Here is a 56,188-nt window from a genome sequence, read left to right on the forward strand (position 1 = left end):
TGACTGAGCAAGTATTGGGATCGTCCCAAGTGTTGCGGGGCTTTCCCACCCAGCGCGAGGTAACGCGTTGCGGGTGTAACAGGTCGACGCGGATATGCGCCTCATGATCTGCTGAGAGGGTCTGCTTCTGGCAGTCCCTGTACAGCGGACTTTGGATTCTTCTGTTTCGTCCTTCGCAAGTCAAGTCGTCTATGTGCTTTATTCTACTAAGCACATGAGAACGCAAGAAAAAACCCGTAAATCAGCCCTGTGTTAGCTTCGATTGCGCAACTTTTGGCAAAAAATTGGCACGCGCATGCACTTACCCAGCAACGGCCGACAAAATAGAGGGATATTGTGAACAACTGCCAGCGGACGCTGGCAGCTTCTGGCTCAGCGGGACGCGGTGATCAGCTGATCAAACTGCTTGAGCAATACCTGCAACTGCCGATCCTTGCCCTGGACATTGCGCCCGGCAAAGACCATTTCAGCCATTTCCTGAATGCCCGAAGCATTGGGTAGCGGCAAATCCTGCTCGAGGATCATCTTCATGCGTGGCAGGAAGATCCACTGCAGCCATTGCTCGAAATCCAGTGTGTCGACCGAAAACGGCTCGACACTGGAAAGCGCTTCGGCAGAGGGCGGGACTTCATCCCACCACCCTTGCACCCGCAGCTCGCGCTCGATCAACAACAGTTGATCGGCGATTTTCAGAAAGCGCGCATCCATCACAGCGTTACCTTGGCCTTCTGACGAGCCAATGCCGCGCCCTGGGAGTCGCCCTGCTTTTCGCGCGCCTGGCCAATCAGCGCCCACAAGTTGGCCTGAAGGGCTGGACGGCCATTGGCAAGGGTCAGCCCACGGCGAGCGAACTGCTCGGCCTGGGCGGCATCGCCCTGAGCCATGCGCACCTGCGCCAGACGGTAAAGCACCTGCGGCTCACGCGGTGCAACGCGCTGGGCGCGCTCGAGGCTGGAGGAGGCACCATTGAGATCACCGCTCGCCTGTTGCTGTTGAGCGGTTGTCAGCAAAGCCAATACCGGGCCGTCCAGCTGCTCGTCGGCAGAAAGCCCGCCCGAACTGGCCGACGGAATCCCGCTTGGCGACGACGGCATGCTGTAGCTGCCCTGATTGATCGGCGCCGATTGGACCGGCGACGTGTCAATCGGCCCCGGCGTGATCGGACCCGGGGTGATCGGCGTGGTGCTGATCGGCGTCGACGTCGTTGCCGCGCCTGGCACCATCACCACTACGCCGCTGTCACCTTGCGGAATCGCCTGGGTCTGCGACTGACCTTGCGCAGGACGCTTGACGGTCGTCTGGCGGAAACCGCCATTGGCCGAGATCCGCTCACTGTTGGACACGGCGGTGCCGGAATCCACAACCGGAATCGAGCCACGTTGTACGCTAGAGCAACCGCTGAGCAAAGCTACGGCGGCAACCGCTGGAATCAACCACTTGTTCACTTGAAACCCTCTTTGCTTAATTCATCCAGCCCTTGACCCAGTCCATCACCGACTCGGCAGGGTTTTCACCACCGCAAGCGGCACCGGGAGGTGGTTCGCTGCCGCGAATATACGGCATCTGCACGGCACCCGGGCAACCGGCGTCAGAACCTTGCCCGGTTCGCGAATCCACCCAGGCCTGAACGATATTGTCTGGCTGCGGCATGTCCAACGGCAACGGGTCGGCCTTGCGCATGAAACTGGTCCATACCTGCAGGGCCCCGGTGGCGCCGGTGAATGGCGTCTTGCCGTTGTCGTCGCGCCCCAGCCAGACCACCGCCAGCAAGTCCTGGCTGAAACCGGCAAACCAACTGTCCCGCGAGTCGTTACTGGTACCGGTCTTGCCCGCCAGGGTCAGAGTCCTTGGCAACACGCTATAAACCGAGCTGCCGGTACCTTCACGCATCACCCGCTGCATGGCGCTCTGGATCAGGTAAATGGAGGCCGGATCGAAACGCTGCTGAATCTGGAACGGATAACGCTTGAGCGGCTCGCCCTCGGCAGTCAGCACGCTACGAATCCCGCGCATCGGCGTATTGAAGCCGCCGTTGGCGAGGGTCTGGTACATGGTCGCCACTTCGATTGGCGTCATGCCGCCGGCCCCGAGCAACATCGACGGGAAGGCCGGGAATTCACGCGTCACACCCAGGCGCTCCACCGTCTTCAATACGTTCGGCACACCGACCGCCAAACCGAGACGCGCGGTCGACAGGTTGTAGGAATGCGCCAGGCCTTGATAGAGGAAGACCGTACCGTGAGAACGACGATCGTAGTTCTGCGGTTTCCAGACCTGACCATCCGCGCCTTTGACCGAGAAGGATTCGTCCGACAGCCAACTGGTCAATGTGTACTGGCTTGGTTTCTCCAGTGCGGTCAGATAAACCGCCGGCTTGATCAGCGAGCCGATCGGCCGTACCGCATCCAGCGCCCGGTTGAACCCGGCAAAACTGGCCTGGCGACTGCCGATCATGGCCTGCACTTCACCAGTCTCCGGGTTGGTCACGACCATTGCCGCTTCGACGTCATCGGAACCCTTGCGCCCCGCCAGACGCTTGAAGGTGTCATTGACCGAGGCTTCAGCCTTCATCTGCAGGATCGGGTCGAAACTGGTGAAAATCCGCAGGCCTTCTTCGGTCAAGTCTTCGTCGCGATAGTCTTCGCGCAACTGACGTTTGACCAGATCGAGGAAGCCGGGGAACGAGCTGTCCGCCAGACTGCCACGCTTGGTCACGCCCAACGGCATTTTCTTCGCCGCCTCAACCTGCTCGGCAGTCGCAACGCCCTGCTCTTGCAGCACATCGAGTACCAGGTTGCGTCGCTCAAGAGCACGCTCCGGATAACGACGGGGGTTATAGGCAGAAGGCCCTTTGACCATGCCCACCAGCAGTGCGACTTGATGCAGCTTGAGCTCGGCCAGCGGCTGGCTGAAGAAGAACTGGCTGGCCAGACCGAAACCGTGCACCGCACGCTGACCGTCCTGCCCGACAAACACCTCGTTGAGGTAAGCCTCAAGGATTTCGCGCTTGTCGTAGTGCAGTTCAAGCAGCAGCGCCATCATCGCTTCGGTGAGTTTCCGGTTCAGGCTGCGCTCGTTGGTCAGGTAGAAGTTTTTGACCAACTGCTGAGTCAGTGTACTGCCGCCCTGACGCATGCGGCCGGACGAACCGTTGACCCAGACTGCACGGGCGATCGACTTCGGCGAAACACCAAAGTGATGATAAAAATCACGGTCCTCGACCGCCACCAACGTTTCAAGCAGGTACGGTGGCACCTGATCGATCTTGATCAGGATCCGGTCTTCGAGGTTTTTCGGGTACAGACCGCCGATCAGCAGCGGTTCCAGGCGCACCACCGACAGCTTCGAGCCTTTTGCCCCCGCCAACTCGGCCACGTAATCGCCGGAGAAACGCACCCGCACCGGTTGCGCCTGCTCCATGCCTTCATAGAACTGGAAGCCACGGGTGTTCAGATCAACGGTATTGCCGTTGACCGACGCCGCACCCGGACCATTGGCCACGCTTTCACGGCGATAGCCCAGGGCATCGAGTTCGGTCAGGAAATCATCCCGGCTCAGCTTCTGTCCGACGAACAGCTCGAGCGGGCGCGCGTAAACCTTGGCCGGGATGGTCCAGCGCTTGCCGGAGAACTTCTCCTGGACGATTGCATCAAGGTAAACGGCGAATCCGGCCAGCACCACCAGGGCGACCAGACTGAGTTTAATGGCCCAGCCCAGCCACGGGCGCAGGCCCCTGGAGGGTGGTTTTTTCGGGGTGCGGGGAGTTCGAGTACGAGTCATGGCGGCGGATTATACGCACTTTATTCATCCTCAACAGGAGCGCTCCGAGGTTTGCGTCGAGCGGACTTGCGGCCATAATGACGGCCTTGAATTTCCCCGACTCTGAAGGATCGCCTGTGAGCCAGTCCCTGATCGCTGCCCTGCAAAACCCTGCCCTCTACCCGCATCCTGTAGAGGGATTCCAGGTCATCGAGACCCATATTTCCTGGGTACTGCTCACCGGCCCCTATGCCTATAAAGTGAAGAAGCCGGTCAATTTCGGTTTTCTCGACTTCACCAGCCTTGAGGCTCGCGAACACTTTTGCGCTGAAGAACTGCGCCTGAACCAGCGCCTGACCGACGATTTGTACCTCGAAGTCCTGCCCGTCACCGGCAGTGCCGAGGCTCCGCAACTGGGTGGCGAAGGCCCGGCCATCGAATATGTACTGAAGATGCGCCAGTTCCCGCAAACCGGCTTGCTCAGCACCCTGCAAGCCAATGGCGAACTGACCACCGCGCACATCGACGAGATGGCCGAGCAAATCGCCCGTTTCCACCTCAGCGCACCGAAAGTGCCGGCCGGGCACGAAGCCGGCACCCCGGACAGCGTCATGGCGCCGGTGCGGCAGAACTTCGAACAGATCCGTCCGTTCCTCAGCGACAAAGCCGACCTGTTGCAACTCGACGCCCTGCAAGCCTGGGCCGAAAGCAGCTTCGAGCGCCTCAAACCGCTGTTCGCCCAGCGCAAGGCCGATGGCTTCATTCGTGAATGCCACGGTGATATCCACCTGGGCAACGCAACCGTGATCGACGGCAAGGTCGTGATCTTCGACTGCATCGAATTCAATGAACCGTTTCGCTTTACCGACGTTTATGCCGACACCGGCTTCCTGGCGATGGACCTGGAAGATCGCGGCCTGAAGTGCCTGGCGCGTCGCTTCATCAGCCAGTACCTGGAGCTGACCGGTGACTATCGCGGTCTCGAACTGCTGAACTTCTATAAAGCCTACCGCGCACTGGTCCGCGCCAAGGTTGCCCTGTTCAGCATGCCGGCCGACGCCACTGCGGTGCAGCGCGCCACGACCCTGCGCCAGTACCGCAACTACGCCAACCTGGCAGAAAGCTACAGCACCATTCCTTCACGCTTCATGGCCATTACCTGCGGCGTTTCCGCCGTCGGCAAGAGCCATGTCGCCATGCGCCTGGTCGAAGCCCTGGGCGCGATTCGCCTGCGTTCCGATGTTGAGCGCAAGCGCCTGTTCGGCGAGCAAACCGTCGAGAATGATGTACAGGCCGGCATCTATAGCGCCGACGCCAGTGCGGCGACCTATGCCCGCCTGCACGAAATCGCCGACGTCATTCTGCGTGCAGGCTTCCCGGTGGCGGTCGATGCCACTTACCTCAAGCGTGATCAGCGTGACAGTGCCGCAAAGGTGGCCGAGGCCACGGGCGCACCCTTCCTGATCCTCGACTGCAATGCGCCGCAGGCCGTGATCGAAAGCTGGCTGGCCATGCGCCAGGCAGACAAGAAAGACCCGTCCGACGCCACCCTGGCTGTTATCGCAGCGCAGCAAGCCAGCCGTGAAGCGCTGACACCCGCAGAAATCCTCTGCAGCAAGCGCGTCCAGACCAATGAAAGCGGGACGCTCGATACCGTTGTCGCGCAAATTCGTCAGCGCCTTCCGGGCCTGTAAGGAAGTTTTTCAGCCGTGAAGCCTCCGCTGGCTTCACGGCTGTCAAATAGTGGCACTATACTGGCGTCATAAAACCAACAGGTGATGCGACATGAGCCAGCCGAAACTTCTCGACACACCGCTTTATGCCCTGCTGCACAAAGACGACATCAGAGGCTTCAACAGTGAACGCCCCAAGGATGGCCCCATCGACATGGCGGGTGGAGATTTCCGGGGGTTGGACCTGCGCGAGCTGAATGCCGACGGTGTGGATTTCAGCAACGCCTACTTCCGTTCCGCCGACTTGCGTGGCATCGATTTTCGCAAAGCGAACCTGGAAGGCGCGAGCCTGGCCCACGCGCAAATCTCCGGTACGTACTTTCCGGTGGAACTCAGCGCCGACGAAATCCTGATGTCGATGAACTTCGGCACGCGATTGCGTTATCGCACCCGCTGACCAACGTCGCTGACTGACACGTCCAGCGCCCTTGGTTGCGCTGGACTGTGGGGGGATGCTCACCCGTAACTCCTGATTCTTCCCCACCTCTTCCCACCGCGTTCGCGGACTTTTCACGCTCTGCCAACACTCGTTTCTTAGAAGCATTTGCGTCGAAAACGAGCAAACAATCACGCTTTTCCTACTGATGGCTACACTCCTCAGAAGATTGCCCACGCTCTCCATTCGGCCATCGCAAGGAGGCTTGATGAATGATGAACTGCAACACCTGAAGAATCTTGGCAAGACGTCAGCGCAATGGTTGCATGCCGTGGGCATCCATAGCGCTTCGGACTTGCGTCGCCTCGGGGCGGTGGATGCTTATCGGGCCGTGCGCACGCGCGGTTTTCGGGCGTCCAAGGTGTTGTTGTACGCAATTGAAGGCGCCCTGATGGACGTTCACTGGAACGACATTCCTGCCGAGCGCAAGGAAGCGCTGAACAAACAACTGGAAGCCATCTCTACACGACACAAGATTTGATCCGACAAATACTTCTATAGCTTTGCAACCTGAAACCCAATGATTACGGGGCCTGCAGACGCAAATCCGGCAAATCGCAAAGAAATCGAAAAACAGCGGTTGACTTGGTAATGAGAATCGATATGATTATCACAACTGGTCGCGAGACTGGTCGATATTCTGAAAAGCCCTTGGTTCGGACTCTCGGATTATCTCCTCATCAGGCTAATCACGGTTATTTGACCCGGCTCTTGCCGGGTCTTTTTTTGCCTGTGGAAAAGTACTGGCAGGATGCGGCGATGGGTGCTCCACGCAGATCACGCTGACGCGGGTGTCAGGCGCATAAACAGCTTTCTCTGAAGGTTTCCCGGGCATCGAATGATCAGGCCAAGTATCCTCGACGATAGGCACTTGCCCCCGACGGGCAAGACGGCCAATTGATAGCATTTAACCGTCAAGCTTGGACATATCCGGTCACGAGCGGCGGGACCGAGGATAGACATGAAGTTGCTTTGCGCAGGTGCCGAGCTGGTCAATGACAGCAGTCGCGGGTTCGACATCGATGGCCAAAAGTTTTTTGCGGTGCGCCGCAGCGGCCAGGTTTACGTCTACATCAATCGCTGCCCGCACCGGGGCGTTGCCCTGGAGTGGCATCCCGACCAGTTTCTCGACCCCAGCAACAGCCTGATCCAGTGCGCCACCCATGGCGCACTGTTCCTGATCGAAGACGGTGAATGCGTCGCCGGCCCTTGCGCGGGGCAAGCCTTGACCGGCGTGACCTGCCGCGAGGATGAAAAGGGGATCTGGATCAGCCTTTAACCACCCGGCAACACGTCCAGACGCCGGTCGACCAACATTTCTTCGTGGCTCAACCGCACACCGTAAGCCAATACCTCGACCCCGCAGGCGATAGCCTCACGCAAGGCCTGCGCATAAGCCGGATCGATTTCCTGCGCCGGGCGCACAGCCTCGATGTCGGTCAGGCAAACACAGTACAACTGCACCGCGCGAATACCGTCCCTGGCCAAGTGCGCCAGCTCCCGCAGATGCTTGGCGCCACGCTGGGTGACCGCATCGGGAAACGCTGCCACCGCCGTACCGTCGAAGCCCAGGGTCACGCTTTTGACTTCGATGTAGGCAGGCCCTTCGGGGTAATCGAGGCGGAAATCGATACGACTGTTTTCCTGACCATAAGCCACTTCGCGCTTGAGCCCGGTAAACCCGTTCAGCTCGGTGATGACGCCCGCCCGCAGCGCCTCCTCGATCAAACCGTTGGCGCGGGCGGTATTCACGCAAAACAGCCGCCCTTGCGGGGTTTCACCGATCTCCCAGGTGCCAGGCAACTTGCGTTTCGGGTCGTTTGAGCGACTGAACCAGACCTGCCCGCCTTCGACCTGACAATTGAGCATCGAGCCTGTGTTCGGACAGTGAATGGTCAGCAATTCGCCGCCAACGGTTTCGATATCGGCGAGAAAACGCTTGTAACGTCGGATCAGGCGCCCTTCTTCGAGGGGAGGATGAAAACGCATCAGCCTTGCCAGCTCCGCAACCCACGGGCAATGCGCTCGACTGCCTCCTGCAAACGCGCGAGGTTTTGCGTGTAGGCGAACCGCACATGGTGCCCGGCCTGATATCGCCCGAAATCCAGCCCCGGGGTGAATGCCACATGTTCGGTTTCGAGAAAATGTTTACAGAACGCGAAGGCATCGCCGCCGAACTTGCTGATATCGGCGTACAAGTAGAACGCCCCTTCCGGCTCCACGGCAATGCCGAAGCCCAATTCGCGCAAGGCCGGCAGCAGGTAATCCCGGCGCCGGCCAAATTCGGCGCGACGCTCTTCGAGAATGCTGATGGTTGCCGGCTCGAAACAGGCCAGTGCAGCGTGCTGCGCCATGCTTGGAGCACTGATGTAGAGATTCTGGGCGAGCTTTTCCAGCTCACCGACGGCCGCGTCGGGGGCCACCAGCCATCCCAGCCGCCAACCGGTCATCCCGAAGTACTTCGAAAAACTGTTCAGAACGAATGCACTGTCGTCGACTTCCAGCACGCTGGCCGCATCGGTGCCGTAGGTCAGTCCGTGATAAATCTCGTCGACCACCAGATGACCGTGGCGCTCCTTGATCGCGACAGACAGCTTCGCCAGCTCGTCGCGGGTCAGGATCGTGCCGGTGGGATTGGCTGGCGACGCCACCAATGCGCCGACGCTGTCGTGGTCCCAATGACGCTCGATCAGGCCCGGCGTCAATTGATAACGCACATCCGGGCCGACCGGTACCAGTTGTGCCGCGCCTTCGACCAGTCGCAGGAAGTGCCGGTTACACGGGTAGCCCGGGTCCGCCAGCAGCCAGTGCTTACCGGGGTCGACCAGCAAGGCGCTGGCCAGCAGCAGCGCGCCGGAGCCGCCAGGCGTGATGAGGATGCGCCGCGGGTCGATGTTCAAACCATAACGCTGCTGATAAAAGCCCGAAATGGCCTCGCGCAGCTCCGGAATGCCGCGTGCGGCGGTGTAACGGGTCTTCCCCGCTGTCAGCGCAGCCTGGCCGGCCTGGATGATCGGTTCGGCGGTGGTGAAGTCCGGTTCGCCGATTTCCAGGTGAATCACATCGTGGCCGGCGGCCTGCAATTCATTGGCCCGCGCCAACAACGCCATGACATGGAACGGTTCGATCGCGCGACTGCGGGCACTGTAGGGCTGAGCCATTGGCCATCCTTCAACGGAAAAAAAACCGATTCTACCCAAGCGCAGGAACGAGCGAGAACCTAAAGCGGTCAGAGGCCTTGTAACCCCGATCACAAACGACTCAAGCGCGCGCGCAAGGTTTGACTAAAATCAATAATTGAGCAGGGTTCCAGAGCCACCAGACAACGGTTTGTCATCATTTGCAAGCACCATGTGCCGCGAGCTCGACATCCGGGAGTAGCGCGGCCCGAGTTGATCTGGTAAGTTCGCCCGCTTGCAGCCGCAGGGCCGGCAGGTGCCGGTGATGGAGCAATCCTGCGCAGATGGATTACAAGAGTAGAGGCGGTCTATTTCATGTCCACCCAAGCAAAGCAGCAAAACCAGGCGATCAGCGGCTTCGAGCCCTATGTTCAGAAAGCCGGCGAAGAGTACATGGGCGAGCCCATGCGCAAGCACTTCACCAAGGTCCTGAATCAGTGGAAGAAAGAGCTGATGGAAGGTGTCGACAAGACCGTGGACCACATGAAGGACGAAGCGGCCAACTTTCCTGATCCGGCAGACCGTGCCAGCCAGGAAGAGGAATTCGCCCTCGAACTGCGCGCCCGCGATCGTGAACGCAAGTTGATCAAGAAGATCGACAAGACACTTCAGCTGATCGAAGACGAAGAGTACGGCTGGTGTGAATCCTGCGGCATCGAGATTGGCGTCAAGCGCCTCGAAGCGCGTCCTACCGCCGACCTGTGCATCGACTGCAAGACCCTGGCGGAAATCAAGGAAAAGCAAGTCGGCAAATAATTGCGACTTGAACGAAAAACGGAGCGTGCGAACGCTCCGTTTTTGTTTCTGATGTTTTTTTGGCTTTAAATGCATTCATGACCGCCAACACCCCCTACATCGGGCGCTTCGCCCCCACCCCTAGCGGCCATCTGCACTTCGGCTCGCTGGTCGCCGCACTGGCCTCCTACCTCGACGCACGCTCGGTGGGCGGACGCTGGCTGATGCGCATGGAAGACCTTGATCCACCCCGCGAGGAACCCGGCGCCCAGGCGGCCATTCTCAAGGCACTGGAAAGTTATGGCTTCGAGTGGGATGGCGACCTAGTTCGCCAAAGCGAGCGGCACGATGCCTACGCCGAGGTGCTCAATCGCTTGTTCAATCACGGCCTGGCCTACGCCTGCACCTGCTCGCGCAAACAGCTGCAACCGTATCACGGGATTTATCCGGGGCTGTGCCGCAATGCCGGCCATGGCACTGACGATGCGGCCATCCGCCTGCGCGTACCGGAACTGGAATACCACTTCATCGACCGGGTGCAGGGCCAATACCGACAACATCTGGGCCGGGAAGTCGGCGACTTCGTGATCCGCCGCCGCGACGGGCTCTACGCCTATCAATTGGCCGTGGTCCTGGACGATGCCTGGCAGGGCATCACCGATATCGTTCGGGGTGCCGACCTGCTGGACTCCACGCCCCGCCAGCTCTACCTGCAAGAACTGCTTGGCCTGCCTCAACCGCGTTATCTGCATATCCCGCTGATTACCCAGCCCGATGGCAACAAACTCGGTAAATCCTACCGTTCGCCGCCGTTGACCGAGGATCAGGCAACGCCCCTGCTGCTGCGGGCGCTACGGGCGCTGGGACAGAACCCTGGAACCGAAATGACGTACGCCACGCCACGGGAAGTGCTGGATTGGGGCATTGCCCACTGGGATGCCTCGTTGATCCCCCGCACACTGAGCCTGCCCGAGGCACAGCTATTGTGATCGCACTTGCAGTGGCGCGCCCATCCGTTACCATCGCCGCACGTTTTCGGGCACGCGCATAAAAAAAGAGAGGCCGGGATGTACATCTATCGCTTGGTCCTGCTTTTGGTAGTGGGGATTTACCTGTTTTCCCCGGCCATCATGGATTGGTGGATCGACGCCACTGGCGCCTGGTATCGCCCTTATCTGCTCTGGCTGATTCTGATCGTCGTGACCTTCATCCTGCAGAGCCAAAAAGATGCCGATGAGCTTTAGCCTGACCCAGATGATCCTGATCAGCGCCGCGTACCTGGCGGTGCTGTTCGGTGTGGCCTGGATCAGCGAACGGGGCATGATTCCCCGGGCGATCATTCGCCACCCGCTGACTTACACCCTGTCGCTGGGCGTCTACGCCAGCGCCTGGGCGTTTTACGGCACCGTGGGCCTGGCCTATCAGTACGGCTACGGCTTTTTGTCCAGCTACCTGGGCGTTTCCGGGGCATTCCTGTTGGCGCCGGTGCTGCTCTACCCGATCCTGAAGATCACCCGCACTTATCAACTGTCGTCGCTGGCGGACCTGTTTGCCTTCCGCTTCCGCAGTACTTGGGCCGGTGCGCTGACCACGATTTTCATGCTGGTCGGCGTACTGCCGCTGCTGGCCTTGCAGATTCAGGCAGTCGCCGACTCCATCAGTATCCTCACCCGAGAGCCGGTACAGCATCGCGTGGCCCTGAGCTTCTGCGCACTGATTACGCTGTTCACGATTTTCTTCGGCTCCCGCCACATCGCCACCCGCGAAAAGCATGAAGGCCTGGTGTTCGCGATTGCCTTCGAGTCGGTGATCAAGCTGATCGCCCTCGGCGGTGTCGGGTTGTATGCGCTTTACGGCGTGTTCGACGGCCCGCAACAGCTTGAACTGTGGCTGCTGCAAAACCAGACCGCGCTCGCCGCCCTGCACACACCGTTGCAGGAAGGCCCGTGGCGTACGCTGCTGCTGGTGTTCTTCGCCTCGGCGATCGTGATGCCGCACATGTATCACATGACCTTTACCGAGAACCTCAACCCGCGCTCGCTGGTCAGCGCGAGCTGGGGCCTGCCGTTGTTCCTGTTGCTGATGAGCCTGGCAGTACCGCTGATTCTCTGGGCAGGACTGAAGCTCGGCGCCACCACCAACCCGGAATACTTCACCCTGGGCATCGGCATTGCCGCCAACAGCAAGGCTTTGGCGTTGCTGGCCTATGTCGGCGGGCTGTCCGCCGCCAGTGGCCTGATCATCGTCACCACGCTGGCGCTGTCCGGGATGGCCTTGAACCACCTGGTGCTGCCGCTGTATCAACCACCGGCCGAAGGCAACATCTACCGCTGGCTGAAGTGGACCCGCCGGGCGCTGATCGTCGCGATCATCATGGCCGGCTACGGCTTCTACCTGATGCTCGGTGCCGAGCAAGACCTGGCCAACCTCGGCATTGTCGCTTTCGTCGCCACGTTGCAGTTCCTGCCGGGCGTGCTCTCGGTCCTGTATTGGCCGACCGCCAATCGTCGCGGCTTCATCGCCGGCTTGCTGGCGGGGATCCTGGTGTGGCTGGTGACCATGTTGTTGCCGCTGGTCGGCAACCTGCAGGGCTTCTACATTCCGCTGCTGAACATGATCTACGTGCTGGACGACACCAGCTGGCACATGGCGGCGATTGCCTCGCTGGCAGCCAACGTACTGATGTTCACCCTGATCTCGCTGTTCACCAACGCCAGCACCGAAGAGGCCAGCGCCGCCGAAGCCTGCGCCGTGGATAACGTGCGCCGCCCGCAACGTCGGGAACTGCACGCCGCCTCACCCCAGGAGTTCGCCACACAACTGGCCAAGCCACTGGGTGCAAAAGCGGCGCAGAAAGAAGTGGAACAGGCACTGCGCGATCTCTATCTGCCTTTCGACGAACGCCGACCGTATGCCCTGCGCCGCTTGCGTGACCGCATCGAGGCCAACCTCTCCGGCCTGATGGGCCCGAGCGTGGCCCAGGACATGGTCGAGACGTTCCTGCCGTACAAGGCTGGCGGTGAAAACTACGTCACCGAAGACATTCACTTCATTGAAAGCCGCCTCGAGGACTACCACTCGCGCCTGACCGGCCTGGCCGCCGAACTCGATGCCCTGCGCCGCTATCACCGCCAAACCCTGCAGGAATTGCCGATGGGCGTTTGCTCGCTGGCCAAGGATCAGGAAATCCTCATGTGGAACAAGGCCATGGAGGAACTCACCGGCATCGCCGCGCAGCGCGTGGTCGGTTCGCGCCTGAGCACCATTGCCGACCCATGGAAAGAACTGTTGCAAGGCTTCATCAATCTGCCGGACGAGCACTTGCACAAACAGCACCTGGCCCTCGACGGCCAGACACGCTGGCTGAACCTGCACAAAGCGGCGATCGACGAACCCCTCGCGCCGGGCAACAGCGGCTTGGTGTTGCTGGTGGAAGACTTGACCGAAACCCAGATGCTCGAGGACAAACTGGTGCATTCCGAGCGTCTGGCCAGCATCGGTCGACTGGCGGCCGGCGTGGCCCATGAAATCGGCAACCCGATCACCGGTATCGCGTGCCTGGCGCAGAACCTGCGTGAAGAACGTGAAGAAGACGGCGAGCTGAAGGAAATCAGCGGCCAGATCCTCGAGCAGACCAAACGCGTGTCGCGCATCGTCCAGTCGCTGATGAGCTTTGCCCATGCCGGCAGCCATCAGCACAACGACGAGCCCGTCTGTCTGGCCGAAGTGGCTCAGGATGCCATCGGCCTGCTGGCCCTGAACCGGCGCAATTTCGAAGTGCAGTTCTACAACCTGTGCGACCCCGAACACTGGGTCGAAGGCGACCCGCAACGGCTGGCCCAGGTATTGATCAACCTGCTATCAAACGCCCGTGACGCCTCGCCTCCCGGCAGTGCGGTACGGGTCAAGAGTGAAGCCGGCGAACACACGGTCGATCTGATCGTGGAAGACGAAGGCAGCGGTATTCCGTCGAGCATCATGGACCGATTGTTCGAACCTTTCTTCACCACCAAGGACCCTGGCGAAGGCACCGGTCTGGGCCTTGCACTGGTCTATTCCATCGTTGAAGAGCATTATGGACAAATCACCATCGACAGCCCGGCTGATGTTCAAAGCCAACGCGGCACCCGAATCAGGGTTACTTTGCCGCGTCATGTCGAAGCGACGTCCGCTGTGAACTGAGACCGTCGAGAGTATCGAATCAATGCCGCACATTTTGATCGTCGAAGACGAAACCATTATCCGCTCCGCCTTGCGCCGCCTGCTGGAACGTAACCAGTACCAGGTCAGCGAAGCCGGATCAGTGCAGGAAGCACAAGAACGCTTCACCATTCCCTCGTTCGATCTGATCATCAGTGACCTGCGCCTGCCGGGCGCGCCCGGCACGGAGCTGATCAAGCTCGCCCAGGGCACGCCGGTGCTGATCATGACCAGCTATGCCAGCCTGCGCTCGGCAGTCGACTCGATGAAAATGGGTGCAGTGGATTACATTGCCAAGCCATTCGACCACGACGAAATGCTGCAAGCCGCCGCACGAATCCTGCGTGACCGACAAACGGTACAAACCAGTGGTGAGGCCGTTGCCGGCAAAGCAGCCAACGGCGCGGCAAAATCCGGTACCGACAACAGCAACGGTGAAATCGGCATTATTGGCTCGTGCCCACCGATGCAGGACCTGTACGGCAAGATCCGCAAAGTGGCACCGACCGATTCCAACGTTCTGATCCAGGGCGAATCGGGTACCGGTAAAGAACTGGTGGCGCGCGCCCTGCACAACCTGTCAAAACGCGCCAAGGCGCCGATGATTTCGGTGAACTGCGCGGCCATTCCGGAAAGCCTGATCGAGTCCGAACTGTTCGGCCACGAAAAAGGCGCGTTCACTGGCGCCAGCGCCGGGCGCGCCGGCCTGGTGGAAGCGGCGGACGGCGGCACCTTGTTCCTCGACGAAATCGGCGAACTGCCACTGGAAGCCCAGGCTCGCCTGCTGCGCGTATTGCAGGAAGGCGAAATTCGTCGCGTGGGCTCGGTGCAATCGCAAAAAGTCGATGTGCGCCTGATCGCGGCGACTCACCGCGACCTCAAGAGCCTGGCGAAAATCGGCCAGTTCCGTGAAGACTTGTATTACCGCCTCCACGTCATCGCGCTGAAACTGCCAGCCCTGCGCGAACGCGGTGCGGACGTCAACGAAATCGCCAATGCGTTCCTGGCGCGGCAAAGTGCGCGAATCAACCGCACCGACCTGAAGTTCGCCGCGGACGCCGAGCAAGCCATTCGTCACTACTCCTGGCCGGGCAACGTTCGTGAACTGGAAAACGCCGTCGAGCGCGCCGTTATCCTGTGCGAAAGCCCGGAAATTTCCGCCGAGCTGCTGGGCATCGACATCGAACTGGGCGACCTGGAAGACGACGAGTTCATTGGCCTGCCGCCACAACAGGGCAACGGCAACGCCAGTAACAGCAACCACGAACCGACCGAAGACCTCTCCCTGGAAGACTACTTCCAGCATTTCGTCCTCGAGCATCAGGACCACATGACCGAAACCGAGTTGGCCCGCAAGCTCGGGGTCAGCCGCAAATGCCTGTGGGAGCGCCGTCAGCGCCTGGGCATCCCGCGGCGCAAGACCGGGGTGGCCAGCGAAAGCTGAACCGTACCTGTCTCATGTGCGGGTAACACGTGACTTTCTGAAAAAACTGTTACCTCAGCTTTTTCACGTAACAGAAGCCGGGGCTTACGGTAACGAAGCCCCGGCTTTTTTTGGCCCGCGAAATGCCTGTCGACCGGCCTAACCCCTTGTTTTATTGGGTTTCGCAAAAGTTGGCACGCACCCTGCTATATGTTTGGTACAAGAACAATAACAAGCAATGCACAAGACAATAAAAATAAGACGAATCGACTCACGCACAATAAAAACAAGACGGCGAGAGGCGCAGCTAACTGATTCTTTTGGAGAGGCGTTGTATTTGGGGCTTGCCCCACGACCAGGCCGAGAACAACAAAAAACTGTCTTAAGACAGAGCCTGTACTGGTTGGATCGAAAGATCACCGCAATTCAGCGACCAAAGCAATCCGTTTGCTCTTGGCTCCCGATTGGGAGGGCCATGAAGGAAAGCTTCATGGCGAGGGCACTCAACAAAAACAAGAAGCCCGAAACCAAAAATAAAAATAGAGCATGCAACTACTTCTTGGGGAGCTTCGGCTCCCCTTGTGGTTTCTGCACCTGTAGGAGCGAGCTTGCTCGCGAAGAACCTGAGGGTGTAGTGAATATCTGGCTTAACGCGCCATCGTTCACGTCCATCGCGAGCAAGCTAGCTCCTACAGCCCGCGGCCTACAGCTCATATCTGCTGTGTCCTACACCATCCCCCGACTAAATGCTAGAATCCCCGCCCATCATGCGGTCATTCTTCTGTTATGGCCGAATATTCCTTCAAACAGTGCATCCCATGCTGAAGAAGCTGTTCCAGTCATTCCGTACTCCCAAGCGTCCTACGCAACACATTCGCAGCACGCCTGAAGTGCTCAACAGCGGCCAACACTCGCTGCAGAAGGCGCAATTCAGCCGCTACGCGGTGAATATCGTTGAACGCCTGCAGAACGCCGGTTATCAGGCTTACCTGGTGGGCGGTTGCGTGCGCGACATGCTGCTGGGTATCACACCGAAAGATTTCGACGTTGCCACCAGCGCCACACCCGAGCAGGTACGGGCCGAATTCCGTAACGCGCGAATCATCGGGCGCCGGTTCAAACTGGTGCACATCCACTTCGGCCGCGAAATCATCGAAGTCGCGACTTTCCGCGCCAATCACCCGCAAAATGAAGACGAGGAAGACAGCAATCAGTCTTCGCGCAACGAAAGCGGGCGCATCTTGCGCGATAACGTCTACGGCACCCTGGAAGAAGACGCGCAACGTCGCGACTTCACCATCAATGCCCTGTATTACGATCCGGTCAGCGAACGCATCCTCGACTACGCCAACGGCGTACACGACATCCGCAATCACCTGATCCGCCTGATCGGCGATCCGACGCAACGCTACCAGGAAGACCCGGTACGGATGCTGCGGGCCGTGCGTTTCGCCGCCAAGCTGAACTTCGGCATCGAAAAACACAGCGCCTTGCCGATCCGCGGCCTGGCGCCGATGCTGCGCGAGATCCCGTCGGCCCGCCTGTTCGAAGAGGTGCTCAAGCTGTTCCTCTCCGGCCATGCCGCCGATACGTTTGAAATGCTGGTCGACCTGCAGTTGTTCGATCCACTGTTCCCAGCCAGCGCCGAAGCACTGGAATACAACCCGACGTACACCCACACCCTGATCAGCGAAGCCCTGATCAATACCGACCTGCGGATAAAGCAGAACAAACCGGTAACCCCGGCATTCCTGTTTGCAGCCCTGCTCTGGCCTGCCCTGCCGGCCCGCGTCCTGCGCCTGCAGGAGCGTGGCATGCCGCCGATTCCGGCGATGCAGGAAGCGGCGCACGAGTTGATTGCCGAGCAGTGCCAGCGCATCGCGATTCCGAAACGCTTCACCATGCCGATCCGCGAGATCTGGGACATGCAGGAACGCCTGCCCCGCCGCAGCGGCAAGCGTGCCGATCTGTTGCTGGACAATCCGCGCTTCCGTGCCGGCTACGACTTCCTGCTGCTACGCGAAAGCGCCGGCGAGCAGACCGATGGCCTGGGCGAATGGTGGACGGACTATCAGGACGCCAACGAAAGTGAGCGTCGCGACATGATTCGCGACCTCAGCGGCAAGGAAGAAGGCACCGGCGCCCCGCGCAAGCGTCGCCGCAGCGGTGGTTCCAAGCGCAAACGCGCCGCCGGCGCTTCGAGCACCACGGGCGAGTAATCCATGGAACGCATTTACATCGGCATGGGCAGCAACCTGGCTGACCCCGCCGACCAATTGCGCAGCGCCGTCGAGGCGCTGGCGCAGTTGCCGCAATCGGAACTGGTCGGGGTTTCTGCGTTTTATCAAAGCGACTCGCTGCTACCCGGACAACCGCGCTACACCAATGCGGTGGCTGCTCTCGACAGTACGCTGGCGCCGCTGGACCTTCTGGATGCCTTGCAGGCCATCGAAAACGGCCAGGGTCGTGAGCGCCTTGAGCGCTGGGGGCCACGCACGCTGGACCTCGACATCTTGCTGTTCGGTGATCGCCTGATCGACGAACCGCGCCTTAAGGTTCCCCATTACCACATGCAGGAACGGGCCTTCGTGCTGTATCCGCTGGCGGAACTGGCACCTGCGGATCTGCGCCTGGCCGATAGCCGGACCTTGGCCGAACTGCTCAAGGCATGCCCGTTCGTCGGCCTGGAACGCCTCCTCCCGACGTGACAAAAATCCCCTGTGGGAGCGGGCTTGCTCGCGAAAGCGGTGTATCAATCAACATTAATGTTGAATGTGATGTCCCCTTCGCGAGCAAGCCCGCTCCCACATTGGTTTGTGGCGAACACAAAAGTGCAGCCAACCGCCAAATCGAACAAACCTGCTGAATCGCATCAGTTACCCCGGTAACACCCCACCCGTAACAATGCGGTAACACACGCAATTGACTTCCCTCGTTCTCCTCACGACTATAGGCGTCCCGCTGCCGCCTACACGGCGTTCAAGGGCGCAATCCAGGCCTTAAAAGCACGACGAAAGAGCGTGCGCCTGTATTCAACGAAGAATCACGCGCGTTACTCGCAGTAGTTTCCACAGCGCCTGAATGAGGAACTTTTCATGCCAGCCATCACCCTGACCACCCTGCAAGGTCTGAAGCAAAAAGGTGAAAAAATCACCATGCTGACCTGCTACGACGCGACCTTCGCCCACGCCTGCAACCAGGCCGGCGTCGAAGTGCTGCTGGTGGGCGACTCCCTCGGCATGGTTTTGCAGGGTCACGACAGCACCTTGCCTGTCACCACTGCAGAAATGGCTTATCACGTGGCCGCCGTCAAACGCGGTAACAGCGATGCCCTGATCCTCGCCGACCTGCCTTTCATGGCCTACGCCACTACCGAGCAAGCCATGACCAACAGCGCCCTGCTGATGCAGGCCGGTGCGCACATGGTCAAGGTTGAAGGGGCGTTGTGGCTGGCCGATTCGATCCGCCTGCTGGCCGAGCGCGGCATCCCTGTCTGCGCGCACATGGGCCTGACGCCGCAATCGGTGAACATCCTTGGCGGCTACAAGGTCCAGGGCCGTAATGAAAACCAGGCGCGGCAGATGCGTGCCGACGCGATCGCCCTGGAGCAGGCTGGCGCGGCAATGCTGCTGCTCGAGTGCGTCCCGAGCGAACTGGCGGAAGAAATCACCCAGGCGGTGAAGATTCCGGTGATTGGTATTGGCGCCGGCAATCGCACCGATGGCCAGGTGCTGGTTCTGCACGACATGCTGGGGCTGTCCATTACCGGCCGCGTGCCGAAATTCGTGAAAAACTTCATGACTGGCCAGACCAGCATTGACGCTGCATTGAATGCCTACGTGACTGAAGTCAAAGCGGCAACTTTCCCTGGGATCGAACACGGATTTTCTGCATGAACACCGTAAAAACCGTACGCGAACTGCGGGCCGCCGTGGCCCGTGCCCGTGGCGAAGGCAAGCGTATCGCCTTTGTGCCAACCATGGGCAACCTGCACAGCGGCCACGTGGCGCTGGTGACCAAGGCCTCCCAACGGGCGGACTTCGTGGTTGCGAGCGTTTTCGTCAACCCGCTGCAATTCGGTGCTGGCGAAGACCTCGACAAGTACCCGCGCACCCTCGCCGCCGACCAGGAGAAACTCCTCCAGGCCGGCTGCCATCTGTTGTTTGCCCCGGCTGTTGAAGATATGTACCCAGACGGCATGGCCGGCCAGACCCGCGTCAGTGTCCCGCAATTGTCCGAAGGACTGTGCGGCGCCAGCCGTCCGGGTCACTTCGAAGGCGTGGCGACGGTGGTCAGCAAGCTGTTCAACATGGTCCAGCCGGACCTGGCGATTTTCGGCGAGAAAGACTTCCAGCAACTGGCGGTGATACGCGCACTGGTTCATGACCTGAACATGCCGATCCAGATCATCGGTGAGCCCACTGTTCGCGCAACCGATGGCCTGGCACTGTCCTCGCGCAACGGTTTCCTCAGCGAAGAGCAACGCGCTGTGGCACCGGTTGTCTACCGCACGCTGAAAGCGATCGGCGAGGCGATCAAGCAGGGTGAACGCGACTACCCGGCGCTGATCGGCACGCAGATCAAACAGCTCGAAACAGCCGGCCTGCGTCCTGACTATCTGGAAATTCGCCATGCCCTGACCTTGCGCCCGGCGACGGCGCAGGATCGTGACCTGGTGATTCTGGTGGCGGCGTTCCTCGGTACGACGCGGTTGATCGACAACCTGCACCTGAACCTCGACTCGCCAAACTAAACACCGAAAAACCCTGTGGGATCGAGCTTGCTCCCACAGGGGGCCGCTGCGCCCGAACAGGCTGTATTGCCGCCCACAAACCCTTCGGGCAAACTGCCCGCCGTTCGATTCCGACCTGGGAAATACTCATGCACGCCATCATGCTCAAAGCCAAGCTGCATCGCGCCGAAGTCACCCACGCTGTACTCGATTACGAAGGCTCCTGCGCCATCGACGGTGAATGGCTGGACCTGTCCGGCATCCGTGAGTACGAACAGATCCAGATCTACAACGTCGACAACGGCGAGCGCTTCACCACCTACGCCATCCGTGGTGAAGAAGGTTCGCGCATGATCTCGGTCAACGGCGCCGCCGCGCACAAGGCCAAGGTTGGCGATCGCGTGATCATCTGCGCTTACGCTCATTACAGCGAAGCCGAACTGCTCAACTTCAAGCCGCGCATGCTCTACATGGCACCGGGCAATGAATTGAGCCACACCAGCAATGCCATTCCGGTCCAGGTCGCCTGATCCGAGTCCTGTCTCTTCCGTTTGTCGGACCGTTCCTAACTTTGGTGTTAAAAAAGTACCGGAAACAGGTCAGACAAAGTCAAGACAGATCATTGCGCGGGGTTTACTGTATCCGCCCTGCGCCATGAAATCGTGTCGACGCAGTTGACCGGAACGCCCATCCATAGCGCTCCGGGATTTTTAGTGTTCAAAAGGCCGTTCAAGTAATAAGGAAACCCGCAGCGATGGCGTATTACCGCACTCCTCACGACGTTACCGCTCTGCCTGCCTGGCAAGCGCTGAATGACCACCGCCAAGCCATGCAGGATTTCAGCATGCGCGAAGCCTTCAATGCCGATCCGCAGCGTTTTACTCAATTCACCCTCAGCAGCTGCGGCCTGTTTCTCGACTATTCGAAAAACCTGATCAACGCCGAGACCCGCAATCTGCTGGTGGGCCTGGCCAACGAAGTCGACCTCAAGGGCGCGATCAAGTCGCTGTTCGACGGCGAAATCGTCAACTCTTCCGAAGGCCGTCCGGCCCTGCACACGGCCCTGCGCCGCCCGGTTGGCGACAAGCTGTCGGTCAACGGCGTCAACGTGATGCCCGAAGTGCACAAGGTGCTGAACCAGATCACCGACCTCGTCGGCCGTATCCACGATGGTCTGTGGCGCGGTTACACCGAGAAGCCGATCACCGACGTGGTGAACATCGGCATCGGCGGCTCGTTCCTCGGCCCTGAGCTGGTGTCCGAAGCGCTGTTGTCCTACGCCCAGAAAGGCGTGCGTTGCCATTACCTGGCGAACATCGACGGCAGCGAGTTCCACGAACTGACCATGAAGCTGCGCGCCGAGACCACGCTGTTCATCGTCTCGTCGAAATCCTTCAACACCCTCGAAACCCTGAAGAACGCCCAGGCTGCCCGTGCCTGGTATCTGGCCCAGGGTGGTTCGGAAGCAGAGCTGTATCGCCACTTCATCGCGGTATCGAGCAACAACGCCGCCGCGGTAGCGTTCGGCATCCGCGAAGAAAACATCTTCCCGATGTGGGACTGGGTCGGCGGGCGCTACTCGCTGTGGTCGGCCATCGGTTTGCCGATTGCCCTGGCCATCGGCATGTCCAACTTCAAGGAATTGCTGTCCGGTGCCTACACCATGGACCAGCACTTCCAGAGCGCGCCGTTCGAACAGAACATGCCAGTGCTGCTGGCCTTGCTCGGGGTGTGGTACGGCAACTTCTGGGGCGCGCAAAGCCACGCGATCCTGCCGTACGATCACTACCTGCGTAACATCACCAAGCACCTGCAACAGCTGGACATGGAGTCCAACGGCAAGAGCGTGCGCCAGGACGGCAAGCCAGTGTCCACCGACACCGGGCCGGTGATCTGGGGCGGCGTTGGCTGCAACGGTCAACACGCCTACCACCAGTTGCTGCACCAGGGCACCCAACTGATCCCGGCCGACTTCATCGTGCCGATCGTCAGCTTCAACCCGGTGTCCGACCACCACCAGTGGCTGTACGCCAACTGTCTGTCGCAGAGCCAGGCGCTGATGCTCGGCAAGACCCTTGGTGAGGCCGAAGCCGAGCTGCGCGACAAAGGCATGAGTGAAGCCGAGGTACACAAACTCGCGCCGCACAAGGTGATCCCGGGCAACCGTCCGAGCAACACCCTGGTGGTCGAACGCATCAGCCCGCGTCGCCTCGGCGCTCTGGTGGCGATGTACGAACACAAAGTCTTCGTGCAAAGCGTGATCTGGGGCATCAATGCCTTCGACCAGTGGGGAGTGGAACTGGGCAAAGAGCTGGGCAAAGGCGTCTACAACCGCCTGGTCGGCAGCGAAGAAACCCCGGCCGAAGATGCCTCGACCCAAGGGCTGATCAATTACTTCCGTGGTCGTCACCGCGGGTGATTTGAAGCCTGCCCACAGAGTGTGTATTGAGTACTAACTCTGTGGGCAACGAATATCCAATGTGGGAGCGGGCTTGCTCGCGAAGAGGCCGGTACATTCAACATCCTTGTTGACTGAACCACCGTCTTCGCGAGCAAGCCCGCTCCCACAGTTGTTTTGCATCTGACTTGAACCCATTGACCTCTCGGCGCATCTTAATCTTTGTCGCAAAACAAGAATAAGGAACCGTCATGTTCGATATCAGCACGTTCCCCAAAGCCGATGCCGTCCGCCGGGCTGCACAATTGAGTCAAGACGACTATCAGCGCATGTACCGCCAATCCGTCGAACACCCCAGCACCTTCTGGGCCGAACAGGCCACGCGTTTTCTCGACTGGAGCGCGCCTTGGGAAACCGTCCAGCGCTACAACCTGAAAACCGGTGAAGCCAGCTGGTTTGCCGGCGCGCAATTGAACGTCAGCTACAACTGCATCGATCGGCACCTGGAGAAACGCAGCGATCAGGTTGCCATCATCTGGGAAGGCGACGACCCTGCCGACTCGACATCGATCACCTACAAAAAACTGCATGAAAACGTCTGCCGCCTGGCCAATGTACTAAAAAGCCGTGGCGTGAAAAAAGGCGACCGCGTGTGCATCTACCTGCCGATGATTCCCGAGGCGGCCTACGCCATGCTGGCCTGTACCCGCATCGGCGCGGTGCACTCGGTGGTGTTCGGCGGCTTCTCCCCGGAATCGTTGCGTGACCGCATTCTCGACGCCGACTGCCGCACCGTGATTACCGCGGACGAAGGCGTGCGCGGCGGCAAGGTCGTGCCACTCAAGCAGAACGTCGACAAGGCGCTGCGAAGCTGCCCGGACGTGAGTACCGTGCTGGTGGTCGAGCGCACCAAGGGGCCGGTGAACCGGGTCGAAGGACGGGACATCAAGTACCAGCAGGCCCTGAGCGAAGCCAGCACCGATTGCCCGCCCGAGCCGATGGACGCCGAAGACCCGCTGTTCATCCTCTACACCTCCGGCAGCACCGGCAAGCCCAAGGGCGTGCTGCACACCACCGGTGGCTACCTGCTGCAAGCAGCGATGACCTTCAAGTACGTGCTGGACTACCGCGACGGCGAAGTCTTCTGGTGCACCGCCGACGTCGGCTGGGTCACTGGCCACAGCTACATCGTCTACGGTCCGCTGGCCAATGGCGCGACCACGCTGATCTTCGAAGGTGTGCCGAGCTACCCGAGCACCTCGCGCTTCTGGCAGGTGATCGACAAGCACAAGGTGAACATTTTCTACACCGCCCCGACGGCCCTGCGCGCACTGATGCGCGAAGGCCCCGAACCGTTGAAGCAAACATCCCGCGCCAGCATCAGGCTACTCGGCACGGTCGGCGAGCCGATCAACCCGGAAGCCTGGGAATGGTATTTCCATGCAGTCGGCGAAGAGCGTTGCCCGATCGTCGATACCTGGTGGCAGACCGAAACCGGCGGCATCATGCTCAGCCCGCTGGTCAGTGCCCAGCGGATCAAGCCGGGTTGTGCGACACAACCGATGTTCGGCGTGCAACCGGTATTGCTCGACGAGCAAGGCAGGGAAATCAAAGGTGCCGGCAGCGGCGTACTGGCCATAAAGTCCAGCTGGCCGGCGCAGATCCGCAGCGTTTATCGCGACCCGCAACGCATGGTCGACACCTACTTCAAGCCCTACCCCGGCTACTACTTCACCGGTGACGGCGCGCGGCGCGATGAAGATGGCGACTACTGGATCACCGGGCGCATCGACGATGTGATCAACGTATCCGGCCACCGTATCGGCACCGCCGAAGTGGAAAGCGCCCTGGTGCTGCACGAGAGCATCGCCGAGGCCGCTGCGGTCGGTTACCCCCACGACATCAAGGGCCAGGGCATATACGTCTTCGTCACGCCCATGAACGGCGCCGAAACCAACGATGAACTGAAGAAAGAATTGCTGGCCCTCGTCAGCCAGGAAATTGGCAGTTTCGCCAAACCGGACTTGATCCAGTGGGCCCCGGCCTTGCCGAAAACCCGCTCAGGCAAGATCATGCGGCGCATTCTGCGCAAGATCGCCTGCAACGAACTGGACAGCCTGGGTGATACTTCGACCCTGGCTGACCCGAGCGTGGTGCAAGGGCTGATCGACAAGCGCCTGAAGTAGGAGCGAGCTTGCTCGCGATGAACGCCGACGCGCCGCGTATATTCAGGAAGCACGCGTTATTGTTAACGTCCATCGCGAGCAAGCTCGCTCCTACAGAATTACAGAGTGGCCATGGAATTCATCCGCACCCGCATCGAAACCCAGATCATGAGCCTGACCGGTTTGTCCCTGGGCAAACTCGATCTGGAAAACCCCAAGGGCGACCCCGGCCTGTTCGGGCCGGACTCGGTGAGCTGGCAAGTCCATGGCGATTTCAGCAGCATGCTGATCGGTGGCATCAGTGCCCTGATGCTGCAAGCCCTGCATCCTCTGGCATTGGCCGGGGTCTGGGACCATTCGAATTTCCGTGAAGACATGCTCGGCCGCTTGCGCCGCACCGGGCAGTTCATCTCCGGCACCACCTTCGGTTCTCGACAGGATGCCGACTGGCTGATCGAAAAAGTCCGCACCATCCATTTGCAGATCACCGGCACGGCACCGGACGGACGCGCCTACGCCGCCAGCGATCCCCAATTGCTGACGTGGGTGCATGTGGCGGAAGTCAGCAACTTCCTGGCCGCGCATTTGCGCTATCGCAATCCGCACCTGTCGCTGGTCGATCAGGATCGCTACTACGCTGAAATTGCCCTGGTTGCCGAGCGCCTCGGAGCTAGGGATGTGCCCCGTTCGCGGCAGGAAATTGCCGACTACCTCGAGCGCATGCGTCCACATTTGCTGTGCGACGAACGCAGTCGCGAAGTCATGCGCCTGTTGCTGAACGCCCCCTCCCCCAGTCGCCTGGCCAAGCCGTTTGGCGGTTTGATGATGCAGGCCGGGATCGATCTGCTGCCGGACTGGGCCAGCGATATGCTCGGTGTCAGCCAGAACCCGCTGCAACGCAAGCTGATCCGCGCCAGCGTCAATCGCAGTGCGCCGATGCTGCGCTGGGCCGTGCGTAATGGGTCGGTGCAGCGGGCTAAACGACGGATGGGGATTACTTAGAAAGAACAAAGATCAAAAGCTTCGCGAGCAAGTCGAGTCGTCGCACCGCCGCTCCCACATTGGATCTATGTCGAACGCGAGTTTTATGTTCACAGAAAATCCGATGTGGGAGCGGGCTTGCTCGCGAAGGCAGCACCTCGGTTCCGTGCCAAAACTGTTAAACTCCCGCGCCCAATTCCCTCCTGCAAGGCGCCCAGCATGTCTTCCTTGAATCAGGCGCTGCGCGCCGCCCTCGAACGTCGCCAGGATCTGCTGGCGGAGTTGCACAGCCAGGGGACCGATTGCTATCGCCTGTTCCACGGCAGCCAGGAAGGTGCCGGGGGCCTGACCATCGACCGCTACGGCCCGCAATTGCTGGTGCAGAGTTTCCACCAGGCGCTGGAGCGCGAGACGCTGCTGCAACTGCACGAAGCGATCAATCAACACCTGGGTTTTGACACCCTGCTGGTCTACAACGACCGCTCCCGCGGCAACTCGCGCATCGACCGCGAAGACATCGTCTACCGCGCCGACGAAGCCGCCCTGCAAGACCTGGTTGGCCACGAATGGGGCCTGAACTATCGGGTACGGGGTCGCCATGCCGGACAAGACCCGCTGCTGTTCCTCGACCTGCGCAACACCCGCGGCTGGGTCAAGGATCACAGCAAGAACAAAAGCGTACTGAACCTGTTCGCCTACACCTGTGGTGTCGGCCTCAGTGCCGCTGCCGGTGGTGCGCGCGAGGTGTGCAACCTGGACTTCGCCGAAGGCAATCTGGCGGTCGGTCGGGAGAACGGCCAACTCAACCCGCAGTTGCCGACCATGGAATTTATCCAGTCCGACTACTTCCCGGCCATTCGCCAACTGGCCGGCCTGCCGATCAGCCAGCGCCGCGGGCAAAAACTGCCGAGCTATCCGCGCCTGGAACAGCGCCAGTACGATCTGGTACTGCTCGACCCTCCGGCCTGGGCCAAGAGCGCATTCGGCACCGTCGACCTGCTGCGCGACTACCAGAGCCTGCTCAAACCGGCCCTGCTGACCACCGCCGACAACGGCGTGCTGATCTGCTGCAACAACCTGGCGAAAGTCAGCATGGACGACTGGCGCGAGCAGGTTTTGCGTTGCGCAGAGAAGGCCGGGCGGCCGGTGCGTGAGTGGAGCGTGATGAAACCGGGCGCCGACTTCCTGTCGATGGATCAGCAACCACCGCTGAAAACCCTGATTCTGCAGCTCTGACCGCTGTGGGAGAAATCTGAAACTTCCTGATCAGTCCAATCACTTGGGAACCGGAAACGCGTGCCATACTCCAAGGCACTCCGATCCAGACAGATGAAGCCGCACATGTACAAAGGATTGATTCGCGCCATCGGCGCCTTGTTGACTGCTCTGGCCCTCTACAGCTTGCTGGGTTTTCTGATTTTACCGGGTGTCGCGTTGCGCGTTGCCAACCAGCAACTGGCCAACTACGCCACCACACCCGCCACGATCCAGCGAATCGAATTCAATCCGTTCAGCCTTGAACTGACCCTTTGGGGCTTGAATATCGGCGAGCCCGGCAAGGAGCAGGTCGGTTTCGAACGACTGTATGCCAATCTGCAACTCGACAGCCTGTGGACCAAGGCGGTGCACCTGTCCGATGTCGAACTGGACAAGCCCAAGACCGAAATCCTGTTCAGCAAGGACGGCAAACTCAATCTGCTGGGGCTGTTCAAACTGCCAGCGAGCGAGCCCACACCCGCCGACCCGGATGCCAAGCCGTTTCCGCTACGCATCGAGCGGATCAAACTGGCCGGCGGCGCCGTGCACTTTGAAGATGCCCGGCCCAGCGAGCCCATCGAGTTTGTCTACGACACACTCGATTTCGAGCTGAAGAACCTCAGCACCCTGCCCGATGACAGCGCCGACATGACCTTGGTGGCCGTCGGCCCCAATGGCGGACAGATCGACTGGACCGGCAACTTCAGCCTGATCCCGATCGCTTCCGAAGGTAAGCTGAAAATCACTGATGGCAAGATGAAAGCCTTTTGGCCCTATGTGCGCGACGCCGTGCCACTAGACCTCGAAAACGGCGTCATGAGCATCAGTACCGACTACAAATTCAGCCTGGCCAAGGAAACCGAGCTGCTGCTGAGCAATGTAGCGGTCAACATTGCACCCTTCGCGATCAAGGCCCCGGATGGCCGGCCGCTGGTGAAACTCGAGCGCTTGGACGTCAGCGAAACCACCGTGGACCTGGCCAAACAGCAAGTGGTGGTCGGCAAGATCCGCAGCCACAAACTGGAAACCTGGGCCGCGCTGGAATCGGACGGCCAACTCGACTGGCAGAAACTGTTCGCCAGCCAACCGTCAAAACCCGCTGCCAAAGCCAAGGCGGATGCCGAACCGGCCAGCACTCCGGCGGCGGCAGACTCACCGAAACCTGAACCGACCGCCCCAGACAAACCCTGGCAGGTGTTGCTCAAGGATGTGCAGTTGCGCGATTACCAGGTGCATCTGGCTGACCGCAAGGCACAGCCTCCCGTCGCCCTGGATCTGGCTCCGCTGAACCTCGACCTGCAGAATTTCGACAGCCTCAACGGTTCACCCTTTACCCTCAAGCTCGATACCGGCGTGGGCAAGCAAGGCAAGATCATGGCCGACGGCGAGGTCAACCTGGCCCCGGTCAGCGCCAGACTGAAGGTACAGACCAAGGACATCGACCTGCGGGTTGCCCAGTCCTACATCACGCCGTTCATTCGCCTGGAGCTGCGCAGCGGCATGCTCGGCAGTGATCTGGCGGTCGACCTGAAAAGCACCGCCCCCCTGGCGTTCAGCGTCACCGGCCGCGCCCAGGTTGATCAGTTGCATACCCTGGACACCCTGAAAACCCGCGACTTCCTCAAGTGGCAACAGGTCGTGGTCGAAGGTCTGAACTATCAGCATGGGGACAGCCTGTCGATCGACAAGATCAACCTGCTCCAGCCCTATGCGCGTTTCATGATCAACGATGATCGCACCACCAACATCGATGACCTGCTGATTCCCCAGCCGGCGGACTCCGGGGCAAAACCGGTGGCGAGCAAACCGGCCAGCAATGAAAAACCATTGGGCATCCACATCGGCGGCATTTTCATCAATGACGGTTCGGCCAACTTCGCCGACTTCAGCCTGACCCCGAACTTCGCCACCGCCATCCAGCAACTCAACGGGCAGATCGGCACCATCGACAGCCGCCAGCCGAAACCGGCCGGTGTCGACGTCAAGGGCAAGGTCGATCGCTACGCGCCGGTGACCATCAAGGGCTCGGTCAATCCGTTCGACCCGATGGCCAGTCTCGACATCGCCACCAGCTTCAAACGCGTGGAGCTGACCACGCTGACGCCCTACTCCGGCAAGTTCGCCGGCTACCGTATCCGCAAGGGCCGGCTCAATCTCGACCTGCACTACCAGATCACCAAGGGTCAGCTCAAAGCTGAAAACAAAGTGGTGGTCGAACAACTGCAACTGGGTGAAAAAGTCGACAGCCCGGATGCCGTGAGCTTGCCGCTGAAACTGGCGATTGCCTTGCTCAAGGACGTCGACGGCAAGATCTCCATCGAACTGCCGGTCAGCGGCGACCTGAACAACCCTCAGTTCAGCGTCATGCCGATTATCTGGCAGACCCTGCGCAACCTGATCGTCAAAACCGCGGCAGCACCGTTCAAACTCATTGGCGGGCTGGTCAACGGTGGCGGCTCGGAAGACCTGGGCAGCGTTTCATTCGCAGCCGGTTCCAGTGAATTGGGCAAGGACGCCGAAGGCGCCCTGGACAAACTGTCCAAGGCACTCAAGGAACGCCCGGCCCTGCGCCTGGAAATCGAAGGCACCGCCGCCCAGAGCAGCGATGGCCCGCTGATCGCCGAACAACGCCTGGAGCGTGAATACCAGTACAACTACTACAAAATGCTCCAGCGCCGCGGTGACAAGGTTCCGGCCCAGGCTTCGTTGCTGGAAGTGCCGGACGGGGAAAAAGGCCCGCTGCTCGAAGGTATCTACCGCACCCGCCTGAAAACCCAGCCCCCTGCCGAATGGAAGGACCTGGGCAAGGAAGAGCGCACCGCGAAAATGCGTGCCGAGGTGATCAAGTTCTGGAGTTCCAGCGACGTGCTGTTGCGTCAACTGGGTCAGGAACGCGCCAGCAGCATCAAGGATTACCTGGTCGACAAGGCCCAGCTGGAAGATGACCGGGTGTATTTCATCGACGCCAATCTGGGCGAGGCGCAAAGTGACGGCCGCGTGGTGACGCCGATGCATCTGGATGCCGAGTGATGATGCGGCGGCAGCTGACTGGCCTGATCCTGGCGCTCTCCGCCAGTCAGGCCTGGGCGGCCGATACCCTGCGCTGTGGCAGCCAGTTGATCAGCGTCGGCGATCGCTCGAGTGAGGTTTTGCAGAAATGCGGTGAACCGGTCAGTCGCGACCTGCTGGGTTACAAACGCAGTGCAGATCGGCGTGAGGAATTTCAGGTCGAGGAATGGACCTACGGACCGAATGGCGGGATGTATCAATACTTGCGGTTCGAAGGTAATCGGCTGAAGCAGATCACCAGTAAACGCGGCAATTAATTAGCACTATCCAATGTGGGAGCGGGCTTGCTCGCGAAAGCAGTCTTTCATTCAACGCATGTGTTGAATGTCAGTCAGCCTTCGCGAGCAAGCCCGCTCCCACATTGGTTTTTCAGCGCTACACATAGAACAGGCCCCGGCAAAAATGCGCGGGGCCTGTAGTGGCCAACATCCTTTGGCCGTTCGCATGAACCCTCTGGTTGCAACAGACGTATGACTCGACCCGTCTGTCGCACCCTCTCCCGGTCCAGGCGAGAAGTCTTGCCTTACTCGGCTTTGAGGCCGTCAGCGGAGACCGCCTTGACGCCTTTGATCTTCTTGGTGATGGCCACAGCCATTTCTTTTTGCGAATCGGTCACGGCAGTGGTCGACGACAGCGATACCACACCTTTGTTGGTTTCAACCTTGATGTCGGTACCTGGAATGCCTTTTTCGGTCATCAGGTCAGCTTTGACTTTGGTGGTGATCCAGGTATCGGAAGTAGCTTCTTTCGCTTCGGTCATTTCACCGGCAGCCAGCACCATTGGCGACTGGGTTGCCTGGGTGGTTTGAGCAAACGCAGCGTTGGCCATGGTCAGGGTCAGCGCGGTAGCAGCAGCGGCAGTGATAGCGAACTTCTTCATACGAGTAACTCCTGTTTTTCGGAAAGTCTGCCGGGTGTCTTGTCGGCAGGGTTACCAAGGATATTGCGAACGCTGTGCCAACTTTAAAACAGAGAATAAAACCTTATTAATCAATAAGTTATAAAATAAGCCAATTTTCGAAATCATGCAAAATGCACGAGAAGCACAAACACTGCGTGCAAGTTGCGGGTTTATGGAAAGTTCCTAAGATGCTGAATTTCCGAGCTTTATCTGTGGCTTTTGACGACGGGACGACAAACAGGAAAATCCCCGCAAAAGCGGGGACTAGATTCAGCAAATCATGCCGCAGAACCGGAACACCCTTTAGGCAAGTAATCCTGGGAAACGCTGCTCCTACATGACCAGCCTTTGGCTTCGTCCCGTGTCAGGGTGACGGTTTTGCCCTGGACCACCCCCGGGGCATTGTGCAACGTACAAACGATTGATCCCGCCCCCGGCGTTGTAGCCGTCACAGACAGGGCGCAATGGTTGGTCGATGCCTCGCCGGCAGGCGCCACGTTGGCAATTGTCGGGGTTTCCCCCTGGTTGATCACATCCTCGAACGGCACCTTCATTGCAGTCAGTTCGGCCAGCGCCGCCGTGACCTTGGCCCGGGCCTGGTACTTGGAATACATCGGCAGGCCCAATGTTGCCAGGATCCCGATGATCGCCACCACGACGAGCAACTCGATCAGGGTAAAACCTTTCTGATTGTTCATGTACAAGCTCCATGCATGAGTCGAAGGCTCATGACCTGCCCCATGGCAGCACAGCCTGTGCCAAGGCCAGAAGCCCCTGTTGGCAAGGGGCGTGGTGGCAGCACAGCCCTTGCCTACTACCAGGATCAGCACTATCTGACGTTTTTTGTCACCTCACCCTGGCGGGTTTGGCCCCGTCCTTTGACTAGGCTATAAGAGCAATTCAATCGGAATACCCAGGACTGAACATGGCGGTCAAGGCAGCGAAAATCAGCGTGTATGCATGGGAAGGCATCGACCGCAAAGGCACAAAAGTGACCGGCGAACTCAGCGCTCAAAACCCGGCGCTGATCAAGGCGAAGCTGCGCAAGCAGGGCATCACTCCCGGCAAGGTTCGCAAGAAAAACCCTTCGGTCTTCAACATGGGCAAGCGCATCAAGGCCCAGGACATTGCCCTGTTCACCCGGCAAATGGCGACGATGATGAAGGCCGGCGTGCCGTTGTTGCAGTCGTTCGACATTATCGGCGAAGGCTTCGACAATCCGGCCATGCGCAAGCTGGTGGACGAACTGAAACAGGAAGTTGCGGCAGGCAGCAGCTTCGCCGCCGCCCTGCGCAAGAAACCCCGGTATTTCGATGAGCTGTATTGCAACCTGGTGGATGCCGGCGAGCAGGCCGGTGCCCTCGACACCCTTTTGGAACGGGTGGCGACCTACAAGGAAAAAAGCGAAAGCCTCAAGGCCAGGATCAGGAAAGCCATGACCTACCCGCTGGTGGTGGTGTTCGTCGCGGCGATTGTCACCGGGATTCTGCTGGTCAATGTCGTGCCGCAGTTCGAGTCGGTGTTCAAAGGCTTTGGTGCCGAACTGCCGGCCTTCACCGTAATGGTCATTGGCCTGTCGCAATTCATGCAGGCCTGGTGGTGGGTGGTCCTTGGCACGCTGATCACAACGGCCTTCGGCGTGCGCCACGCCCTCAGGACATCCCCGGCCTTGCGTGACCGGATGGACACCTGGCTGCTGAAACTGCCGCTGGTGGGCACCTTGATGCACAAGTCCGCCGTGGCCCGGTTCGCCCGTACACTGTCGACCACTTTCGCTGCCGGCGTACCGCTGGTGGAGGCCCTGGAATCCGTGGCCGGTGCGACCGGCAATGTCGTGTTCAAGCGTGCAGTATTGCGCATCCGGCAGGACATCTCGACCGGCATGCAATTGCATTTCGCCATGCGCACCTGCGGCGTCTTTCCGAACATGGCGATACAAATGACTGCCATCGGCGAAGAGTCCGGCACCCTGGACGCTATGCTCGACAAAGTCGCGGGGTTCTACGAAGACAACGTCGATAACATGGTCGATAACCTCACCAGCCTGATGGAACCGTTCATCATGGTGGTGCTGGGTGTTATCGTCGGTGGACTGGTAGTTGCCATGTACCTGCCCATCTTCCAACTTGGCTCAGCGATCTGACATGCCCTTGAATGAAATTCTGATTCACTCTCCGCTGGCCTTTGTCCTTCTCGCAGGCATCACCGGCCTGCTGGTCGGCAGTTTTCTCAATGTCGTGATCTGGCGCCTGCCGAAAATGCTCGAACGCGACTGGCGCGAGCAGGCCCATGACATTCTCGGGCTGCCTGGCGAAACGCCGCTGCCAACCTACAACCTGTTGCTGCCCCACTCCCAGTGCCCGCACTGCGGTCACCGAATCCGCGCCTGGGAAAACATCCCGCTGCTCAGTTATGTGTTTTTGCGCGGCCGTTGTTCAGCCTGTGCGGCAGCGATCAGCCCGCGCTATCCGTTGACCGAACTGGCCTGCGGCCTGTTGTCGGCGTTTGTTGCCTGGCACTTCGGCTTCGGTTGGCCGGCCGCCCTGGTGCTGGTCCTGAGCTGGGGGTTGCTGGCGATGAGCCTGATCGACGCCGAACATCAGATATTGCCGGACGTACTGGTGCTGCCGTTGATTTGGCTGGGGTTGATCGTCAACAGTTTCGGCCTGTTCGTGTCGCTGCACGAGGCGCTTTGGGGGGCGATCGCCGGCTACGGCCTGCTGTGGTCGGTGTTCTGGCTGTTCAAGCTGATCACGGGCAAGGACGGCATGGGCTACGGCGACTTCAAGCTGCTGGCGATGCTGGGCGCCTGGGGTGGCTGGCAGATTTTGCCGCTGACCATCCTGCTGTCCTCGCTGGTGGGTGCCATTATCGGGCTGATGCTGCTGCGCTGGCGCAACGCAAAAACCTCGACGCCGATCCCTTTCGGCCCCTATCTGGCCATTGCCGGCTGGATTGCGTTGCTCTGGGGTGGTCAAATAACCGACCTCTATTGGCAGTTTGTCGGTTTGAAATGAATAGCCCTGTGGAAAAACCCTGGATTCTCGGCCTGACCGGCGGCATCGGCAGCGGCAAAAGTGCGGCCGCCCAACACTTCATCGATCTGGGCGTGCATGTGGTCGACGCCGATCATGCCGCTCGCTGGGTAGTGGAACCCGGCCGCCCGGCACTGGCACAAATCGCCGGGCACTTCGGCACCGGCGTGTTGCAGGCCGACGGGCTACTGGACCGCGCCGCGCTACGCAAATTGATCTTCGAGGTGCCTGAAGAGCGCCGCTGGCTGGAGGCGCTCCTGCATCCGCTGATCGGCGAGGAGATCGCTCACCACCTGGCGCTGGCAAAATCGCCTTATGCGATTCTGGTTTCGCCGCTGCTGATCGAGTCCGGGCAATACGCCATGACCCAACGGGTGCTGGTGATCGATGCCCCCGAACAATTGCAGATCGAACGTACCCTGCAACGTGACCAGACCAGCGAGCAGCAAGTCCAGGCGATCCTCAAGGCCCAGTCCAGCCGCCAGGATCGCGTGAGCCATGCCGACGACGTCGTGGTCAATGACCGCGACCTTGCCTGGCTGCACAGCGAGGTTGAACGCCTGCATCACTTTTATCTTTCTTTGCGTGGAGGCCAGTCATGAGCCAACCAACAACCGTCGAATGCCCAACCTGTGGCGCCCCCGTGGAATGGACCGCCGAGAGCAAATTCCGGCCATTCTGCTCCGACCGCTGCAAACTGATCGACCTGGGCGCCTGGGCGTCCGAAGAACACAAGATTCCAGTGGCTCCCGATGCCGAGGACGAGATGTTCAGCGGTGACTTCGACCCGCGCCACTGATCCATCGAGTGGGCGATTCCAGGTCTTGATGCGAATCAGGACTTGGGATCGTCGTCTTTCCAGGGGGCCGAGAGGTAGCGTGTGCGGTTGAACGTCTCAAGCCATTCCGGGCAGAACACCACCAGCGCACTGACGATCATGCCGTTGATAAACGCTTCGGGAAAAATGATCAGCCACAGATATCCGACAAAATCCTCCAGCCAGTACGGCATGGCAAAACGCTCGTCGAACCACAGCAACCAAAGCGCCAGCAGCAGGCACAGCAATGCCGACAGCGCGGCGGCAAAGAATCCGGAAACGAAGATATACACGAAGGGATTTCGTGGCTGCGCCCGCTCCACCAGAATGGCGCAGCACTCGGTGACCAGCACCGGTAGCGCAATCAACAGCGCGCCATTGACCCCGACCGCCGCCAGGTCCTGTCGGCCGAGCAACACCAGCCCCGTTTGCGCCACCAACCCGCCGACCAGCGCCAGTGGCCAGTCCAGCAGTAGCGTCACCGCTGTCATGCCGATGAAGTGGTAAGACACGCCGGTATCAAAATCGCGCCGCACCAGCCACAACAGAAACAGCGCAAACACCGTTCCAAACAGCAGATGCTGGCGACGGCTGTCGGTGAACAGTTCAACCCACGGTGTGCGACAGATCGCCCAGATCAACACCGGCACATAGATCAGCCAGCCGACCGCAAGGGTTTGCGATGACAGCAACTCTGCACCGATCATGGCTACGCACGCCTCCCAGGCGAAGAACAACAGGCACTCAGTCTACACCGCCGCTCGCCTGCCCTTCGACTTCAAGCCCAATGCCGCGGATCGTTCATCACCGCATCATGCTCGGCGAACAGCTTCGGTAGCTCAGACTTGAGAAAGTCCACCCAGGTGCGGACCTTGGCATCGAGAAAGCGTCGCGAAGGATACAGCGCATACACATTGCGCTCGCGCAGGCGCCATGCCGGTAACACGCGCAGCAAAGTGCCGTCGCTCAAGGGCCGCGTCGCGGTGTAGAACGGCAGCAGGCTGATGCCCATGCCCGCCTCTGAAGCCTTGACCATCGACTCGGCAACATTGCACTGAAAGGTCTTGGCCGGGCTGACGGCGTGCTCGCCGTGCTCGCCGTGCTCATCCTGGAACAGCCATTGATCGCTGTACAAGGGGTCGAGCATGCGCAGGCATTGATGATCGCCCAGCGCCAGCGGCTGCTGCGGAACACCCCGGCGTTGCAGGTAAGCCGGGGAGGCACAGGGCACGCTGTAGATCTGCCCGATGGCCTGCGCAACCATTTGCGAGTCGGCAAGTTCCGGAGCGATCGAAATCACCACATCGTGCCCCTCCTCCAGCGGATCGGGATTGCGCTGTGACAAGGTCAGCTCGAACACCACATCGGGATAAAGCTCGCTGTAGCGGGCGATCAATGGCGTGAGCAGCACACCCAGGCCGTTCATGCTGTGCACCCGCAGGCGTCCGGACGGATTGATATGAGCGCCACGGGCCTCGGCCGTTGCCTCGTCCATGGCCTCGACGATTTGCCGGCTGCGCAGCAGCAAGCGCTCGCCGGCGTCGGTCAGGCTCAAGCGCCGCGTGGTGCGTTGCAGCAGACGCGCCTGTACATGCTCCTCCAGATCCGCCACCAATCGGGATACCTGCGCGGTCGACAGATCCAGCGCATCGGCAGCCCCGGTGAAACTGGCGCAGTCCACCACCCGGATGAACACGCGCAAGTTGTTAAGCACATCCATAAGCCCCCCTCGGGCGATGACTGTTACGTTTTATGTAAGGCTGCATCCGCCGTTCGCCCCTTTATCCGTCGGTGGCAAAGACTAAAATTCAGACATCAAAACCGACACGGAGCACGCCAACATGAAAACGTTGATCAGCCTGTTGCTGACCGTCATCGCCACCTCGGCCATGGCCGCCGACAACGAACCCCTCGCGGTCCTGTATAACCCGGCACAGCCCCTGGACATCGCCAAGGTGGTTTCTGTGTCCGACACGGCGACCGCGTGCGGGGTTGTACCGGCGACCATGGAGTATGTCGATCATCAGGGTCAGACCCATCGCGTGACCTACAACGTCATGGGTGATTGCACCAGCAACCTGTGATCACCAGGCTCACAGCAAGGTCCACGTGTAGCTGAGGATCAAGCGGTTCTCGTCGATATCACTGCGGTAGTTTGAACGCGCCATCGCATTGCGCACGCGAATGCCCAAACCTTTGAGGCTGCCACTCTGCAGCACATAGCCGATGTCCAGGTCACGCTCGCGATCCTTGCCTTCATAGCCCTTGCCGGTATCGACATTGTTACCGCTGATGTAGCGCACGGTACTGGTCAGCCCCGGTACGCCGAGCGCCGCGAAGTCGTAGTCGTAGCGCGCCTGCCAGGAGCGCTCATCGGTGGAGGCAAACTCGTAGGTCGGCACTTCGTTACCCAGTGGTGAGATGTTGGCAAACACCCGTGGGAACGCACTGTCACCGAACATGCCCTGATAGCCGACGTAAAACGTATGGCCGCCACGCTTGGCCGACAGCAACGAGAAGAACGCCTGGTTGTCGATGTTGCCCAGCAGTTTGTTACCGTCTTCGCGCGAATCGTAGTAACCGAGGTTGGCACCGAGGATCCAGTCGCCCACCGGCTCACTGTGTTTTAAACCCAGAAAACGCTGGTTGTAGATATCTTCCAGTTGCCCGTACCAGGCGCTGACCGAGCTGCGCTTGTCGTTGAAGACATAATCAGCGCCGGCAAAATTGAAACCGTCACTGCTAACCTGGCGCTGCGGCACATGACCCAGCATCGCTTGCATCTTTTCGTCACCAGCCTCGTTGCGCAGGCTGGTTGAACTCAAGTGACCACCCTGCACCGTCAGGCCATTGATCTCGTTGGAGGTGATGCTTGCGCCCTGATAACTCGGCGGCAGCAGGCGAATATCGCTGAATGCCAACACCGGCAGATTGGGTTGCAGCTCACCGACTTTCAGCTCGGTTTTGGAGTAGCGCATCTTCAACGCACCTTCCAGGCGGCTGTAGTTATCCGCTGCGCGGCCGTCGTCCTGCACCGGCAGCAAACCGGTATTGGTCCGGTCCGGGGCGCTGTCGAGCTTGAGGCCGAGCAAGCCGATGACGTCCACCCCAAACCCGACGGTGCCCTGGGTGTATCCGGACTTCACGTTGAGGATGAAACCCTGGGCCCACTCTTCAGCCTTCGATTGCTGGTTGGCGCCGACGATGTCGGAATAGTCGCGGCTGAAGTAGTAATTGCGCGCCTGCAACGTCGCGGTGCTGTCTTCGACAAAGCCGGTTTCCGCCGCCATCGCGCCTGTGGAAAATCCCGAGACGACAGCCAGGGACAACGCCGAACCGGTTGTTGGGAGAATCTGTTTCATCGTTTTTCTCTTATTGTTATTGATCGACTGGTTGAAGGACTTCAGTTGCAGTGGATTTGCGACGGGGGACGGAACGACGGGCGCTCAACAGCACATGGGTGAGCATGCCGAAAATCAGCCCCCAGAACGCCGCGGACAAACCGAACAGCGACATGCCCGAAGCCGTGACCAGAAAGGTCACCAGCGCGGCTTCGCGATCGCTCGGCACCGCCATCGCGCCCGTCAACGCGCCGGCAATGGCGGCGAACAAGGCAAGGCCGGCCAGTGCCGCGATCAACTCTTTGGGGAACGCTGAAAACAGCGAGACCAGCGTGACGCCGAAGATTCCAAACAGCAGGTAGCACAGGCCGCCGACAACTCCGGCCACGTAGCGTTTGCGAGGATCTTCGTGGGCTTCGCGACCGGTGCAGATTGCTGCGGTGATCGCCGCCAGATTCAGTCCATGGCAACCGAACGGCGCCAGCAATGCCGTGCCCAGCGCGCTACTGGCGATGATCGGGCTCGCCGGCGTTGGGTATCCACTGGCGCGCAGCACCGCCATGCCGGGCACGAACTGACCGGTCAGCGCCACCATCACCAGCGGCAAGGCGATGTTCAGGATCGCGCCCAGGCTGAACTCAGGCGTGATCCACACCGGCGTAGCCAGGCCGATCACCAGTGCTTCACGATGCAAATCACCGGTGAACGCGGCAATCGAACAGCCCACCAGCAGCACCATCATCACTGCATAACGCGGCATCACACGCTTGCAGATCAGGTAGCAGGCAAACATCGCCAGGACCAGCAACGGCTTGTGCTGCATCGACACGAACAAGCCGGTGCCGAAACTGAACAGGATCCCCGCCAGCATCGCCGCCGCGATGGCGGCGGGCAGCTTGCTGATGATCCGGTCGAAAGCCCCCGAGATGCCGACCACGAAAATGATCAGGCTGCTGACCAGATAAGCCCCCACCGCCTCTGCCATGGAGATGTCCGGCAACAGCGTCACCAGCAACGCCGAGCCCGGCGCCGACCAGGCGATGATCACCGGAACGCGGTAGCGCAGGCTCAAACCGATACCGAGCACGGCGCTGCCAATGGAGATCGCCCAGATCCAGGACGACAACACTTCCCGCGAAAGATGTGCCGCTTCTGCCGCCTGAAAGATGATCACCAACGGGCCGGCATAGGAAATCACCGTGGCAATCAATCCAGCCACGGCGGCTGACAACGAGAAGTCCTGGAAAAACGCTTTCATGATTCAGGCACCGGTCGCTGACAACGCTGGGTTGACGCCAGCAGCGCTGCGTCGGCTGCTGATGGCGAACACGGTCATGGCCAGGGCCGCCACCGCACCGGGCAAGGCAAACGCCATGAAGTTCAGTTGCAGGGGCAAGCTGATCCCGAGCAAGGCGCCACCCAGCAGCGGACCGACGATGGCCCCGTTGCGCCCGATACCCGACGCCCAGCCCAAGCCGGTGGAACGTATGGTCATGGAATAAAACTGCGCGGCGCAGGCGTACAAAAGAATCTGCGAGCCAATGGTGGTGGCACCCGCAATGGCGATCAGCAGGTACAACACCGGCATCGGGCTGTTGAAGCCCAACAGGGTGATCGACACCGCCGCCATGGCGAAAAACACCGACAGCACCCGCGGCAGATTGAGTTTGTCGCCCAGCACCCCGCCACCGACCGCGCCGAAGATCGCGCCGAAGTTCAACACCAGCAGGAACGACAGGCTCGAACCCAGGCTGTAACCGGCGTTGGCCATCAGTTTCGGCAGCCAGGAACTCAGCGCGTACACCATCAGCAGGCAGCAGAAAAACGCCAGCCATAGCATCAGCGTGCGCAACGCACGGCCTTCACGGAACAACTGCAACACCGGGGTGCCCGTGCCTTTCACTTCGGCCATGTGCAATTGATCAGAGGTTTGCGCGACGTAGGCCGGATCGATGCGCTGAAGAATGTTGCGCGCCTCTTCATTACGCCCCTGACGCAACATGAAGCCCACCGATTCGGGCAGGAAATACATGATCAGCGGCAACAACAGCAACGGCAGGACCGCCACGTAAAACACCGACTGCCAGCCGAAACTCGGGATCAGCACAATGCCCAGCCCGGCGGACAGCATGCCGCCCACCGAGTAACCACTGAACATGATCGCCACCAGCGTGCTGCGGATTTTTTTTGGCGCGTACTCGTTCATCAGTGCCACGACGTTAGGCATCACGCCGCCAATGCCGAGCCCGGCAATGAAGCGACAGAGGCCGAACTCGGTGGGGTTTCGGGCGAAACCGTTGAGCACGGTGAAACCACTGAAGAGCATCACGCAGATCGTGATGGCTTTTTTGCGGCCGATCCTGTCCGACAGCGGTCCGAAGAACAGCGCGCCGAACATCATGCCGAACAGTGCATAGCTGCCCAGGGCACCGGCTTGCAGAGGACTGAGCCCCCACTCTTTCATCAGCATCGGCAGGACCACGCCGTAGATCACCAGATCGTAACCGTCGAAGATGATGATCAGGGCACACCAGAACAGCACCATCCAGTGAAAGCGGTTGAAACGAGCGTTGTCGATAACCTCATGTACGTCGATCTTGCGCATGGCATATATCTCTTGTTGTTGTTTTTTTAGAGCGTCGGTAACACGGCTTACGTCCGTACAGCCGAGGGTAGAGCCGCCCGATACGTGGCAATAGCCAGTGAGCGCAGATCACTATCCATTTTGTGCAGGGCCCTGGAACGGGCATGGGAACGGGAGGCTATGAGCCTCTGCGACAAATTGTCTTCTTTGCGATCACATTTGAACGCTAAGCTTGGGCCTATGGATGACTCAGATTATTTACGCCTGCTGACCATCGCGGCCGAGCAAGCCAACGCGTTCCTGTCCAATGCCCGCAAATGGGAGCGAGAGCGTTGGGTCTGCCAGCGCCTGCTGCAAGGCTTGAACATTCCCTATCGTGCCGATGAGTTCGCCCCCGCCGGGGAGCCGCCGGATGTGTTGTTTCGCGATGCCAGTTTCGAGGTGTTCTTCGTGCTCGACGAGGGGCGGCGCCTCAACGATGAATGGCGCGACGAACTGCAACGCCGACGCAGCGCGTTTTCCCTGAGTCAACTGGTGCGCCGCGAGGCCAAGCCACGACGCATACCGGCCAACGAGTTCTTGCTGCGATTGGCGCCGACCTTGCGCAAAAAAGCGCACAACTACAAAGAGCGCGGCATGGATCTGGGTGAGCTGGACATCATTGCCTTCGCCAGCCTCAAACGCGAAGTGCTGGACCTCAACAGCCATTTCCCGCCGCCGACCGAATACCTGCGCCAAGGCTGGCGTTCGCTGTCATTGGTTGGGCCGACATTCGCCCGCGTGCTGTTCGCTCACCCGGATGCGCCGGACTTCTTGCGCAGCAACCTGGGGCGCAGCATTGTGTTCGACGTCGGGATCAGCCTGTGAGCCTCGAGCCTTTCCCCGGTCAGCAGCTAAGCTCCGTTCACAGCTGAATAATTTCCCTGTAGCTTCTACACATTCAGCAACGTCTACCCCTGACGAGGCCCGATATGACCAGCCGCCTGAACCCCGACGACCAAAAGCATGTCGAAGAGTACCTGCAGTTGTCCCAGCACCAAGTCGAGCGCCGGCCTTTTCGGCCGTGGATGCTCCTTGTACTGGTCCTGGCAGTGACCATTGGTCTGGGCCTTTTGAGCCGACTTATCAGTTACCTGACGCTATGAGCTGCCTCGCGCTCGCTCGGGTAATTGCACCGATTTCCTTTAGCCTTGCGAGTTATCCCCATGTCCCATCGTATTGTCATTGTCGGCGGCGGCGCCGGCGGTCTGGAGTTGGCTACCCGCCTGGGTAAGACCCTGGGCAAGCGCGGTACGGCCAGCGTGATGCTGGTCGACGCGAACCTGACCCACATCTGGAAACCGTTGTTGCACGAAGTGGCGGCCGGCTCCCTGAACTCTTCCGAAGATGAACTCAACTATGTCGCCCAGGCCAAATGGAACCACTTCGAGTTCCAGCTGGGGCGCATGAGCGGGCTCGATCGCGCGAAGAAAAAAATCCAGCTGGCCGCCACCTATGACGAAGCGGGTGTGGAGCTGGTGCCGGCCCGCGAAGTGCCTTACGACTCGCTGGTGATCTCCGTCGGCAGCACCACCAACGATTTCGGCACCCAGGGCGCGGCGCAGCACTGCCTGTTCCTCGACACCCGCAAACAGGCCGAGCGATTCCACCAGCAACTGCTCAATCACTATTTGCGCGCTCACGCCGGTCAGACCGACACGATCGAACAAATCAGCGTGGCCATCGTCGGCGCCGGTGCCACCGGAGTCGAACTGGCCGCCGAACTGCACAACGCCGCCCACGAATTGGCAGCCTATGGCCTGGACCGGATCAAACCGGAAAACATGCACATCACCCTGATCGAAGCCGGTCCACGGGTGCTGCCGGCGCTGCCGGAGCGGATTGGCGGGCCTGTGCATAAAACCCTGGAGAAACTCGGGGTCAACGTCATGACCAATGCCGCTGTCAGCGAAGTGACGGCCGATAGCCTGATCACCGCCGACGGCAACGAAATCAAGGCCAGCCTGAAAGTCTGGGCCGCGGGGATTCGCGCACCGGGTTTCCTCAAGGACATCGATGGCCTGGAAACCAACCGCATCAATCAGCTGCAAGTGCTGCCGACCCTGCAAACCACCCGTGACGAGAACATCTTCGCCTTCGGTGACTGCGCCGCCTGCCCGCAACCGGGCAGCGACCGCAATGTGCCGCCACGTGCCCAGGCCGCTCACCAACAGGCTTCGTTGCTGGCCAAATCGCTGAAACTGCGCATCGAAGGCAAGGCACTGCCGGAGTACAAGTACACCGACTACGGCTCGCTGATCTCACTGTCGCGTTTTTCGGCTGTGGGTAACTTGATGGGCAACCTCACCGGCAGCGTGATGCTCGAAGGCTGGCTGGCGCGGATGTTCTACGTGTCGCTGTACCGCATGCACCAGATGGCGCTGTACGGGCCGTTCCGCACGGCGATGCTGATGCTGGGCAGCAAGATCGGTCGCGGGACTGAGCCGCGCCTGAAACTGCACTAACTCGGTCTAGTGTGGGAGCGGGCTTGCTCGCGAAAGCGGTGTATCAATCGACAAAAATGTTGACTGATACACCGCTTTCGCGAGCAAGCCCGCTCCCACATTGGCTTTGCGGCGTTCTTGAGTTTCCTATGGACAAAAAAAATCCCCGTATCTTTCGATACGAGGATTTTTAATATGGTCGGGGTAAGGGGATTCGAACTCCTGACATCCTGCTCCCAAAGCAGGCGCGCTACCGGACTGCGCTATACCCCGGTAAAAAAAAGGCACCCTTGAAGGCGCCTTCTTCGATCAGCGCTTTTGGCCTCTGATCTTAAGATTCGATTCCAGCGTTAACTGGTTTCAAAAATGGTGGGTCGTGTGGGATTCGAACCTACGACCAATTGGTTAAAAGCCAACTGCTCTACCAACTGAGCTAACGACCCAAAAATGGTCGGGGTAAGGGGATTCGAACTCCTGACATCCTGCTCCCAAAGCAGGCGCGCTACCGGACTGCGCTATACCCCGGTTTGAAATTGGCTCCGTGACCAGGACTCGAACCTGGGACCCAATGATTAACAGTCATTTGCTCTACCGACTGAGCTATCACGGAACTACACATTTCAATTTACAACTTTGAAGCTTTACTGCGTTCTCTTCGACCCGTTCGCATCGCTGCGTTCGTGTGTCTGAGGCGCGCTATTCTACAATCTTCAGCACCTCTGTCAACCCCCTAAATTGCTTTCAAGTTAATGATTTGCAACTTATTTTGGATTCCTGCTTGGGGAGCGGAAACCCTGGCGGGTGACTTACTGCGGGGCGCACTTTACAAGCCTTTTCCTTTGAGTTCAACAGCCTAACGAAAAAAAGGCCTCGTTATGCGAGGCCTTTTCGATTTTGCTGCCGTTTTGGATCAGACGAAGACGATTTCGTCGTTTTCCACCACACCGTGAGCGGTATCGCCCGGCATGAATCGACCGGACAGGATCAGCTGCGCCAGCGGGTTCTCGATCCAGCGCTGGATAGCGCGCTTGAGCGGCCGTGCGCCATACACCGGGTCGTAACCGACCGCGATCAGCTTGTCCATGGCTTCAGGGCTGAGTTCAAGCTTCAGCTCCCGCTCAGTCAGGCGGCTGCGCAGACGACCCAACTGGATCTCGGTAATACCGGCGATCTGATCTCGCGCCAATGGCTCGAAGATCACCACTTCGTCGACCCGGTTGATGAACTCCGGCCGGAAGTGGCTGGAAATCGCATCCATCACCGCTGCACGCTGCGCCTCACGATCACCGACCAGTTCCTGGATCTGCACCGACCCCAGGTTGGAGGTCATGACAATCACGGTGTTCTTGAAGTCCACCGTGCGGCCATGGCTGTCGGTCAAACGACCATCCTCGAGCACTTGCAGCAAGATGTTGAACACATCCGGGTGCGCCTTCTCGACTTCGTCCATGAGGATCACCGAATACGGCTTGCGACGTACGGCCTCGGTCAGGTAACCGCCCTCTTCATACCCCACGTAGCCTGGTGGCGCACCGATCAAGCGAGCCACGGAATGTTTCTCCATGAACTCGGACATGTCGATCCGCACCATCGCCTCTTCAGTATCAAAGAGGAACTCGGCCAGCGCCTTGCACAGCTCGGTTTTACCGACGCCGGTCGGGCCGAGGAACATGAACGAGCCGCTCGGGCGATTCGGGTCGGACAACCCGGCGCGGGAACGCCGCACCGCGTTGGAAACCGCAACCACCGCTTCGTCCTGGCCGATCACACGCTGGTGCAACAGGCTTTCCATTTTCATCAGCTTTTCGCGCTCGCCTTCGAGCATTTTCGACACCGGAATACCGGTCCACTTCGAAACGACTTCGGCGATCTCTTCTTCAGTCACCTTGCTGCGCAGCAACTGGTTTTCGGCTTTGCCGTGCTGATCGACCATTTGCAGGCTGCGTTCCAGATCCGGGATCACCCCGTACTGCAACTCGGCCATGCGGTTCAGGTCGCCTTTGCGACGGGCCGCTTCCAGTTCCTGACGGGACTGCTCGATTTTCTGCTGGATCTGCGCAGAACCCTGGACTTCGGCTTTTTCCGAGTTCCAGATTTCTTCGAGATCCGAGTACTCACGCTCATGCCGAGCGATTTCTTCCTGCAACTTTTCCAGACGCTTCTTCGCCGCGTCATCGCTTTCTTTCTTCAGCGCCTGGGATTCCACCTTCAGCTGAATCAGGCGACGCTCCAGACGGTCCAGCACTTCCGGCTTGGAGTCGATCTCCATGCGGATGCGGCTGGCGGCTTCATCGATCAGGTCGATGGCCTTGTCCGGCAACTGCCGATCGGTAATGTAGCGATGGCTGAGCTTGGCCGCGGCAATGATCGCGCCGTCGGTGATCGCCACCTTGTGGTGAACCTCATAACGCTCCTTGAGGCCACGCAGGATGGCGATGGTGTCTTCTTCGCTCGGCTCATCCACCAGTACTTTCTGGAAACGTCGCTCGAGAGCGGCGTCCTTCTCAATGTATTGGCGGTACTCGTTGAGCGTGGTGGCACCGACACAGTGCAGCTCACCGCGGGCCAGGGCCGGCTTGAGCATGTTGCCCGCATCCATCGAGCCTTCGCCCTTACCGGCGCCGACCATGGTGTGCAATTCGTCGATGAACAGGATGATCTGCCCTTCCTGCTTCGACAGTTCATTGAGCAATGCCTTGAGCCGTTCTTCAAACTCACCGCGATACTTGGCACCGGCGATCAGCGCCCCCATGTCCAGGGACAACAGACGCTTGCCCTTGAGGCCATCCGGCACTTCGCCATTGATAATGCGCTGGGCCAGGCCTTCGGCGATGGCGGTTTTACCCACACCAGGCTCACCGATCAGCACCGGGTTGTTCTTGGTCCGACGTTGCAGCACCTGGATCGTGCGGCGAATTTCATCGTCACGGCCGATCACCGGATCAAGCTTGCCTTCTTCGGCGCGCTTGGTCAGGTCGACGGTGTATTTGTCCAGCGCCTGTCGCGCTTCTTCGTGGTTAGGGTCGTTGACGGCCTCGCCACCGCGCAGGTTGTTGATCGCATTTTCCAGGGCTTTCTTGCTCACGCCCTGGCCAAGCAACAGTTTGCCGAGCTTGCTGTTCTCGTCCATGGCGGCGAGCAGCACCAGCTCGCTGGAGATGAACTGGTCGCCTTTCTGCTGGGCCAGACGGTCGGCCTGGTTGAGCAGGCGCGCCAGATCCTGCGACATGTTCACGTCACCGGTCGGGTTCTGGATTTTCGGTAGCTGGTCGAGCTCTTTGGTCAGCTCTTTACGCAGGCTGTTGACGTCGAAGCCCACCTGCATCAACAGGGGCTTGATCGAGCCACCCTGCTGTTCGAGCAAGGCTTGCATCAAGTGCGCCGGTTCAATGGCCGGATGATCGTGACCGACAGCCAGGGATTGGGCATCGGACAACGCTAACTGCAATTTGCTGGTTAAACGGTCTATACGCATGGGTCACCTTCCTTTTGAGCAGGCCGGACCTATAAAACATCCTGAATGAAGAAACCTGCCAGATACCACAATAGATGTGGTCGATTCTGGGAGATTCAAGCGTCGGGACGTTGATGCAGGTCAGGGAAGCTTAGCGGGCGAGCCAGATCAGCGAGGCGAATCGACCGGTGCGGGACGCACGGCGATAAGAAAAGAAGCGAGGGTCGGTTACGGTGCAGAAACCACCACCATAGACAGCCGTTACACCACGAGCTGCCAGACGCAAGCGGGCCAGCATATAGATGTCGGCCATGAACTTGCCGGGGTTTTGGCTCATTACAAAGGCTTCTGCCGCTTGCGGTAACTGCTGCACAAAGGTTTCGCGCACTTCAGGGCCGACTTCAAAGGCTTGCGGACCGATGGCCGGGCCGAGCCAGACCAATACTTCGGCAGGTGGCACAGCCAGACTGTCGAGTGTGGCTTCCAGCACGCCAGCAGCCAACCCGCGCCAACCGGCATGGGCCGCCGCTACGCGAGTGCCGGCACGGTCGCAAAACAGCGCAGGCAGGCAATCGGCCGTCATCGCCGCGCAAGCAATACCGGGTGTCGACGTCCAGCTCGCATCAGCGGTGACCACCTGGCTTGGGTCGGCATAGGCCACGACAATGCCGTGGACCTGCTGCAGCCAGGCCGGTTGAATGGAGAAATGATCGATCAGACGCCGGCGATTCTCGGCAACAGCTTCAGGGCTGTCGTCGACGTGATCGCCAAGGTTGAGGCTGTCGAACGGCGCCACACTGACGCCGCCCGCACGGGTGGTCACACAGGCTTTGACCCCGGCCGGCGCGGGCCAGTCAGGAATCAGCCAGTCACTCATCCGATGAACGCCTCGCGGTCTTGCTTGAGCAGGGTCAGCAGCCAGACGAAATCTTCCGGCAACGGCGATTCCCAGCTCATGCGCTGACCGGTGGTCGGATGATCCAGTTCCAGGAAACGCGCATGCAGCGCCTGACGCGGGAAGTTTTTCAGCGACTCGACCATGGTCGGGTTGGCGGCCGGAGGAATACGGAAGCGACCGCCGTAGGCAGGATCTCCGACCAACGGGTAGTTGATGTGCGCCATGTGCACGCGAATCTGGTGCGTACGACCGGTTTCCAGCTTCACCCGCACGTGAGTGTGGGAGCGGAAGCGCTCGAGCACGCGGTAATGGCTGACGGCTTGCTTGCCACCCTCCATCACGGCCATGCGCTGGCGTTGCTGGCCGTGACGACCGATCGGCGCGTTGATCTTGCCACCGGCTGTCACCACACCGATCACGATGCACTCGTAGATCCGGCTGACGCTGCGGCTCTGCAACTGTGTAACCAGCTGCGTCTGCGCTTGAATGGTCTTGGCCACCACCATCAGACCGGTGGTGTCCTTGTCCAGACGATGCACGATACCGGCGCGGGGCACATTGATGATGTCCGGCACGTGGTGCAGCAAGGCGTTGAGCAAGGTGCCGTCGGCGTGACCGGCAGCCGGGTGCACCACCAGGCCCGCAGGCTTGTTGATCACCAGGATATCGTCGTCTTCGTAGACGATATCCAGGGCAATGTCTTGAGCGACCCATTCGCCCTGAGCTTCCTGCTCGGCAGTCAGCTCAAGGATGGCGCCGCCGTGGACGATGTCTCGCGGGCGGATAACCGCCCCATCCACAGTCAGGCGGCCGTCTTTGATCCAGGCGGAAAGGCGCGAGCGCGAGTGCTCAGCGAATAATTGTGCGGCGACTTGATCGAGGCGTTGGCCGCCCAATTCGGACGGCACCTCTGCGCGAAGTTCAATTTTATCGGACATGCTCAGACTAGGCGTCGGCACAGCCTTTGGTTTCGGCTGCGCGCTTGTGGTTAAATACGGCGTCTTTTGCCCCGAGGCTATTCAACGGGGCGCTCATCATAACAGGACGGCCACGCCCAAGACAGCGGCCGTCATAGGGACGCAAGCCGCCATGCAAGTGAAACACCTGCTGCTGATCGCCATCCTCGCATTGACCGCTGCTTGCTCATCGAAGGAAGTCGTAGACGAAAACCTCAGTGAAGTCGAGCTGTACCAACAGGCTCAAAATGACCTGGACAACAGTAGCTACACCAGTGCCATCACCAAGCTGAAGGCTCTGGAATCGCGTTATCCGTTCGGTCGCTATGCCGATCAGGCGCAACTCGAACTCATCTACGCCAACTACAAGAACACCGAGCCAGAAGCGGCCAAGTCCGCTGCGGAACGCTTCATTCGTCTGCACCCACAGCATCCGAACGTCGATTATGCCTACTACCTCAAGGGCCTGACTTCTTTCGACCAGGACGTCGGCCTGCTGGCGCGTTTCCTGCCGCTGGACATGACCAAGCGTGACCCGGGCGCCGCCCGCGACTCCTATAACGAGTTCGCCCAGCTGACCAGCCGCTTCCCGAACAGCCGCTACGCGCCAGACGCCAAGCAGCGCATGATCTATCTGCGCAACCTGCTGGCGGCCTACGAAATTCACGTGGCCGACTACTACCTGACCCGTCAGGCCTATGTCGCCGCCGCGAACCGCGGTCGTTACGTGGTGGAAAACTTCCAGGAAACTCCTTCGGTCGGCGACGGCCTGGCGGTGATGACCGAGGCCTACCAGCGCCTGCACCTGGACGAACTGGCTGCCACCAGCCTGGAAACCCTGAAGCTCAACTACCCGAACCACCCGACGCTGGTAGACGGTCAGTTCGTACCGACCGTGGCCGAAGCCGACAACCGTTCGTGGCTGAGCAAGACGACCCTGGGCCTGATCGAGTCCCGTCCGCCGCTGCCACCGGGCGAAACCCGCGCCAACCAGGACGTGCAGAAGCAGTTCCAGGACGCCAAGGACGCAATCCCGAGCGAGCTCAAGCCTAAAGACGACAATGGCGAAGCGCTCGAAGAAGAAAATCACGAAGCGCAAGGCAACGACAGCGACCGTTCGTGGTTCAGCTACATGACCTTCGGCGTGTTCGACTGACACCCCGGGTTGTGCAAAAAGGGAGACTTTCGAGTCTCCCTTTTTTATTTCAGCGCTTTATTACACTGTGCGCCTGTCTGGTCCTTGGCTAAACTGCCGCTTCATCAATCAAAAAGCAGCTCACCATGCTTCGTTTATTGTTCTGGATTGCCCTGATTGCCGCTGCAGTATGGTTCTGGCGCAAATTCAAGGGGCAGGCCTCCACCCCCAAGCCCCCTGCCGAACGGGAAGCGGCGCCAATGGTCCGTTGCGCCCATTGCGGCGTTCACCTGCCCCGTGACCGCGCACTGAGCCTCGACCAGCAATGGTATTGCAGCCAGGCTCATCTCGAGCAAGACAAAGGTTCCAAAGGCCGCTGACACCTCACCTGAAATGGCGGCCGATTGAGAACTATCGCGCGCGCCCAAGGAACTGAAAGGCATCGATCGACGTCTGACGCAGATTATTCAAGATCACTCTCTGCGAATGAACCGGGTAATCGAAAACGTCCTGCACCTGCTGCGCCGCGAGCAAATGTCGCCGCTACGGCTCGACCTGAAATCACTGGAAATACTCGATAATGAAGCCCCAGCCCGCCATATCAAAGGCCTGGGGCTTTATCTGTCCGGCCAGCCGGGCGAAAGCATTCTGTCCCGCCTAGACTTCAAAGCACGCCAGGAAAGCGGCTGCTTTTGCATGACCTATGCTCACGGACGAACCCCACGTTGAACACGAGACCCCGACAAAAAGTCTTGATCGTCGATGACGAGCCGGACATTCGCGAACTCCTGGAAATCACCCTGGGAAGGATGAAGCTGGAGACGTTCAACGCCCGCAACGTCGGCGAAGCGCAATCCCTGCTGAAACGCGAAACCTTCGATCTATGCCTGACCGACATGCAGTTGTCGGACGGTACCGGCCTGGAGCTGGTGCAGCACATCCAGCAACGCCACCCCCAGGTCCAGGTGGCGATGATCACCGCCTATGCCAGCCTCGAAACCGCAATCAATGTGCTCAAGGCCGGGGCATTCGACTTCCTGACCAAACCGGTGGACCTTACGCGCTTGCGTGAACTGGTCACCAGCGCCCTGCTGGTTCCTGCCCGCGGGGGCGGCATTGATCGATGCTTGCTGGGCGACTCATTGCCCATGCGCAACCTGCGCAAACACATCAATAAACTGGCCAGCAGCCATGCGACGGTATACATCAGCGGAGAATCCGGCAGCGGCAAGGAGTTGGTTGCGCGCCTGATCCATGATCAAAGCCCCCGCGCCAATCAGCCGTTCATTGCGATCAACTGCGCGGCGATTCCCTCGGAACTGTTGGAGAGCGAGTTTTTCGGCCATCGCAAAGGCAGTTTCAGCGGCGCCATCGAAGACAAATCCGGCCTGTTCCAGACTGCACACGGCGGCACCCTGCTCCTCGACGAAGTGGCTGACCTGCCGCTGACCATGCAAGTCAAACTGCTGCGCGCGATTCAGGAAAAAGCCGTACGCAGCGTCGGCGGGCAGCAGGAAGTGGCAGTGGATGTGCGTATTCTCTGCGCCACGCACAAGGACCTTGGCGCCGAAGTCGCCGCCGGGCGATTTCGTCATGATCTTTACTACCGTTTGAACGTGATCGAACTCCCGGTGCCGCCCTTGCGCGAGCGTCGTGATGACATCGAATTGCTAGCCAGCCACATACTCAAGCGCCTGGCCGCCGATACCGGTCAACCTGCCGCGAGACTCCACCCCCAAGCCCTCGTTGCGCTGAAAAGCTATCGCTTCCCGGGCAATGTGCGGGAACTGGAAAACATGCTCGAACGGGCGCACACCTTGTGTGAGAACAAACAGATCGAAGCCGGCGACCTGCGCCTGGCTGAAGGCAACTGTGGGGCGGAGGGTTGCGTGCCGGACCTGACCCGGATCGACAATCTGGAAACCTACCTGGAAAACGTCGAGCGCCAACTGCTGCTCCAGGCCCTGGAGGAAACCCGCTGGAACCGCACGGCGGCGGCTCAGCGGTTGAATCTGTCATTCAGGTCGATGCGCTACAGGCTCAAGAAGTTGGGATTGGATTGAGGCTTTAAAGTCTTCCGGCAGGCGCATAAGGTGCCGGATCGATAATCGGCGCCCGGCCCAGCATCACATCGGCAAACAGCTGGCATGACGCCGGCGCCAGCACCAGCCCGTTACGGTAATGCCCGCAGTTGAGCCAGAGCCCGTCAAACCCCGGCACCGGGCCGATGTAAGGAATGCCCTCGGGTGATCCCGGGCGCAATCCGGCCCAATGCCCCACCACTTCGGCATCGGCCAGCGCCGGGATCAATTCCACCGCGGACGCCTTCAGGCTTTCCAGTGCCGACCCGGTCGGCGTCTTGTCAAAGCCTTCATGCTCCAGCGTACTGCCGATCAGTATGTGCCCGTCGCGCCGGGGAATCGCATAACGGCCCTTGGCCAGGACCATGCTCGGCAGGAAATCCGCCGCACACTTGTAGAGAATCATCTGCCCTTTCACCGGCTCGACCGGCAGCGTCAGATCAAGACACTTGAGCAAATCACCGCTCCAGGCCCCCGCCGTCAGGACAACTTGATCGCCCAGGACAGTACCAGTGGAGGTCTGTACGCCGACCACTTTGTTGCCATCACGAACAAATCCGCTGACTTCGCACTGCTCATGGATCGTCACGTTCGGCAGCGCCAGCAACGCGGCCTTGAGAGATTTCACCAGACGCGGATTGCGCACGTTGGCGACGTCGGCCATGTAGATCGCCCGGGAAAAACCGCTGCCCAGCACCGGTACGGCGTCGTGTGCCGCCGAAATATCCACCGCGCTAAGCGGACGATTTTCCCGGGCGGCCCATGCCAGCGCTTCAGCCTCGTCATCCAGATCCAGCCAGTACAGACCGGTGGTGTGCACTTCAGGATCAACACCGGTGGCGGCAAACAAGCGCTCGCCCAGCTGTGGATAAAAGTCCTGGGACCAGTGAGCCAACGCGGTGACCGCCGGGCTGTAGCGCCACGGGTAAAGCGGCGAAACGATGCCACCACCGGCCCAGGACGACTCCTGACCGACGTTCGAGCGATCCAGCAGCACAACGCTTTGCACTTCGGAGGCGAGATTGAACGCCGTCAGCAATCCAATCACCCCACCGCCGACAATCACCACTTGCTGTTGCCTGGTCATGTTCTGATCCAATCGTTAAATAGACAGAGGGTACAAAAGGCACCCGAAAAAGAAACTCAGCGCCCCCAGCAGTCTTTGCTGGTCAGGCCCGATTTCGCGTTGACCATACCGAGCACACCGGTGTTGGTGATGGTCAGATCACCGCACTTGTCAGTGGCCATGCTCGAGTCAGCCTTGCGCACCGCCGTCAGCAGAAAGGTCTGGTCGGTCAGGCTCGGAGTGATGCTGTAGTAATCATTGCCGGCACTGAGGCCCGTCGCATCGGTATAGGCATTTTTCTGCGAGTAGAAGCGCTCCAGTAGTTGCGCCTGCTCCGAGAGCAGACCGGCCACTTCTGCGCGACGGCCCTTGTTCATGTATTCGGTGAGACTCGGGGCAGCAATGGTCATGACAATACCGATGATCGCAATCACGATCATGATTTCGATCAGGGTAAAACCGCGGTTGGAACTACGCATGCATCAATTCTCACTCACTGTATTTGTCGCCACATGATGCGACGGCTGCCGCCGGATTTTTCCATCCCCGCAGTACCGTCGCCAGTGGAATCGTTCACGGCCCCGCCATTGTCGCTGGCGTCCTGGGTCGAATGCTCGCCGATAAAGATCACGCCATCGGACAGTGTGTCGCTGTTGTCGACCACTCCATCGGCGTTGCTGTCGAGCATCTTAACGCTGATCGCCTCGGGCAGCTTCAGGCAGACGGCCTTCAACCCCTGATTACCTTGGTAAAAACCGTACCAGTTGCCATTGGCCAGACAGGTTGGCCGGTTCAGCGCGGGCGAATCCGCTGATGTGGCAGCGTGCGCCGAGATCGACAGGTCAAGCGCAACGGCGATACCGAACAGTTGTGACCATAACCTGACACGTCGCTCAGTACTTCGCATAGATGCTCTCCACCACGCTGCGCGAATGACCCGCGATGCCGACTGCCGTTACCCGATACAACGTCGCCGGGGTATTGATTGGCACATTCACCGCATTTTGGCTGACACCGATGTTTTGCACGCCATAAAAGCCCTTGCCCGATGCAATCCAGGTCACTCCGGAAGAGGCGTTGAAACCGGCAGCGGTAATAGTCGAAGACTCGGACGGTGGTGCACATTGCACGATGCCGCTGCAAACAGGTAGCGCATAACTGTCCAGTTGCACCGTACCCTCGCCCACCCGTAATGCGGCTTCGGCACTCTGGAACGACTGGTTGCGCAAGGCGACGCTACCGGCCATTTTTTCCTGCAAGGTGGCGCTCTGCATCGATGAAAGACCAATCAACGTCAGCAAGAGCAAGAACACCAGACTGACCAACAGTGCCATACCGCGTTGGGTGTAATACATCATGGGAGAACGATTCATTGGCACTCCCTCATGGCAAGCGGTTGCGCAGAGCGGCAACCACATTGAAGGTTTGATCGCTCACCCGGTGGTTCGGATCGGTGAGGGTCAGGTTCAGGCGAACGCTACGAATCAGCGCGGGATCCGGCGGGTTGCTGCTGTAGCGCGAAGCAGCCAGATCAGTGGCCGTGCTGGCCAGGCCGAAGCTCACTTCGAAAGCGCTTACGTTGTCCACCAAGACCTGGGGTGCTGCGGCCCCGCTCTTCATAAGCAGTTGGTTGTTGCTGAAGCTGTAAATCAGCCGCCGGATCGGAAAGGCCAGTTGCCCCGCCACTGACGTCCGACCTTCACTGTAGGCCGTCGAACTGGTTCGACAATCGGAAAGCACGGTCCAGTCCGGCTTGCCGCCATTACCGCCGACATCCGCCGTAACCAGCGTCAATCTGCGGCCGCCATTGTCCCAACGAATCGGCGTTAGCTGACTGGCATGGAAATCACCTTGCTCACTTGAATCGGTGATCGTTTCCAGACAACCGAACATCCCGACCATGCGGACTTCCTGAATCATTTTGCTCAACACGAAACGTGCGTCCTCCTGCATGTTCGCGGCGGCATTCTGGCTGAGATAAGTGTTCTTGGCCGCAATGAAAACCTGCACCACGCCCAGCACCACAATCAGACTCAATGCCAGGGCGATCAGCAACTCGACCAGGCTGAACCCCCTGCTGCGGCGACTCACGGGATCACCACCGGATCAATGGCCGCGCGACTGCTCAGGACGAAAATGCGCCGAGAGTCGACAGCCTTCGCAGCCCGTGAGTCGTCCCAGGTAATTGTGATGGTGTACACCTGCTGATTGACGCTGACACTGCCCGTCGCGGTGGCGCCGAGTGAACTGACAATGTTGGCGTTGAAGTCAAACAGGTCCTGATCCCGGGTAACGTCCGGGTTGCCCGAAGCCGGCGGCGCAATGGTGTAGTCCGCAGCGGCGTTGGCGCGAATGCGGTCCATCATGTCGTAGGCGATAAAGCTGGCCTGACTGATCATGCGCGCGCTGTCCGTGTACTTCAGCGCATTGAGCTGAAACGCCGCCGCCCCCAACAGGCCCACTCCCAGAATGACTAATGCCACCAGGACTTCGACCAGCGTCATACCTTCCTGCGTACGTTTGCTCCATGCCCTCATCCGCAACTTCCACCCAATAGAATTCGTCCGTTCAAACACACTGTCAGCGTCCTGCTTTGTGCTCCCCGCCCATAGCTGATCAGCACCTCTGTGGACGGTGATGACAATCCGCCCAGGCTGTTGAAATCGATGGCCGTGACGCCAGAGGTTAGCGTCAGAGTTGCGCCGCTGCTCATCGGCGGAACAACCCGTAATACATTGGCCAAAGCGCCAGTACCGTCGTAAACCGCCAGCTCCCCACTCCAGACATCCCCACCGGCCGTCGGGCGCAACCGTGTGGTATTGCCCCGATCGATGGCTTCGAGCCGGGCAAAATTCAGGGCTCGTCGCAGATCAGCGATTTCAGTATCAGCCCTCGTAGTTTGTGTCGAGCGAGTAAACGCCGGGACAGCCAGAGTCAACAGAATCAGAAGGATCGCGAGCGCGACCAGCAACTCGATCAGCGTGAAACCTTTTGTAGGATGATCCATCGGGGCCTTCTGTTTCCTTCGGCTATACCTGCTCTTGCGCGGCACAACATTCGAGCGATGCAGTGTGTTTGCGCTGCCATTTCTCGCGCAGGGATTGTGCGAGCCACAGCACGCCACGGAGGGATATGTCATGCGGCAACAAGGCTTCAGCCTGATCGAACTGCTCATGGGACTGGCAATTACAGGAATTGTTCTGCATTTGGTCAGTCCAGCGTTCGCAACGCTGGTCGAGTCGAACCAAAGAGAGCAAGCGGCCCAGGCCCTTTTCAGTGGTATTCGCACCGCCCGGAGCGAAGCCATCGTCCGCAACCACGCCGTTGTGATTCACGGCATCAATGGCGACTGGAGCCAAGGCTGGCAGAT

The 56,188-nt window shown here is 59.8% G+C and carries 54 protein-coding genes, 4 tRNA genes and 1 pseudogene (1 of these 59 running past the window's edge); 33 read left to right on the forward strand and 26 right to left on the reverse strand.

Annotation, left to right across the window (positions count from 1 at the left end; genetic code table 11):
• Positions 1-372: 372 nt before the first annotated feature.
• From AC3IT6_RS24830 to mrcB, 3 genes are read right to left on the reverse strand one after another with little or no spacing between them, the layout of a single operon-like run.
• The gene (locus AC3IT6_RS24830; RefSeq protein ID WP_046041827.1) at positions 373-708 is read right to left on the reverse strand and encodes a YqcC family protein; all 336 of its coding nucleotides are present in this window, start codon (positions 706-708) and stop codon (positions 373-375) included.
• Positions 708-1,445 carry a tetratricopeptide repeat protein gene (locus AC3IT6_RS24835; protein WP_489353433.1) on the reverse strand — a complete coding sequence of 246 codons (738 nt, stop codon included), beginning with the start codon at positions 1,443-1,445 and terminating at the stop codon, positions 708-710. Before AC3IT6_RS24835 ends, AC3IT6_RS24830 begins: the two co-directional genes overlap by 1 nt.
• Positions 1,446-1,461: 16 nt before the next feature.
• Positions 1,462-3,780 (reverse strand): penicillin-binding protein 1B, encoded by a 2,319-nt coding sequence (gene mrcB, locus AC3IT6_RS24840; RefSeq protein WP_489353435.1) that lies wholly within the window; start codon positions 3,778-3,780, stop codon positions 1,462-1,464.
• Positions 3,781-3,896: 116 nt separating this feature from the next.
• On the opposite strand from mrcB, the gene AC3IT6_RS24845 reads away from it, so the two are divergent.
• The 4 genes from AC3IT6_RS24845 (at position 3,897) to AC3IT6_RS24860 (ending at position 7,207) form a co-directional block, all read left to right on the forward strand.
• Positions 3,897-5,453, forward strand: coding sequence for a bifunctional aminoglycoside phosphotransferase/ATP-binding protein (locus tag AC3IT6_RS24845; RefSeq protein WP_489353437.1), 1,557 nt, complete (start codon positions 3,897-3,899; stop codon positions 5,451-5,453).
• A gap of 91 nt (positions 5,454-5,544) precedes the next feature.
• A complete protein-coding gene (locus AC3IT6_RS24850; RefSeq protein ID WP_223446830.1) occupies positions 5,545-5,889 on the forward strand; it encodes a pentapeptide repeat-containing protein in 345 nt (114 codons plus the stop codon).
• A gap of 247 nt (positions 5,890-6,136) precedes the next feature.
• A complete protein-coding gene (locus tag AC3IT6_RS24855) occupies positions 6,137-6,409 on the forward strand; it encodes a TfoX/Sxy family protein (protein ID WP_108216473.1) in 273 nt (90 codons plus the stop codon).
• A gap of 480 nt (positions 6,410-6,889) precedes the next feature.
• A complete protein-coding gene (locus tag AC3IT6_RS24860; protein WP_489353440.1) occupies positions 6,890-7,207 on the forward strand; it encodes a Rieske (2Fe-2S) protein in 318 nt (105 codons plus the stop codon).
• Here AC3IT6_RS24860 and sfsA read toward each other — a convergent pair.
• Both sfsA and AC3IT6_RS24870 read right to left on the reverse strand, forming a co-directional pair.
• Positions 7,204-7,917: a DNA/RNA nuclease SfsA gene (gene sfsA, locus AC3IT6_RS24865; protein WP_489353442.1), complete on the reverse strand. Its 714-nt coding sequence runs from the start codon at positions 7,915-7,917 to the stop codon at positions 7,204-7,206. The genes AC3IT6_RS24860 and sfsA overlap by 4 nt on opposite strands.
• Entirely contained in the window at positions 7,917-9,089 is a 1,173-nt protein-coding gene (locus AC3IT6_RS24870) for a pyridoxal phosphate-dependent aminotransferase (RefSeq protein ID WP_489353444.1), read from the reverse strand. The genes sfsA and AC3IT6_RS24870 overlap by 1 nt, the downstream gene beginning before the upstream one ends.
• A 333-nt stretch (positions 9,090-9,422) precedes the next feature.
• Here AC3IT6_RS24870 and dksA point away from each other — a divergent pair, with 333 nt between their 5' ends.
• The 16 genes from dksA to AC3IT6_RS24950 all read left to right on the forward strand — a co-directional run bounded on the left by dksA (position 9,423) and on the right by AC3IT6_RS24950 (position 30,324).
• Complete coding sequence (dksA, locus tag AC3IT6_RS24875; RefSeq protein ID WP_007971100.1) at positions 9,423-9,863, forward strand: RNA polymerase-binding protein DksA; 441 nt, start codon at positions 9,423-9,425, stop codon at positions 9,861-9,863.
• 77 nt (positions 9,864-9,940) lie between these two features.
• Complete coding sequence (gene gluQRS, locus AC3IT6_RS24880) at positions 9,941-10,831, forward strand: tRNA glutamyl-Q(34) synthetase GluQRS (RefSeq protein ID WP_489353446.1); 891 nt, start codon at positions 9,941-9,943, stop codon at positions 10,829-10,831.
• 78 nt (positions 10,832-10,909) lie between these two features.
• Positions 10,910-11,086, forward strand: a complete 177-nt coding sequence (locus tag AC3IT6_RS24885; RefSeq protein ID WP_003176118.1) for a hypothetical protein — start codon at positions 10,910-10,912, stop codon at positions 11,084-11,086.
• Positions 11,070-14,024 (forward strand): sensor histidine kinase, encoded by a 2,955-nt coding sequence (locus AC3IT6_RS24890; RefSeq protein ID WP_223446840.1) that lies wholly within the window; start codon positions 11,070-11,072, stop codon positions 14,022-14,024. The genes AC3IT6_RS24885 and AC3IT6_RS24890 overlap by 17 nt, the downstream gene beginning before the upstream one ends.
• A gap of 22 nt (positions 14,025-14,046) precedes the next feature.
• Positions 14,047-15,486: a sigma-54-dependent transcriptional regulator gene (locus AC3IT6_RS24895; RefSeq protein ID WP_489353449.1), complete on the forward strand. Its 1,440-nt coding sequence runs from the start codon at positions 14,047-14,049 to the stop codon at positions 15,484-15,486.
• Positions 15,487-16,283: 797 nt separating this feature from the next.
• Entirely contained in the window at positions 16,284-17,684 is a 1,401-nt protein-coding gene (locus tag AC3IT6_RS24900; RefSeq protein ID WP_191624915.1) for a polynucleotide adenylyltransferase PcnB, read from the forward strand.
• A gap of 3 nt (positions 17,685-17,687) precedes the next feature.
• Entirely contained in the window at positions 17,688-18,173 is a 486-nt protein-coding gene (folK, locus tag AC3IT6_RS24905) for a 2-amino-4-hydroxy-6-hydroxymethyldihydropteridine diphosphokinase (protein ID WP_489353451.1), read from the forward strand.
• A gap of 387 nt (positions 18,174-18,560) precedes the next feature.
• Positions 18,561-19,361: a 3-methyl-2-oxobutanoate hydroxymethyltransferase gene (panB, locus tag AC3IT6_RS24910; protein WP_489353453.1), complete on the forward strand. Its 801-nt coding sequence runs from the start codon at positions 18,561-18,563 to the stop codon at positions 19,359-19,361.
• A complete protein-coding gene (gene panC, locus AC3IT6_RS24915) occupies positions 19,358-20,218 on the forward strand; it encodes a pantoate--beta-alanine ligase (protein ID WP_489353455.1) in 861 nt (286 codons plus the stop codon). Before panB ends, panC begins: the two co-directional genes overlap by 4 nt.
• A 128-nt stretch (positions 20,219-20,346) precedes the next feature.
• Complete coding sequence (panD, locus tag AC3IT6_RS24920; protein ID WP_003228271.1) at positions 20,347-20,727, forward strand: aspartate 1-decarboxylase; 381 nt, start codon at positions 20,347-20,349, stop codon at positions 20,725-20,727.
• A gap of 224 nt (positions 20,728-20,951) precedes the next feature.
• Positions 20,952-22,616, forward strand: a complete 1,665-nt coding sequence (pgi, locus tag AC3IT6_RS24925; protein ID WP_489353456.1) for a glucose-6-phosphate isomerase — start codon at positions 20,952-20,954, stop codon at positions 22,614-22,616.
• A gap of 230 nt (positions 22,617-22,846) precedes the next feature.
• Positions 22,847-24,781: an acetate--CoA ligase gene (acs, locus tag AC3IT6_RS24930; RefSeq protein WP_489353457.1), complete on the forward strand. Its 1,935-nt coding sequence runs from the start codon at positions 22,847-22,849 to the stop codon at positions 24,779-24,781.
• A 111-nt stretch (positions 24,782-24,892) separates the two neighbouring features.
• Positions 24,893-25,762, forward strand: coding sequence for an oxygenase MpaB family protein (locus tag AC3IT6_RS24935; protein ID WP_489353458.1), 870 nt, complete (start codon positions 24,893-24,895; stop codon positions 25,760-25,762).
• Between the two features lie 198 nt (positions 25,763-25,960).
• Positions 25,961-26,977: a class I SAM-dependent rRNA methyltransferase gene (locus AC3IT6_RS24940; protein WP_489353459.1), complete on the forward strand. Its 1,017-nt coding sequence runs from the start codon at positions 25,961-25,963 to the stop codon at positions 26,975-26,977.
• Positions 26,978-27,070: 93 nt separating this feature from the next.
• On the forward strand, positions 27,071-30,028 hold the full coding sequence (locus AC3IT6_RS24945) for a DUF748 domain-containing protein (RefSeq protein WP_489353460.1): 2,958 nt from the start codon (positions 27,071-27,073) through the stop codon (positions 30,026-30,028).
• Entirely contained in the window at positions 30,028-30,324 is a 297-nt protein-coding gene (locus AC3IT6_RS24950) for a DUF2845 domain-containing protein (RefSeq protein ID WP_223446861.1), read from the forward strand. Before AC3IT6_RS24945 ends, AC3IT6_RS24950 begins: the two co-directional genes overlap by 1 nt.
• A 266-nt stretch (positions 30,325-30,590) precedes the next feature.
• Here the strand turns inward: AC3IT6_RS24950 and AC3IT6_RS24955 are convergent, their stop codons facing one another.
• Together AC3IT6_RS24955 and AC3IT6_RS24960 are read right to left on the reverse strand one after the other, a co-directional pair.
• Positions 30,591-30,947: a BON domain-containing protein gene (locus tag AC3IT6_RS24955; RefSeq protein ID WP_151214144.1), complete on the reverse strand. Its 357-nt coding sequence runs from the start codon at positions 30,945-30,947 to the stop codon at positions 30,591-30,593.
• A gap of 299 nt (positions 30,948-31,246) precedes the next feature.
• On the reverse strand, positions 31,247-31,666 hold the full coding sequence (locus AC3IT6_RS24960; RefSeq protein ID WP_489353461.1) for a pilin: 420 nt from the start codon (positions 31,664-31,666) through the stop codon (positions 31,247-31,249).
• A 227-nt stretch (positions 31,667-31,893) separates the two neighbouring features.
• Here AC3IT6_RS24960 and AC3IT6_RS24965 point away from each other — a divergent pair, with 227 nt between their 5' ends.
• The 4 genes from AC3IT6_RS24965 to yacG are packed head-to-tail and all read left to right on the forward strand — an operon-like array spanning position 31,894 to position 34,802.
• The gene (locus AC3IT6_RS24965) at positions 31,894-33,111 is read left to right on the forward strand and encodes a type II secretion system F family protein (protein ID WP_489353462.1); all 1,218 of its coding nucleotides are present in this window, start codon (positions 31,894-31,896) and stop codon (positions 33,109-33,111) included.
• A 1-nt stretch (position 33,112) separates the two neighbouring features.
• Positions 33,113-33,985, forward strand: a complete 873-nt coding sequence (locus AC3IT6_RS24970) for a prepilin peptidase (protein ID WP_223446869.1) — start codon at positions 33,113-33,115, stop codon at positions 33,983-33,985.
• A complete protein-coding gene (gene coaE / locus AC3IT6_RS24975) occupies positions 33,982-34,605 on the forward strand; it encodes a dephospho-CoA kinase (RefSeq protein WP_223446871.1) in 624 nt (207 codons plus the stop codon). The genes AC3IT6_RS24970 and coaE overlap by 4 nt, the downstream gene beginning before the upstream one ends.
• Positions 34,602-34,802 (forward strand): DNA gyrase inhibitor YacG, encoded by a 201-nt coding sequence (yacG, locus tag AC3IT6_RS24980; RefSeq protein ID WP_007970539.1) that lies wholly within the window; start codon positions 34,602-34,604, stop codon positions 34,800-34,802. The genes coaE and yacG overlap by 4 nt, the downstream gene beginning before the upstream one ends.
• Before the next feature lie 35 nt (positions 34,803-34,837).
• Here yacG and AC3IT6_RS24985 read toward each other — a convergent pair whose 3' ends face one another.
• Both AC3IT6_RS24985 and AC3IT6_RS24990 read right to left on the reverse strand, forming a co-directional pair.
• On the reverse strand, positions 34,838-35,527 hold the full coding sequence (locus AC3IT6_RS24985; RefSeq protein WP_489356672.1) for an energy-coupling factor ABC transporter permease: 690 nt from the start codon (positions 35,525-35,527) through the stop codon (positions 34,838-34,840).
• 71 nt (positions 35,528-35,598) lie between these two features.
• Entirely contained in the window at positions 35,599-36,540 is a 942-nt protein-coding gene (locus AC3IT6_RS24990) for a LysR family transcriptional regulator (protein ID WP_489353463.1), read from the reverse strand.
• A 121-nt stretch (positions 36,541-36,661) separates the two neighbouring features.
• On the opposite strand from AC3IT6_RS24990, the gene AC3IT6_RS24995 reads away from it, so the two are divergent.
• A complete protein-coding gene (locus AC3IT6_RS24995; protein ID WP_057713259.1) occupies positions 36,662-36,904 on the forward strand; it encodes a DUF2790 domain-containing protein in 243 nt (80 codons plus the stop codon).
• A gap of 9 nt (positions 36,905-36,913) precedes the next feature.
• On the opposite strand, the gene AC3IT6_RS25000 is transcribed toward AC3IT6_RS24995, so the two are convergent.
• Genes AC3IT6_RS25000 through AC3IT6_RS25010 form a run of 3 tightly spaced genes read right to left on the reverse strand, consistent with a single transcriptional unit; the run spans position 36,914 to position 40,766 of the window.
• Positions 36,914-38,182: an OprD family porin gene (locus tag AC3IT6_RS25000; RefSeq protein WP_489353464.1), complete on the reverse strand. Its 1,269-nt coding sequence runs from the start codon at positions 38,180-38,182 to the stop codon at positions 36,914-36,916.
• A 16-nt stretch (positions 38,183-38,198) separates the two neighbouring features.
• Positions 38,199-39,419: a benzoate/H(+) symporter BenE family transporter gene (locus tag AC3IT6_RS25005; protein ID WP_489353465.1), complete on the reverse strand. Its 1,221-nt coding sequence runs from the start codon at positions 39,417-39,419 to the stop codon at positions 38,199-38,201.
• 3 nt (positions 39,420-39,422) lie between these two features.
• Positions 39,423-40,766 (reverse strand): aromatic acid/H+ symport family MFS transporter, encoded by a 1,344-nt coding sequence (locus AC3IT6_RS25010; protein ID WP_150727052.1) that lies wholly within the window; start codon positions 40,764-40,766, stop codon positions 39,423-39,425.
• Positions 40,767-40,985: 219 nt separating this feature from the next.
• Here AC3IT6_RS25010 and AC3IT6_RS25015 point away from each other — a divergent pair, with 219 nt between their 5' ends.
• The 3 genes from AC3IT6_RS25015 to AC3IT6_RS25025 all read left to right on the forward strand — a co-directional run bounded on the left by AC3IT6_RS25015 (position 40,986) and on the right by AC3IT6_RS25025 (position 43,249).
• On the forward strand, positions 40,986-41,612 hold the full coding sequence (locus AC3IT6_RS25015; RefSeq protein WP_007970534.1) for a DUF1780 domain-containing protein: 627 nt from the start codon (positions 40,986-40,988) through the stop codon (positions 41,610-41,612).
• Between the two features lie 104 nt (positions 41,613-41,716).
• A complete protein-coding gene (locus AC3IT6_RS25020; RefSeq protein ID WP_007970531.1) occupies positions 41,717-41,890 on the forward strand; it encodes a DUF3094 domain-containing protein in 174 nt (57 codons plus the stop codon).
• A gap of 60 nt (positions 41,891-41,950) precedes the next feature.
• On the forward strand, positions 41,951-43,249 hold the full coding sequence (locus AC3IT6_RS25025) for an NAD(P)/FAD-dependent oxidoreductase (RefSeq protein WP_150727051.1): 1,299 nt from the start codon (positions 41,951-41,953) through the stop codon (positions 43,247-43,249).
• A 175-nt stretch (positions 43,250-43,424) separates the two neighbouring features.
• Here the strand turns inward: AC3IT6_RS25025 and AC3IT6_RS25030 are convergent.
• From AC3IT6_RS25030 to rluD, 7 genes are all read right to left on the reverse strand, one after another.
• Positions 43,425-43,501 (reverse strand) — tRNA-Pro (locus AC3IT6_RS25030).
• Between the two features lie 94 nt (positions 43,502-43,595).
• Positions 43,596-43,671, reverse strand: a tRNA-Lys gene (locus AC3IT6_RS25035).
• A gap of 5 nt (positions 43,672-43,676) precedes the next feature.
• Positions 43,677-43,753: transfer RNA gene (locus tag AC3IT6_RS25040), tRNA-Pro, on the reverse strand.
• Between the two features lie 9 nt (positions 43,754-43,762).
• Positions 43,763-43,838 (reverse strand) — tRNA-Asn (locus tag AC3IT6_RS25045).
• A 300-nt stretch (positions 43,839-44,138) separates the two neighbouring features.
• Complete coding sequence (gene clpB, locus AC3IT6_RS25050; protein ID WP_223448997.1) at positions 44,139-46,703, reverse strand: ATP-dependent chaperone ClpB; 2,565 nt, start codon at positions 46,701-46,703, stop codon at positions 44,139-44,141.
• Between the two features lie 130 nt (positions 46,704-46,833).
• Positions 46,834-47,559: a peptidoglycan editing factor PgeF gene (gene pgeF, locus AC3IT6_RS25055; RefSeq protein WP_489353466.1), complete on the reverse strand. Its 726-nt coding sequence runs from the start codon at positions 47,557-47,559 to the stop codon at positions 46,834-46,836.
• On the reverse strand, positions 47,556-48,518 hold the full coding sequence (gene rluD / locus AC3IT6_RS25060; RefSeq protein WP_008052092.1) for a 23S rRNA pseudouridine(1911/1915/1917) synthase RluD: 963 nt from the start codon (positions 48,516-48,518) through the stop codon (positions 47,556-47,558). The genes pgeF and rluD overlap by 4 nt, the downstream gene beginning before the upstream one ends.
• A gap of 151 nt (positions 48,519-48,669) precedes the next feature.
• On the opposite strand from rluD, the gene AC3IT6_RS25065 reads away from it, so the two are divergent.
• The 4 genes and pseudogenes from AC3IT6_RS25065 (at position 48,670) to AC3IT6_RS25080 (ending at position 51,734) form a co-directional block, all read left to right on the forward strand.
• Positions 48,670-49,692: an outer membrane protein assembly factor BamD gene (locus AC3IT6_RS25065; RefSeq protein ID WP_223448999.1), complete on the forward strand. Its 1,023-nt coding sequence runs from the start codon at positions 48,670-48,672 to the stop codon at positions 49,690-49,692.
• A 125-nt stretch (positions 49,693-49,817) separates the two neighbouring features.
• Positions 49,818-50,051 carry a PP0621 family protein gene (locus AC3IT6_RS25070; protein WP_150727047.1) on the forward strand — a complete coding sequence of 78 codons (234 nt, stop codon included), beginning with the start codon at positions 49,818-49,820 and terminating at the stop codon, positions 50,049-50,051.
• 28 nt (positions 50,052-50,079) lie between these two features.
• Positions 50,080-50,400, forward strand: a pseudogene (locus AC3IT6_RS25075) (hypothetical protein); the annotation flags it as partial.
• Complete coding sequence (locus AC3IT6_RS25080) at positions 50,397-51,734, forward strand: sigma-54-dependent transcriptional regulator (protein WP_489353467.1); 1,338 nt, start codon at positions 50,397-50,399, stop codon at positions 51,732-51,734. The pseudogene AC3IT6_RS25075 and the gene AC3IT6_RS25080, both read left to right, overlap by 4 nt.
• A 4-nt stretch (positions 51,735-51,738) precedes the next feature.
• Here the strand turns inward: AC3IT6_RS25080 and thiO are convergent, their stop codons facing one another.
• From thiO to AC3IT6_RS25115, 7 genes are read right to left on the reverse strand one after another with little or no spacing between them, the layout of a single operon-like run.
• Positions 51,739-52,839 carry a glycine oxidase ThiO gene (gene thiO / locus AC3IT6_RS25085; RefSeq protein WP_150754967.1) on the reverse strand — a complete coding sequence of 367 codons (1,101 nt, stop codon included), beginning with the start codon at positions 52,837-52,839 and terminating at the stop codon, positions 51,739-51,741.
• A 56-nt stretch (positions 52,840-52,895) separates the two neighbouring features.
• Positions 52,896-53,297 (reverse strand): type IV pilin protein, encoded by a 402-nt coding sequence (locus AC3IT6_RS25090; RefSeq protein ID WP_223449002.1) that lies wholly within the window; start codon positions 53,295-53,297, stop codon positions 52,896-52,898.
• A gap of 14 nt (positions 53,298-53,311) precedes the next feature.
• Positions 53,312-53,725 (reverse strand): hypothetical protein, encoded by a 414-nt coding sequence (locus tag AC3IT6_RS25095; RefSeq protein ID WP_489353468.1) that lies wholly within the window; start codon positions 53,723-53,725, stop codon positions 53,312-53,314.
• Positions 53,712-54,191, reverse strand: a complete 480-nt coding sequence (locus AC3IT6_RS25100; RefSeq protein ID WP_489353469.1) for a pilus assembly PilX family protein — start codon at positions 54,189-54,191, stop codon at positions 53,712-53,714. The genes AC3IT6_RS25095 and AC3IT6_RS25100 overlap by 14 nt, the downstream gene beginning before the upstream one ends.
• 10 nt (positions 54,192-54,201) lie before the next feature.
• Positions 54,202-54,909, reverse strand: a complete 708-nt coding sequence (locus tag AC3IT6_RS25105; RefSeq protein WP_489353470.1) for a PilW family protein — start codon at positions 54,907-54,909, stop codon at positions 54,202-54,204.
• The gene (gene pilV, locus AC3IT6_RS25110) at positions 54,906-55,355 is read right to left on the reverse strand and encodes a type IV pilus modification protein PilV (RefSeq protein WP_489353471.1); all 450 of its coding nucleotides are present in this window, start codon (positions 55,353-55,355) and stop codon (positions 54,906-54,908) included. Before pilV ends, AC3IT6_RS25105 begins: the two co-directional genes overlap by 4 nt.
• Positions 55,352-55,825 carry a GspH/FimT family pseudopilin gene (locus AC3IT6_RS25115; protein ID WP_489353472.1) on the reverse strand — a complete coding sequence of 158 codons (474 nt, stop codon included), beginning with the start codon at positions 55,823-55,825 and terminating at the stop codon, positions 55,352-55,354. Before AC3IT6_RS25115 ends, pilV begins: the two co-directional genes overlap by 4 nt.
• A gap of 130 nt (positions 55,826-55,955) precedes the next feature.
• Between AC3IT6_RS25115 and AC3IT6_RS25120 the strand changes: the two genes are divergently transcribed.
• Positions 55,956-56,188 carry the beginning of a GspH/FimT family pseudopilin gene (locus tag AC3IT6_RS25120; protein ID WP_489353473.1) on the forward strand. Its footprint extends 307 nt past the window's final position, so only the first 233 of its 540 coding nucleotides appear in the window; its start codon is at positions 55,956-55,958; its stop codon lies off the right edge, out of view.

The organism is Pseudomonas sp. KH_017, assembly GCF_057840285.1.

Coding starts and splice junctions, on each gene's coding strand:
- yacG (WP_007970539.1), top strand. CDS start 34,602: ATGAGCCAACCAACAACCGTCGAATGCCCAACCTGTGGCGCCCCCGTG.
- sfsA (WP_489353442.1), bottom strand. CDS start 7,917: ATGCGTTTTCATCCTCCCCTCGAAGAAGGGCGCCTGATCCGACGTTAC.
- acs (WP_489353457.1), top strand. CDS start 22,847: ATGTTCGATATCAGCACGTTCCCCAAAGCCGATGCCGTCCGCCGGGCT.
- AC3IT6_RS25090 (WP_223449002.1), bottom strand. CDS start 53,297: ATGCGTAGTTCCAACCGCGGTTTTACCCTGATCGAAATCATGATCGTG.
- AC3IT6_RS24870 (WP_489353444.1), bottom strand. CDS start 9,089: ATGGCTCAGCCCTACAGTGCCCGCAGTCGCGCGATCGAACCGTTCCAT.
- AC3IT6_RS24990 (WP_489353463.1), bottom strand. CDS start 36,540: ATGGATGTGCTTAACAACTTGCGCGTGTTCATCCGGGTGGTGGACTGC.
- AC3IT6_RS24955 (WP_151214144.1), bottom strand. CDS start 30,947: ATGAAGAAGTTCGCTATCACTGCCGCTGCTGCTACCGCGCTGACCCTG.
- AC3IT6_RS25095 (WP_489353468.1), bottom strand. CDS start 53,725: ATGCGAAGTACTGAGCGACGTGTCAGGTTATGGTCACAACTGTTCGGT.
- AC3IT6_RS24855 (WP_108216473.1), top strand. CDS start 6,137: ATGAATGATGAACTGCAACACCTGAAGAATCTTGGCAAGACGTCAGCG.
- pgeF (WP_489353466.1), bottom strand. CDS start 47,559: ATGAGTGACTGGCTGATTCCTGACTGGCCCGCGCCGGCCGGGGTCAAA.
- AC3IT6_RS24900 (WP_191624915.1), top strand. CDS start 16,284: ATGCTGAAGAAGCTGTTCCAGTCATTCCGTACTCCCAAGCGTCCTACG.
- AC3IT6_RS24995 (WP_057713259.1), top strand. CDS start 36,662: ATGAAAACGTTGATCAGCCTGTTGCTGACCGTCATCGCCACCTCGGCC.
- thiO (WP_150754967.1), bottom strand. CDS start 52,839: ATGACCAGGCAACAGCAAGTGGTGATTGTCGGCGGTGGGGTGATTGGA.
- AC3IT6_RS25115 (WP_489353472.1), bottom strand. CDS start 55,825: ATGGATCATCCTACAAAAGGTTTCACGCTGATCGAGTTGCTGGTCGCG.
- clpB (WP_223448997.1), bottom strand. CDS start 46,703: ATGCGTATAGACCGTTTAACCAGCAAATTGCAGTTAGCGTTGTCCGAT.
- AC3IT6_RS25070 (WP_150727047.1), top strand. CDS start 49,818: ATGCTTCGTTTATTGTTCTGGATTGCCCTGATTGCCGCTGCAGTATGG.
- gluQRS (WP_489353446.1), top strand. CDS start 9,941: ATGACCGCCAACACCCCCTACATCGGGCGCTTCGCCCCCACCCCTAGC.
- AC3IT6_RS24860 (WP_489353440.1), top strand. CDS start 6,890: ATGAAGTTGCTTTGCGCAGGTGCCGAGCTGGTCAATGACAGCAGTCGC.
- rluD (WP_008052092.1), bottom strand. CDS start 48,518: ATGTCCGATAAAATTGAACTTCGCGCAGAGGTGCCGTCCGAATTGGGC.
- AC3IT6_RS25020 (WP_007970531.1), top strand. CDS start 41,717: ATGACCAGCCGCCTGAACCCCGACGACCAAAAGCATGTCGAAGAGTAC.
- AC3IT6_RS24950 (WP_223446861.1), top strand. CDS start 30,028: ATGATGCGGCGGCAGCTGACTGGCCTGATCCTGGCGCTCTCCGCCAGT.
- AC3IT6_RS24885 (WP_003176118.1), top strand. CDS start 10,910: ATGTACATCTATCGCTTGGTCCTGCTTTTGGTAGTGGGGATTTACCTG.
- AC3IT6_RS24970 (WP_223446869.1), top strand. CDS start 33,113: ATGCCCTTGAATGAAATTCTGATTCACTCTCCGCTGGCCTTTGTCCTT.
- AC3IT6_RS24830 (WP_046041827.1), bottom strand. CDS start 708: ATGGATGCGCGCTTTCTGAAAATCGCCGATCAACTGTTGTTGATCGAG.
- dksA (WP_007971100.1), top strand. CDS start 9,423: ATGTCCACCCAAGCAAAGCAGCAAAACCAGGCGATCAGCGGCTTCGAG.
- AC3IT6_RS25100 (WP_489353469.1), bottom strand. CDS start 54,191: ATGAATCGTTCTCCCATGATGTATTACACCCAACGCGGTATGGCACTG.
- AC3IT6_RS24985 (WP_489356672.1), bottom strand. CDS start 35,527: ATGATCGGTGCAGAGTTGCTGTCATCGCAAACCCTTGCGGTCGGCTGG.
- AC3IT6_RS25005 (WP_489353465.1), bottom strand. CDS start 39,419: ATGAAAGCGTTTTTCCAGGACTTCTCGTTGTCAGCCGCCGTGGCTGGA.
- AC3IT6_RS24895 (WP_489353449.1), top strand. CDS start 14,047: ATGCCGCACATTTTGATCGTCGAAGACGAAACCATTATCCGCTCCGCC.
- AC3IT6_RS24965 (WP_489353462.1), top strand. CDS start 31,894: ATGGCGGTCAAGGCAGCGAAAATCAGCGTGTATGCATGGGAAGGCATC.
- panD (WP_003228271.1), top strand. CDS start 20,347: ATGCACGCCATCATGCTCAAAGCCAAGCTGCATCGCGCCGAAGTCACC.
- folK (WP_489353451.1), top strand. CDS start 17,688: ATGGAACGCATTTACATCGGCATGGGCAGCAACCTGGCTGACCCCGCC.
- AC3IT6_RS24850 (WP_223446830.1), top strand. CDS start 5,545: ATGAGCCAGCCGAAACTTCTCGACACACCGCTTTATGCCCTGCTGCAC.
- panB (WP_489353453.1), top strand. CDS start 18,561: ATGCCAGCCATCACCCTGACCACCCTGCAAGGTCTGAAGCAAAAAGGT.
- AC3IT6_RS25000 (WP_489353464.1), bottom strand. CDS start 38,182: ATGAAACAGATTCTCCCAACAACCGGTTCGGCGTTGTCCCTGGCTGTC.
- mrcB (WP_489353435.1), bottom strand. CDS start 3,780: ATGACTCGTACTCGAACTCCCCGCACCCCGAAAAAACCACCCTCCAGG.
- AC3IT6_RS25025 (WP_150727051.1), top strand. CDS start 41,951: ATGTCCCATCGTATTGTCATTGTCGGCGGCGGCGCCGGCGGTCTGGAG.
- coaE (WP_223446871.1), top strand. CDS start 33,982: ATGAATAGCCCTGTGGAAAAACCCTGGATTCTCGGCCTGACCGGCGGC.
- AC3IT6_RS24940 (WP_489353459.1), top strand. CDS start 25,961: ATGTCTTCCTTGAATCAGGCGCTGCGCGCCGCCCTCGAACGTCGCCAG.
- AC3IT6_RS24935 (WP_489353458.1), top strand. CDS start 24,893: ATGGAATTCATCCGCACCCGCATCGAAACCCAGATCATGAGCCTGACC.
- AC3IT6_RS25010 (WP_150727052.1), bottom strand. CDS start 40,766: ATGCGCAAGATCGACGTACATGAGGTTATCGACAACGCTCGTTTCAAC.
- AC3IT6_RS24960 (WP_489353461.1), bottom strand. CDS start 31,666: ATGAACAATCAGAAAGGTTTTACCCTGATCGAGTTGCTCGTCGTGGTG.
- AC3IT6_RS25015 (WP_007970534.1), top strand. CDS start 40,986: ATGGATGACTCAGATTATTTACGCCTGCTGACCATCGCGGCCGAGCAA.
- pgi (WP_489353456.1), top strand. CDS start 20,952: ATGGCGTATTACCGCACTCCTCACGACGTTACCGCTCTGCCTGCCTGG.
- AC3IT6_RS24890 (WP_223446840.1), top strand. CDS start 11,070: ATGCCGATGAGCTTTAGCCTGACCCAGATGATCCTGATCAGCGCCGCG.
- pilV (WP_489353471.1), bottom strand. CDS start 55,355: ATGAGGGCATGGAGCAAACGTACGCAGGAAGGTATGACGCTGGTCGAA.
- AC3IT6_RS25065 (WP_223448999.1), top strand. CDS start 48,670: ATGCAAGTGAAACACCTGCTGCTGATCGCCATCCTCGCATTGACCGCT.
- panC (WP_489353455.1), top strand. CDS start 19,358: ATGAACACCGTAAAAACCGTACGCGAACTGCGGGCCGCCGTGGCCCGT.
- AC3IT6_RS24945 (WP_489353460.1), top strand. CDS start 27,071: ATGAAGCCGCACATGTACAAAGGATTGATTCGCGCCATCGGCGCCTTG.